Raw genomic sequence first — 57,216 nt, 5'->3', positions numbered from 1 at the left:
GAATTCTCACTATCGTTCTTGCGATGGCTTTATCCGTGACACAGGTGATGTCCGGAGGATTGAGTAAGGCGATAGAAAACGAATACGACAGCCTACAAATTTCCATATTACAAAATTATAATCCAAAATCCATTCAAAAAGATTCCGTGTTCTTTTCTAAAGTAGGAGAAAATACCGAAAAATCCGGCCTGATCGCCGCGGATCTGGGGGTTCGTTCCTATCTACTCGGGTCTTCCGGAAAACCAATCCTCGTATATCAGAACTTTGAAAAAAATACAGAGATGGGATTGGAATACTCCTCTTACCGAGAATTCGTACATAAATATGTGATGGATTGGGCGGTCAGACTTTTTCTCGGACTTTGTGTATTAATTTTCGGATTTTTAGTCTTCATGAAAATCTCCATTCTAAATCCTTTATTCGAACTTTTAAAAGGCCTAGATAGAGTAGAAGGTGGAGAACTTTCAGTAGAAGTAGCAGTTCGGAGTAAAGACGAGATCGGATTACTCACTCAGGCATTTAACGCGATGGTCCGTTCCATAAGGGAAGCAAGGCAGGAACTCCAACAATATACTTCTAATTTGGAAAGAACGATCCTGGAAAGGGATTCTATTTACGATGCAGTTCCTCAAGAAAAAATATTATCTAATAAAACCTTAATATACGCCAGCAGAAGTATGCAGGCGGTGGTGGACAGGGTAGAGAGAATTTCCGGTAGAGAGCAACCTGTTCTGATCACAGGAGAAACCGGGACCGGGAAAGAGATCATCGCAGGATTACTTCATGAATTGGGAAGAGGAAAAGAATCTCCCTTTGTTCCGATCAACTGTGCTGCAGTTCCTGCAAATCTTTGGGAAAGCCAGATCTTCGGACATGTGAAAGGAGCTTTTACCGATGCAAAATCTGATTACGGTGGACTTGTAGCAGAAGCTGCTGGCGGTACATTATTCTTCGACGAAGTGGGAGAAATGCCGTTGGAGATCCAACCCAAGATATTAAGATTATTGCAGGAAAGAAAATACAAACAAGTCGGTGGAAGAACGGAATTGAAGGCGGAGTGTAGGACCATATTTGCCACTCATCGTAATTTAAGGTCCATGGTATCTAAAGGGACCTTTAGAGAAGATCTATATTATAGAATTAACGTATTTGAGATCGGCATCCCTCCTTTGAGAGAGAGAAGATCCGACATTCCTTTTTTAGCAAATCGATTTGTGGAACATTATTCCAAACAAATGGAACTGGACAAACCGAATATAAGCGAAGAAGTGATGGATCTATTCTTGGAATTTCCATGGTCCGGAAATATTAGGGAATTGGAAAATTGTATCATTCGGACTTTAGCGGATCTGAAGGGGGATATGATCAAGATCTCGGATCTTCCTACAGAACTGATGGAAGCTAAAAGCCACACAAGAGAAGAAATGTCGAATATGCCGGTTACAAACGGAACTTATACTGCCGGTTTCGAGTCTTTGGTTTCCATGTATTCTAGACGATTGATCGAAACTGCATTACAAAAATGTAAAGGAAATAAGTCGGAAGCGGCTAGGCTTTTGAAGATCTCTCGCGGGAAATTGCAATATCAAATGAGAATGTTGGATATGGAATAGTGGGGCGTTTCCCGGCAAAAGCCGGGTCGGGCTTTTCGGCGCTCGCGGATTCCCGCTCGTCCGCAAGCGGACCGCTTCGCGGCACCTACAATCCCTAACGCAAAAGTGGACTTTTCAGTTCGTTTTACAAACGAATCTAGGCATTAATCGATCCCAAAGATCCTTTTTCGTTTGATGTAAAACGAACTAGATTTCTAACTAGGATTATGACAGAGAAATTCGACGTTTTATCTATACCTTTTAATGTACATATTCAACTTTCCAGGCCTAAACCAGGAGAAGATGCACTTCTGGTAATGGAAGATAAGCCGATCTACAAAAACCATGTAGGATCGGGACATGCAGCTGCGTTATTCGCATTGGCAGAAGGGAGCGGGGGAGAATATCTGCTTTCCAGGGTTTCTTCTTTGCCTTTCGAGATCATTCCGGTGGTCCGAAAATCGGAAGTAAAATATAAAAAGCCCGCTCAAGGAAGAGTTGTTTCCAGAGGGGTGATCAATGATCAGGAATGGGCGACCTTTATGGCCCAGCTTGAAAAAAAGGGAAGGGCTGGACTTACAGTAGGTGTGGAGCTCTTTGATGAAACGGAAGCGAATGTAGCAAGCTTCAGTTTTGATTGGTTCATCGCTAAAAAATAAAAATACACGAATAAAAAACTTATACAGGAAGAGGTTGAAATAAAAAAAATTTCATCCTCTTCTTCCTATACTAAACGTAACATCTTTTGTTTGAAACAACCTCATAAGTTCTATTTAGTTGGTTCGATATTATTTCCTTTGATAAATCTGCCAATTCCGGTCGCAAACTTATAAACGTGTACAGTTCACTTATATTTTAATTATAAAAATCGATCTTTGCCGATCGACTCGTGTTCGAAATAAATTCAAAACTTATAATGCTTTTTTCGAACAAAAACCCTCACTTATATTCCGGTTAAAAATTGTTTGACCATCCTTAAATTTCGGATAAGCCGTTTGGGTTATAACTGTGGAGGTGAGGGAAATGAAAAAAACAAATTTGAATTTTACCTTAATGTTCGCTCTCATCCTGATTCTTGCGGGATGTACAGAAAAATCTGAAAACGACAATCTACTGGCTTTAGTTTCTTCGGAAGGGACCAAATCCTCGGATACTTCTTCTATCGTAAATAGTTTGGCATTACCAACCTCGACACCGGCCGATATATTTTTGGTCGGGGCCGCAAAGGCAGATATTACCGGACCTTTTGTTCAATCAAGTACTGGATACAATAGCCCTGGGGACGAAATGTCCGGTCTGGCTATGAGATTATATTCGCGAGCATTCGTGATAGAGCGCCCGGGTGGCGCAAGGGTCGCTATCGTGACAAACGATATGATCCATATGTATCAAAGTGTGAAGATCGGGGTCGTTAAAAAACTACAAGCAGACGGTTATGGAGCCGCGTTCAATAACGATAACGTTCTGTTATTTGCCACTCATACCCATTCAGCACCTTCTAATATTTCCTGGTACACTTTATTTAACTTATTCAACGGTGTGATCGGTTTCGATAAGGTTCATTATAATATCGTAGTAAACGGTATAGCCGACGCGATCAAGGCGGCTTATAATAATCGAAAAGAAGCTCGCATCAAATATGCGGCAGGGGCTCTGTCAAATTTCGCAAATAATCGATCTTCTTCTGCTTATGCGTGGAACTTGGATAAGGCAAGTTATCCTACAAATGTGGAAGAAACTATGAGCTTATTCCGTTTCGAAGGAAAGGATGGAACTCCGATCGGGCTTCTCAATTGGTTCGCCGTTCATGGAACTTCCTTAGGAATTACGAATCGTAGAGCACACGGAGATAATAAGGGATATGCCTCTTATTTGGTAGAAACTTCGATCGGTGGGAATTTCGTAGCTGCATTCCCTCAGGGACCAATGGGAGATGTGAGCCCGAATACTCCGGATCCTACGGATATCACAAAATCATTCTTGAGGCCGAACGATTTAGATCCAAGTTTGGATGCTTTGGAAAATCCGATCGTTCACGGAACGAAACAAGGAAGTAAAGCATTAGAATTATATAATTCTGCCACGACCATTTTAACTGGGAATGTCGGGTATAGACATTCTCATGTGGTTTGGAATAATAAGATCGCGATCGATCCTTCTTATATCGGGACATTTACTATGCCTTGGGATACTAGTTCCGGAAATACTACCTGCGTTGCAACGATCGGAGGAGGATTCCTAGCGGGGGACGAAGAGGGAGCTCCGGTTGCATTTGCAAAAGAAGGAGAGATCCGAAACAATTATGTGTTTGAGAATGGAGCTTGGGTTAAAAAGAATTATTCTCTCACAAACTTAAGCGGAGCGGCTCAGATACTCGGCTATCTTTGGCCACTTGCTCAATTAGCCTTAAGTTCTACGAAGTATGAGGCTTGTGATAAGGAAAAATTCACTCTTCTTCCTGTAGGAGAAGTGGATAGTTTCTGGTTCCCGAATCCTCAGGTTCCTTTTGTTCCGGTTGTTCTTCCTTTACAAGTTGTATCGATCGGGAATACGGCAATCTTAGCTTCTCCATTCGAAGTCAGCACTACTGCGGGAAGAAGATTGAAGGCAAAAATTTCTTCTACCTTAGCTTCTGCAGGTATTTCGAATGTGATCGTTTCCGCGATGGCAAACGCTTACGCTCAATATCTTACTACAAGAGAAGAATATTCCGCTCAGAACTTCGAAGGTGGTTTTACTGCGTATGGTCCTTGGGCAAACGCGGCTCTTATCCAAGAGTTTGATCGGATCGCAAAAGATATCGTTGCAAATCGTTCTACAAGCCCTGGCCCGAATCCTCCCGATCTATCCAACCAACAATTCATTCAGACTTGGCTTTCATCTAACGGGATCGTGAATGATGGAGGAGATTTCGGAAAAGTACTGACGGATGCAAATTCTTCCTACAATAAAACGAAAGATTCAGTCGTAGTAAAATTCCAAGGTTCTCATCCTAGAGTCGTTCAGGATAAAAAATTGGATGGAAGTCTTTCTTCTTATTATGATCCGAATGCTTACACGTATTTGGAGATCCAAAAGAAGAATGGAAGTTCTTGGACTACGATCGCAAACGATAATAATCCTTATACGGCGTATGATTGGGCAAGGACCGGAGGAGATCTTTCTGCGACTTCCGAAGTTACAGTCACTTGGTTGATCCGGAATCAACAGCCTGGAACATACCGAGTCGTTTACAACGGTTTGGCGAAACAGTTCTGGGGAATTTTCTGGACATACAAAAAATTCACCGGAACGTCTAAGGAATTCGTTCTGCAATAAAACGATTTTCGTTTAAAAAACGGATCGAAACCTGAAAATAACTCCCGGAAACGGATGGACCTGTTTCCGGGATTCGGATATGATCCCTTTATGGCTTTCAAATCCATTCTGATCTTAATTTCATTCTTAATTCTATCTTCTTCTCTTTTTGGGGCTCCTAAAGCGGTGTATGATTTTACTGTAAAGGATATCAAAGGAAAGGATGTAACCCTTTCTAAATACAAGGGTAAAACTTTACTGATCGTAAACGTGGCTTCTAAATGTGGGTATACCTACCAATACGAGAATCTGGAAAAGGTTTATAAAAAGTATAAGGACAAGGGATTCGAAATTGTAGGATTTCCTGCGAACAATTTCCTTTCCCAAGAGCCCGGATCAAACGAAGAGATCGAACAATTCTGTAGATTAAAGAAAGGCGCTACCTTCGACATGATGTCTAAAATTTCAGTCAAAGGAGATGATCAACATCCTTTATATACTTATCTTACCTCCACTTCTCCTGATCCTGGAGACGTAAAATGGAATTTTGAAAAATTCCTGATCTCTCCGGCCGGTAAGATCGTAGCTCGTTTTCGTTCGGGGACAGAGCCTGATAGCAAGGAAGTTACGGACGAGATCGAGAAGGTCCTAAAATAATATTCCTATTCTATAGTAAGGCGGCTTCCATAGTGGGGTCGCTACCTATCTTAAATATATTCTTTCAAAAAAGCTAATGTAATTGCCCATGCTTGTTTTGCAGAGGTTTCGTGATATGCTCCTCGTCTATCGCAAAAGAACCCGTGCTCCGCTTCCGAAAAAGTTAATTCTACAAAATTTTTATCCGCAGATTTTAAAGAATCCGAGATTGCTGCAATATGAGTAAGTTTGACACTTCTATCCTTCCCCGCCCACACTAAAAGCAAGGGAGCCTTTTGTTTGGGAGAATATTCTTCCGAAGTTTGAACGATCCTACTTCCATAATAAGAAACGGATGCTTTCAGATCTAAAAAAGTATTCGCTAAAAAAGAAACCCATCCTCCTAAACAATAGCCGATGCTTGCGATCCTATCCGGAATTGCTTTTGGATTATTTCGGATCCAATTTATAACTGCATTTAGATCGGATTGCAAATTTTCAGGACTCAATTGACTGAAATGAGGTTTGAGTGCCATGAAGTCTTCGTAACTTCCTGAAAATCCCGGGGGAGCCGTTCTATAATATAACTCGGGAGCGATTGCCAAATATCCTTCTTTCGAAAAACGGATTGCAACATCTTTAATATGATCGTTCACTCCGAAAGCCTCTTGAAGAACAAGAATGCAGGGAGAAGGAGATGTATCCGGATAAGCAACGAACGTCTGCATCTCTCCATGAGAAGTTTTAATGATAACTGTTTCTGTGCTCATTCTGACCTCGGTTCCAAACGGTAGAACTATCAAGATCCTAAGAGCTTTGTCGATCGATTTACATGTGTAAAAGTAAGTTTAAGTTCTTTTCTTTTTTATTCCGGTTTTCAAACTAGCTTCATGTCATTTCGCAAATGTTTTCTAATATTTCTATTTCCTTCGGTAATATTTTCTCAATCGTCCAGTGTAGAAATTTATGATACAAAAACTAGATCCAAATCGGATCTATCCTCTATACTTGAAAAAGCAAAAGACGTAGACGTGATCATCTTCGGAGAAGAGCATAATGATAAGCCAGGTCACGCTTGGAAGTTAGAAACTTTCAAAAGTTTAACATCTGCCTTCTCACCTGTTCTTTCTTTAGAGATGTTGGAGAAGGACCAGCAAAGATCTGTAGATGAATACTGCAAGAATGAGATCACAGAAAAAGGATTTTTAAATTCCGGAAAATTCTGGCCGAACTATGTTGCAGATTATCATCCTATGGTTTCTTTTGCTAAGGAAAAAAACCTTCCGGTACTTGCTGCGAATGCTCCCAGGAAATATGTGAGCCTTGTTTCCAATCAAGGATTGGATTCTCTTTATAAGATCCGATCTCCATTCCTTCCGCCTAGATATACTTATACAATGTTCAGACAAAAGGAGTATGAAGATCTTCTCGCAGCAATGATCGCAGAGCACGGGCCTACTGGCTTTTCTCCAGATAAACAGAAATTTATTGATGCACAGAATGTTTGGGACGCTTCGATGGCTGACTCTATCGCAGAAGCATCTTATCTACTCAAAAGAAAGATCGTGCATGTAAATGGTCGCTTTCATTCGGATCGAAATCTTGGTCTGACATATAGGCTGAAACAAATGGGACTAAGGGTTTTGGTCTTTAGTATTTTCCCATTTGAGGAAGGAAAGAATATCCAAGAAGAAGACTGGGGATTGGCCGATTTCCTAGTAATCAGCGAAAGAAAACCGCTGCCATGATACTTTCTTGCTTGTAGGGTTTGCGGATCTCTCCGACATTAATAAGGATGTTGGAAACCAAGATCCGCACTCTTACAGAAACCAAGTTTGAATGCCTCTCTTGCGGAACTGTTTCCAGGCTACCTGAAGGAGTTCCTACAGGAACTGTATTCAAACTGACCTGCTATCGTTGCGGGCAAAAAGCACTCGTTAAATACGTAAATTCTCCGGAACCGATCGAAACCCCAAAACCGATCCCAAGACAAGAGATCCCAGTTCCAATTCCTCCGGTACAGAACCTAGAGCCGATCTTAAAAAGAGAAGAAAAAGAGGAAGTTTCATCCGTTAAACTTTGGGAGAATCTTCTATCTAAATGGGATACTTGGAAAGAATCTTTATCTTCCGGTTCTTCCGAAGATCGCCCCTGGTTCCAAAGAGTTAGAACGGAGACTGAAGCTCCTACAGAATTCAGACGTCCCATTAAAACTTTATCCGAAAGATTATTGGAAAGAGGAAGAAGGTTCAAACTTCCTAAATTCCGTCCGAATATATGGCTCGTTCTTATTCCTTTACCACTAACATTAATTTTCCTGATCTTTTTCTGGATGGGTGTGATCCAAAGAGAAGCGGAAGTCCCTGGTCTATTAAGTATTTTTTATATTCATCAACCAACAGTTATCTATGATCGGGACGGACGTAAGGTATCTGAGATCTTCGGTAAAAAAACAAGTAATCTAGAATGGGAAGCTTATCCTGAAAACTTAAAGAGGATGGTTCTACTCGTCGAAGATAGAAGTTTCTATTCTCACGGAGGAATTCATTATTCTTCCGTTCTTCGTGCATTTTTCGTAAACGTATTCAGTTTTAGATTTAAACAAGGCGCTTCTACGATTACCCAGCAATTAGCTAGGATCCTTTTGAATGATCGAGAAAAAAGTTTAGGAAGAAAACTGAAAGAGGCCCAACTCGCATACGCATTAGAGTCTTCTTTAGATAAAGAGAAGATCCTATTACATTATATGAATAATGTTTACTTGGGTCATGGAGCTTTCGGTTTCGCAAGCGCTTCCGAGTTCTATTTCGGAAAAAAACCGAAGGATCTGAATGTTGGGGAAATGATCGTGCTTGCTTCTCTTGCTTCTGCTCCGAATCGTTTTTCTCCTCTGAAAAATCCGGACCTTTCTTCCGGAAGGGTAGAGGCGATCTTAAGATCTTTGGAAAAGGACGGAGCTTTAAAGGAAGATCTAAGGCCGAATATCCAGGAAATTTATCAAGCTTTCAATACTCGTTCTCCCGGAGAGACAGTTTATGGAAATCGTAAGGACGATTCTCCTTATGTTACTGAACATGTAAGAAAGTTCCTACAAACCTTATATCCTGACACGAATATTTATGAAAGCGGCGGATTCTCCGTCCATACTACGATCTCTCAGCCGGTCCAAGCAGAACTTCAAAAAGTAGTAAAGGCCCATGTGGAAAACCTACTTAGAAGTGGACAAGTTAGACGAAATCGATTGACTGATCCTGGAAAGGATTCGGATGTAAATCCTTTTAGAAATTTAGTCGCGGAACTTTCTCCTGCTTTAGAATTATTTATAGATACGGATCGTTTTGTAACTGGTGGGGATAGCGGCTTACAGGCTGCAGTCGTAGCAGTGGATCCTCAAACCGGAGATGTTCTTCTTTTGCACGGAGGAACGGAATTCAAATCGGATAATCAATTTCCTCGCGCGACTGGAATGTTCAGGCAAACTGGTTCAACTATCAAACCTATCTTATATTCGGAAGCGATCGATTCAGGGATCGCAAACCCTGCTACACGTATTTTGGATGCACCTTTAATTTATAAAAACTCTGTTTCGAATTGGATGCCTGAGAATATAGGAAATCAATATGACGGAGATATCTCTTTAAGAATAGCTCTTGCTAAATCTAAAAATACCGCTGCTGTCCAGATCGCCGAAAAACTAGGGTTAGGCGAGATCTCCGCAGCCTTCGAAAGATTTTTCTTCCCGGACGAAAAAGTTCTCAAAAACAGATTCAGAAGGGACTTGTCCTTGGCATTAGGTTCCTTGGAACTTTCTCCTTTAGAAATGGCTTCTGCGTATTCCGCTTTTGCAAACGACGGAAATATAGTCCGTCCACATCTGATCGAAAAAGTCACGGACCGAGCAGGCAATGTGGTCTACCAAAGAAAGGATCAGGACGAATTTAATCTGAAATGGCCTCAAACTAGAAAGGCTATCTCTCCTCCTACTGCTGAGATTATGGTGGACCTCCTACATGGAAGTGCGAATCACGCAGGGGTTCGTAATACAGGTTATCGTGGAGAAGTTGCAGGAAAAACAGGGACAACGAACGAGCACAGAGATGCTTGGTTTATAGGAGTACGTCCTGGGATCTCTATGGCAATATGGTTAGGTTACGATTCTCCTAGTTTTGGAATGGGAACTTCCGCGTTAGGCGGAACTATCGCGGCTCCTTTATGGGGGACTATTGCTAAATTGTTCGATTCTGCAGAATCCGATGACAAAGAAGAAAGAAGAAAATACCAATTCTCGCAAAGGGCAGTGACTATGCAGATCTGCCCTGAATCCGGAAAACTTCCAGGACCGGATTGCCCGAAAAAAACGAGTGAATTATTCCATCCTTCTCATATACCTTCTGAAACCTGCCCTCTGACCCATAAGTCGGATGCAAAACAGGAGCTATTGAAGAATGTATTTTAAGAAAAAGGTTAGGATCTTATCCATTCTATACCTTTGTCTTTATCCAGGAATTAGTTTTGCAGTTTCTTATGAAGACGCTTACGAACTGGAAAAACTTTCTCCGATTTTTGCGATCCCATTATATGAAGAAGTTGTAAAGTCTGCAGGAGTAGGTGATTTCAAGAAGACCGCTTCTTCCAGGCTTTATTTTTTATACGAAAAGTTTAATAAATATATTCCGGCAATCCATTACCAAACAAGAACGGGAAGTTTAAAAAATAAAAAAGGAGAATGGTCTTCTCTTGTAAAAGCGCTTTCCGAGGGACTTGGAGTAACACCATTTTCTTTGCTTGCAGTGATAAACTCTTGTTCCAAAGAAACTTCTGCATGGGTAGCTCCCGAGCCGACTGTTCATCCTGAAACTGGAGAGTTGATCCAACCGACTCCTCCGGATCCGTATCGAGTCCTTTCAAAAAAGGAAAATCATTCTTTGATCCGACTATGTTATTCTCTTAAGATGAAACAAAGGGATTTCGAAGGCTGGGACAATATATTCTTCTATTTATTCTCTAAAGATGTTTTGAATAGAGATGAAGCTCTTCCTCTTTGGGTAGGATCTTCTATCCAATCCGGAAAAGGAACTCCATACAGACGTGTATTTTTTTCCGGAAGATTTAAAGACTTAAGCAACGAATCCAAATCGGATCTTCTATTCCTATATGCGAAGTTTCTAAGGCATAATGGAAAATTCGAATCTAGCACAAGATACTTTCTGACGAGCGCAACCTACTCTTCTTCAAAACGAGGAAAATGGGAGACTGCGAAAAATCTTCTGATCATGGATCGTAAAAAAGAAGCCTGTTCTATGATCGGAGATTCTTTTAACGCAGGGGACGAATCAGAAATTTTAATGAAGAAGATCTGTCAGGCAAGTAATTGGGATTGGATCGGTCCTTATATTCCTGCAATCAAGATACTGATGAGAGAAAATCCGGATCCAGTATTTGCTCATGCTTTAGAAGGTGGCGGAAGAGAGGCGATCGATCTATTTCTAAAACAGATCGGAACAAAGATCTCGGATAAGGACGACGATTCTGAAGAAGACTCCGAAACTGTAGATGTATTGAACCAACTCATTCCGCCTGAAAGTAGGAACAAATTTCCGTATTGGGATGCAAGGGATAAGGAAGCTGATCTGATCGTTCCGGATCGTGCAAAATATTTATGTAAAGTGATCCGCAGGCCTTTCTTCGGAACTGCTTCGATCCAACCTCAATTCTGCAAAGAAGTTTCTCCAGGAAGTTTAGAAACTCTTCTTTCTATTGTAGCGGAAGAAGAGGAAGAAGCGAGTTTCGCGTTTGCGGATCCTGCGTATCTTCCCGTTTCAGTAAAATGGATCTGGAAAAATAATAACGATCAAGTATCCACTGCCGATCTAACACAATCCAAAGTTTCCATAAGCCCTTATTCGGAACTTGGCCCTTGGAATTTAGAATTTATAGTATATCGTAAAGTTCTAAATCGAGCTTATGCAGAGATCCGAATGAAGGATAAATATTTCGTCGTCTCTGTGAAACCTTCCTATGTGATTTGGAATAAAAATTAACAACCTTTACTTAATCTATTGCCGAACTCCATTACGCCATACATAACGAATGGATAATGTATCCGAGATATTTTTCAAAGGATCTCCATCTATCAACAAAAGATCTGCACGAGCTCCAGGAAAAATCCTGCCTCGATCCGTTAATCCGAAACGACGAGCGGGAACAGAAGTCGCCGCCCGCAATGCTTCCATCGGAGTAAGTCCAGCCTTCGCTAAAAGTTGTAATTCATGATGCAAACTTGCACCATGAGCAAGTCCTCCTAGATCCGCAATTGGTTCTGATACATCACTACCCGCTAAAATATCCACACCGGCCTTATGCAAAATCATTACACTTTCAAAAGCATCTTCCAGTTTCCCCTGAGGATATACATTCATATTTTTAGAAAGAGCTTCCAACCATTCTTTACTTAACTTAGAACTAACTCTTTTGTCAGAAACTAAACTAGTCGGACTATGGCCGAACGCACTGGAAAGTGTAGTCAATGTAGGAACAATAAAAGCACCTGAAGAAGAAATATCCGATACAAATTTTTTGCTCGGTTTCTGATCGAAAAACAAATGAGCCAGACCATCCACTCCCGCAGAAATAGCTCTTTGTCCTCCTGAAACCGAAGTTACATGAGCAATCGCCATTTTTCCGTGACGATGAGCCGCATTTACGGAAGCAACTAAAGTTTTTTCGTCAATGACCGGAAGTCCTGGAGTTCCTACAGTATCTCCATCTTCTATAATGATCTTGATGAAATCGGAACCTTCTGCAACTTGTTTGTCCACGAAAGCGGCCGCTTCTTCCGGAGTGGAAACGAACGGATATTGAAAGAATAATTTTAATAACCAGTTATTACTTAACTTTATATATTGTGTTGGATGTCCTCCGGGAGGAGTGATCCCCATTCCTGCAGAGCGCATGTCCGCAATATCGTTGCGTCTTTCAATTTGCCAGCGCTCCCAAAACATCCAATTGCCTGTCATCTCAAGTTCAGTAGTCACACCGAATAAAAGTGCATCATGTAAACCTGATATATCCGTATGAACATGAGAGTCGATGAGGCCAGGCATCAATGTTGCCCCTCGTGCATCGATGACTTCTGCGTCTGTAGGAACTTCTCCTCCTACAGACAGAATATTATTCCCTCGGATGATCACTGTATGATCTTTGATCAGTTGTTCTCCGTCGAAAATATTTGCGTTAAGGATCGCGACCGTTTTGTCTTCCGATACCCCTGATTTTTTGCAGGTGCTTAAAAGTAAGATCGATGTTAATATAAGAATTATTTTTAGAAGAAGATGTTTGGGAGTATTGGCTGCTATCTTTAGGTTCATGACTTACGTTTCTTTTGCTTCTCATAAGACCTTGTTTGAGAATATGGTTCCCCAAAATTATCGTTTGGGCGACTCCCTCGCGAACTCCAATTGTGATCTATAGATTTATAAGTTATTCGCGCTCGGGCCGCGCTCTACGCTTCAATCAGCAAAGCACCATAAACGGTGCATTGCCGGATTTCCGCTTCGATCACTGTCGCGATAGTATAAGTAAGATCATAATTTGCAAGATTTGCTATCGATACAAGGGTTCCGATTAAAGAAGTTTCTACAATGTTCATAATTCTTTTCCCATTTCGGGATTGCGTCCGCTAAAGAGAGAGTGCAAAAATTCTTTCTATCCTCAGAAATTTCCGGGTCCGATAGGCAAAAAGTATACATCTCCCTCTCCATTTGCATATAGTCGTATTTTTCTTGGCAATTATGTGCAGGAGAATCCGGGCAATTGTATAAGAAAAATGGAATGATTAGTAGGAAGAGTATAGGAATGGCTCGTTTCATTTGGAGCGGTTAAGTTAACCCGGAAGTATTATTGATGCAAGCGATTTTAAGTGGAGTGCATTTGGGGAGTGAGGTTTGGTTTAAGATTTGCTTTCGCTTTGCGGCACCCTTCGGGTTTTTCGCTCTCTATGGATCGCTCAAAATCTTCCGGATTTTTTAGTATATTAAGATTTTGTTTTGGGAGAAAGGGAAAGAACTTTGGGCAGGTAAGGATTCGCCTCTACACAGTCTCACATCCTGTTCGACTTGGTTCCGAGGCGTCTCGTTCGCGTCTTCGTCCATCCATGGACTCAGATCGCGTTTGCGACGTTCCCTACGGGTCACTGCAAACGCTTTCGCTTACGAGCTTCGAATCCTTCCGGATTTTTTAGTATATTAAGATTTTGTTTTGGGGAAGAGAAAAGAACTTTGGGCAGGGAAGGATTCGTCGTTAGGCAGTTTCGCGTCCTGCTCAACTGGGCTCCACGACGTCTTTCTCGCGCTTTTCGCCATCCATGGCTCAAGTCGCGTTTGCTTACGCTCCCTATGGGTCGCTGCAAACGCTCTCGCTCGAAAGCTTCGAATCCTTCCGGATTTTTTAGTATATTAAGATTTTGTTTTGAGAGAAGAGAAAAGAACTTTGGGCAGGGAAGGATTCGAACCTTCGAAGGCTGGGCCAGCAGATTTACAGTCTGCCCTCGTTGACCGCTTGAGTACCTACCCGTTGTTGAGAGCCATTATTTTTGCTCGGGGTCGTCGGTCAATCTTATTCGAAAAATGAACGAGCTGCCTATAGGAATCGAACCCACAACCGTCTGATTACAAATCAGATGCTCTACCAATTGAGCTAAGGCAGCGTTCAGAGACAGTTTTCGAAATCATTTTGTCGGGTCAATCGATTAAAAAGGATTTTCTCCGTTCTCAGAATATTGTCTGCTGGCCAGATGTCTCTTTTTCTCATCAATACCGGCATGACCCTTTCTATCCTGTTTTTTTACGTAGGATACTGGTTTCGTGTTCGAAATAATCGTTTGCATCGGGCTTTTAATTCGGCAGGCATCTTTTTCAATTTAAGCACCGCCGTTTATTTGCTCGGTTTAAAATATTTGGGAGATGGGATCGAGCAATCCGGCGTGATCGCGACTGTAGATAAAGTTTATATCGATATTCATAGAGCTATTGCAGCAGTAACTTTGATCCTGATGTTACTCATGGGTTGGTCCGGATTTACTCGAAAAAAAGGGTTCCATAGGAAGCTTCACTTTATTTTTCTACCATTATATACACTCGTTTATATCTCGGGACTGTTCCTGTTCCGCTCGAATTGAACTCCGGAGAAGCTACTAATGGCAGATACAAAAGAAATCAAAGTATTCGCGAATAATATCCGTAAGAACGTAATCAAGATGGTCACCGCAGCAAAGTCCGGTCACCCTGGCGGTCCTCTGGGACTCGCAGATATCTATGCGGTCTTATACAAAAAAGTCTTAAATCATAAACCTGCTGATCCGGATTGGGAAGATAGAGACAGATTGATCCTTTCTAATGGTCACGTATGTGCAGTACGTTATGCTGCTATGGCTCAGGCAGGATTTTTTCCGGAGGCGGACCTTCTTACCTTTCGGAACATAAACTCTAAGCTACAGGGACATCCTTCTACTCGTTATCTAAAAGGGATCGAAAGCTCCTCCGGGTCCTTAGGCCAAGGACTTTCTGTTGCGGTTGGGATCGCTTTAGGAGCGAGATTAGCTAAGAAAAATTACAAAGTGTATGCATGTATCTCCGACGGAGAATGTGGAGAAGGTATGACTTGGGAAGCTGCCCAGTCGGCTGCACATTATAAAACGGATAATTTAATCGCGTTTATGGATAAGAACGGGATCCAGATCGACGGATTCACAAAAGATGTGATGAATCTCGAACCTTTAGATAAAAAGTTTGCAGCCTTCGGTTGGAATGTGATCCAAGCCGACGGCCATAATATCGAATCCATCGTTTCGGCATTTGATAAAGCGCAAGCTCATAAAGGTTCTCCTACGATCATTCTTTTTGAAACAGTTTTAGGAAAAGGAGTTTCCTTCATGGAAAATAATCCAGGCTGGCATGGAACTCCTCCGAATGCAGAACAAGAAAAGAAAGCATTAGAAGAATTGGAGCAGTTAACAGTCTAATAATCCTCTCGGGTTAGAGACATACATTTCTCTAACCCGTTCTTCCTCTCTTTCAAATTTTAAGGATCAAAAATTTATTTTCCACTTCACTCGAACAAGTGTGTTCGAAAAAAAAGGAAGACATAGTTAATTTATACTGCTCATCCTTTTTTGTATCTATCTTTCAGATCCGAATTGACTTTCGTTTTCGTAATTACACGTTATAGTTATGCAATTCTCCGATTCTTCCTTCGGCACAGTTCCATTTCCTCCGGATAAGATCGAGGATAAGTTTTATCAACTAGAGTTTGCATCGTTACAAGATAAATCTAGGATCATTAAAGAGATCGCAGGAATGATCCCTTGGCAAGTTCGTGTTCAAGAAGTTGCTGACGAACTAAAAGATCCTACACTTAGAGTATTCGCAAGATCGGTCGGCGCGGATATTCATTCGGAAAGGATCAGTTATCGTTATTCTATATTAGCTGAAAAAGGACATCCGAATCATTATGATGATCTGGAAGAAGGTGTATTTCTACTTTCTACAGTAATCGATCCGGATCTTTCTTACTTGGAGTTCAGAACATATCTAGATCGGATCGCGCTTCGTGTAGAAGAGTTAGTGGATCTGAACGAGGACCTTGCTTCTGATGAAGTAAAAGTGCATTTTTTAACCAGAGTACTTTCTCAAGAGGAAGGTTTTGGTGGAAACCATGATCAGTATGAGGATCCGAACAATTCTTATTTGCATAAGGTATTCTCTTCTAAAAAAGGGATCCCGATTTCTCTATCAGTAATTTATCTTTTGGTCGCTCATAGACTACAGTTGCCTCTATACGGGGTCAACATGCCCTTACATTTCCTTCTACATTTTGAATCTTCCGAATTCCAGACCTATATAGATTCTTATCATGGCGGGGTCATGTTGGACAGATCCACCTGTATTCGTTTTTTAAAGGCAAATGGATTCCAAGCTCACGAAAGATACTTCACTCATGCAAGTAGTCTTACCATTCTCAAAAGAATGTTCCGTAACCTGATCCATATTTATCGCAAAAAAGAGGACAGGGATATGGAAAAGATACTCTCTCGTCATCTTCTCGCCTTAGACAATAAATGGAAACCTTGACCAGAAATTGGTCTGGAATGCCTCGTTCCGAATCCTTTACTGCTTGAGTCGAAAATTCGATTCTAAATACTGTCGAAACAGGAAAACCGCGTGAAAGCCAAAGGATTGAAGGATCTCTTAGTCCGAAAGTTCGATAAAAAACTAAAAGAAATCATAGACGAAGATCTTCGTATTCTGGCCGAAATCAAAGATTATACGATTCGGTCCGGAGGGAAAAGGATCCGTCCTATTCTGCATTATTGTCTTTGTAAAATTTTAGGGTATAAGGGCGAAAAATATACGGATGTAGGAGCAATTGCGGAGTTGATCCATGCCGCAAGCCTTCTGCATGACGATGTTGTGGACGAGGCCCAGACCAGAAGAGGGATGCCAAGCGTTCCATCCAAGTTCGGAAATAAAACTTCTATTTTGGCGGGAGACTATCTTCTCGCATGTGGTATAGATCATTTGAATAGCTTAAGTTCTCCTGATCTTATGGATCTTTTTACAACAGTCATAAAAGATCTTTCAGTTAGCGAACTGATACAAATGGAATGGGAGAAAAATCCTAAAATCACTTTAGATATATATAATAAAGTAGTTTATGGAAAAACAGCATCCTTGTTCGGAGCTGTGTCCGAAGCAGCGGGGATCCTAACTGAAGTTCCTAAGAAGACCAGAAAAAAACTTCATGAATTCGGAATTCGATTAGGATTTCTTTTTCAAAAACAAGATGATGCGATCGATTATTTCCAAGCCGGAGATCAGACAGGAAAAATCCCGCTCAAGGACTTTCGTAACGGTTTATATACCTATCCGATCTTAAAGTTATTGGAAATTGCGGATAAGAATGATAAAAAATTGGCGCATTCCTTATTCGCTAAAGAAGAAAGAAATTCCCAAGACGATCTTGTTATCCTTTCTTTATTGAATAGATATAATATCCGCAAAAGCCTAAACGAAGAATTCGTTTCCGACGTAGAGGAATTACTCGGGTTCTTAAAATCTTATCCCGAATCCAATGAAGGAAACTTGGTCAAAGAACAATTCCGTAAGTTAATGGAAGTATAATAAAAAAGCCGCTAATTATAGCGGCTTTTTTGCAAATCCGATCTTTTAGATCAAATCATTGAGTGGTAGTAGAAGAACCTGCAGGGATTGCATTACTTGTACAGTTAATATCTCCCTTGATTGAAACAGTTGTTCCAGCTATACTATTTACATTGAAACAATTGATCCCGTCTTGGGTAAAACACATACTATTAGAAGTAGAAGAGGTACATTTAACAAAGTCCGTTGTATTACATTGTGTTAAAGCAAGTCCAACCGATCCGGAATCAACCTTCTTCCCGACTAGGTCCAAAGAAACAGTCAGATAAGATAAAGACTGAGCATTTGAAGTTGCGGTATCTACCGGGACTCCGCTTCCTCCCCAGAAAATTTTTCCGAAATTCGCCAATGCAGCAGGAATTCCAAGAGAAGGTAAGCCTGAGTAAGTGAAACCTTGTTGTGCATCCACAGAACCTTGGTTTTGGGTCGCGTCGTATACGAATTTTAAAGTGATATACGCTCCGGTAGTAAAATACATACGAGAGTTGATCGTAAATAAATTGTTAGTAGTTCCGGTGCTTCCTGTAGTAGTTCCGGTCGTGGTTCCAGTTCCGGAGCTAGAATAAGGAGTTGCAGTTCCGCAGTTGGAAGTTTTGTCCTTATCGATCTCTCCTTGGATAGGAAAAGTAGAACCGTCGGTTCCTGTTGCGGTTAGATCAATTTTATTAACATCGTTGTTATTGCAGGACACAAGCAGAATGGCCGAGGCGATCAGGCCGATACATGCTGGGATCAATTTGGAAAAAAACGGTTTTGAGAACGCCATAATTCTAATATCTATCTTCGGAAAATCACGGTCAAGAATGAAATCCTGGGAACGAAAACTCGACCTGTTGGCGCATTAGACCCGGGAAACTCAGGTTCAGGTTCCCCATTCGAGTTGACGAACCTCTAATTTTGGGTTTCGATCTTCCTTCTTATGGATGTTAGGGCCGAATCATATTCCGATTATAAACCGGGTGTTCTAGAAAAATGGGGAATACAAATCCTTCTGGATTATGTCAGAGAGGAAAAAGATAAAAATACGTCGGAAGAACCTAGCGAAGATTTTTTTCCTAAGAGCACGAAAATTATCCGCTGGGCAACTTTCTGGGGATTACAGATCGGATTTTGGACTACTTATTTAATCATACTTGTGGAAAAACTTTTTCCGGAATCTCCGGAAGTTTTCTCTCCTGAGTTCATAGAAAAATGGAGTTATGCCGGAGCCGCACTCGCGATCGGAACTATTTTAGAATTTTACCTTCTATATAAATTGGGATTATGGGCGGCGTATAGGCTCACCAAACTTTCCGGGATCCAGCTGGAAGAGGATCCTGATTTAGTTACCGGGAATGCGAACTTATTATCCAGAATGGCTTTGGAAATCCCGGATCCGGATCTGAAACTATTAGGAATCGATCCTCTCAGGCTTACGGATAAAAGAAGTCTTCTGATCAGAACATTCTTTTATAAAACCAAAGTTTTACTTTCGAATTTATTGGCGAAGATCGTTCTTCGAAAAATTTTAGCGAGGAACTCTCTTCGAGTATATGCAGACTATGTGGCTGCCCCGATCACTGCGATCTGGGACGGAGTAGTCATGTATCTGATCTTAAAAGAACTTAGGATCAGACTTCTATCCAGGATTATCGCAAGAGAGATCACGGACGAAATATTATCTAGATCCAAAACTCTGAGTGAAAACGCAAAGATCGCTTTTCTCGCGGCTATTGGAAACTCAGTCGTATTCACCCAAAGGTTCCATCCGAATTTGGAATACATGCTGATCAAAATGCATAAGGGATTCGGATTGAATTCCCATAGTGGTTCTTTAGATGATCTAGACACCTTTGGAAGTTTGATCTCCAAATTATCAGTTCCGGAAAAACAGGCCTGTTTGAAACTTTTATGCGTAGCTTGTTCTTTCGATGGGAAACTTTCTTCGTTCGAAACGAAACATATCAAACGGATCTTGGGGGAAGAGGCAAAAGAAAATCTAGACTCGATCCGAATTCTTTCCGAGTATATCAGAAAAGGAAATTTAGAAGCTTGCAGAGAAAGGAGTCGCTTGTTTTCCTAGGAGAGGAACTAAGTGGATCGATCTAGTTTCAGGAGAATTCAATTTTGAAAATCCATCACTATGACTCCATACCAGACGTAAAAGAGATTGGGGACGGAATTTTTAAGACTGAGATCCCTCAGCCATTTTACGCGCCTAATAATATATACATTCTTCCTGAAGGCGAACCTACGCTCATCGATTCCGGGTATCTCGCCAACTTGGGAATGCTCCAAAGAGCTCTCCGAAAAATCGGGCTTAGCCTAAATAAGATCAAACATATATTTTATACTCATAATCATTTGGATCATTTGAGTGCGGTCCTTACGATACGATATTATACGGATGCAAAACTGTATGCGATGAAAGGAATGGCTTCCGGTATCGGGAATTATCTGGAACACGTAGAAATGTTCAACCGTGCTTAAAAACGTTTGGTCTATAAGGGACATCGTGTGCCGGGAGATCGTAAACGAGAGTTGGCAAGAATTGAAGAAGGAAATTTAAACTTAAGAAATACATTAAGTAGAGGGACTCGGATCGAGCCAGTCTTAAAATTCGATGTAGAACTTGTGGAAGGGGATGTGATCCAGGCCGGAGGAAGAGAGATCGGATTTTTACATACTCCAGGCCATAATCTCTGGCATTTAACTCCTTATATATTGGAAGAGAATATATTTTTTACAGGAGATTTAGTCCTTCAAAACATATCTTCGATTTACGCCGAGATTGATGGAAATTTGGAGGACTATTACAGATCCTTGGAGCGAATTTCTAAAATGAGTATTCGTAGATTATTACCTGCTCATGGACCGGAACCTGAATCTCCGCAAAAGGCGATTAAACTTCTGCATAAAACATTACAAATATTGGAAAGAGGGATCATTCGCAGATTAAAAGAAAAAGAATACGATCTGTCCACTCTTACATTGGAAGCGATGGGGGAGAAGGTCGCGAATTCAGGATATTATAATACTGCTATGGCAATTCTTCATTCTATGGTGCGTAAGTTTGTGGATAAAGGTTGGGTGGAAGTATTAGAGACTGAACCTCCTTACGAAACCTATCGTTGGATCGCTGAGGCAGAGGCGCAGAGTTAAGAATGGAGAGACGCTAAGATTTCCCACGCAGAGGCGCGGGCCACAGAGAGGTGAAGTCAGGAAATTAATGCGAAGAGTTTACTCTAAGACGCCCCTTCGATACAATTTTGCTAGCGCAAAATCACTCAGGGTCCGCCCTTCCTGCGACTTTTTCAACTTTGTGTCTCAGTTATAACTTCGCCAAAAAATCGAGTGTCTTTTATCTTAAGATTGTAGGCCTTGATAAATAAAAGTTCTAGGTTCACCACATCTTCTTTATTGTATTTTAATAAAAGATCCAATGCATCTTGGTCATCGTATTGAACATACTGCCACCATAGTCGGACCGCATCAGCTCCATTGACTTCGTAAGGAAGATCTCTTTTAATTCCTAATGCCTTTTCGCTTCCTTTTAAACCACCTTTGATCCCAAGGCTACGAAGAATATACATCAGATCTAAATGACGATTTTTGAATTTTCTTCCGAACTCTCTTTCTAAAAAAGGAACATCGAATGCGGCTCCGTTATAAGTAACAAAAACATGTGAATTCGAAAGTTCTTCCGGAAAATCATCCATATTCCTTCCGCGAAGATATGTTTTGAAATTTTTGCCGTCGTATGTTCCTACTACGGTAACAAAATCTGTGGAGCCTAGGCCTGAAGTTTCGATATCAAGATAGAGAAGATTTTCTCGAATGATCGGAAACAATCTCCATTTTTGTTGGTTTGGTAGAGCGAAGAAGAAATAATCCCAGTTCTTTCGATCCATTTCCTTTCTGGAAAAATCGAGAGAATCCAGAAGTAATCTGGAATGCATATCGGAAGGATCTTTTACTTTTTCTTTTAATAACTCTCTATACTCTTCCCAATGCAATATACCTTGGTCCCAGAGTTTTGCCTCTTCCAATATATCGATCCCTGGAAGATGACAGAATGTATGTTCTAACAAAGATCCCCCTAAGAAAATCAGTTCTTAGTTTTGAAAACCCCGGTTTTCTCCGCAAGAAAGAATAACGCGAGAGCTAAAATGGAATAAAAGTAAAAGGGAATATTTCTCCATTTAGAATATAGTGTATTTCCGTTCGGTTCTAATTTTGTAGCAGGAAGTAAAAAAGACCTTGTATCCTTTTCACTATACTTAGTCGGATGATTCAAACTTCTACCGAAAGGATCCACTGCAAAAGAAATCCCATTCACTGCAGGTCTCACCATCGTAAGTCCGAATTCGATCGCTCTAAAACGTACTGCACCACCGTGTTGCCAAGCTTCTACCTCGGAAGAAAACCAGGAATCGTTTGTGGGATTCACAAAAAAAGTATATTTGTCTTTCTCTGCATAAGAGACCGAGTCTGTGACCAAAGCCGGAAACATCGCTTCGTAACAGATCAAGGGAAGAATTTGATAAGAGACTACTTCTTCTTTTCCTGAGCTGGTTAAATAAGGTCGGAAATGATCCGGATTTTGGATCAGCGGAGTCTCTTCTTCTAAAGGGAGAGAAGGGAATTTTTCTCTTCGAAGGGCTCTTGTTCCTATCAGAGGTTTCGGCTCTCCACCTGTGATATAGAAAGAAGTTTCCTTAAATAATTTTCTTAGGAAAGGAAAAACGGATTCGAATGGAAGATATTCTCCGAAAGCCAATAGCCTTCTTTTATCATAGCGGATCACTTCTCCATTGGAAGAAGAAAGAAGTGTGACCTGATTTTTTAAACCTTCCGGAAATTGGTTTAGTTCATTATAAAGTATATCCGCTCCTGTTTTATATGCAAGATACATCAATGCACCGTGATAAGTGGAAGAATATACGCTTTGGTTCGGATTTTCATTGGGAATGGTCCCATGAAATGGAACTGCGGATTCCGGTAAAAATAATAGATCGGGAGGCGGAGAAGTTTCTAAAGAAGAACGTAAACCCAATTCTAAACTTGTGCTGATCGTTTGACCTACAAACTCGGGATTTTCTGCCAATTCCCTTTTGCCTGGAGAAGTATTAGGCTGTATTAGAATTCCTGAAAGTTTTAAGACCCCGTTTTCTATGATAGGAGTGGAGGAGGGAACACTATAATCCGGAGCGGAATATAAGCGAAATCCGCCGAGAGTCCAAAGAAATCCAAAGATTAAAATTCCTACGATCCCGTATTTTCTTTGCGATTGATCTTTTAAGAAGTACAATGAAGAGCTTCCAAGAAGAAGAAAAAATCCCACTCCATAAACTCCGAACCAGGAAGCGATTTGAGAGAAGGAAAGATTTCCTTCTGCCATATTTCCCCAAAACCAAGGGAATAATTGAGGAACTATAATGTCGGATAAAACTCCCCAGATCGGGAAAAGGATCCATCCTAGTAGATCGGATCTTGTAGAAGAGTTTACGTACTTCGTATATAAGGATAAACTAAAATTCCATCCGAAATAGAATAGGACCATTTTAAAATGAGAGAGAACACCATATACTAAAAATAAGGCCCAAGAAACAAGAGTGCCCGCTCCGGAGATCGCAGAGATAGAGGAGGGGATCCAAAAGAAAACTACAAGATTGATTGTTTGAGAAAGACCTAAAAGCCAATAAAAAGCGGATCTAGATCTCCATTCTTTTAATTCTAAAAAAAGAATATAAGCACTGAAAGCGCCAAGCCCTCCGGCCGGAAAAAACTCGAAGGGCTCCATTCCGAACAAAAGTCCGAATGAGATTCCGATTAGGCACAAAAAAGGACGAATCGGATTTCTGGAAAACCGGATCATTGGCCTTGCAGACGTCTTTGGTCTTCTTCTAATGCTTTTCTTCTGCCGTAGGCTTCCGCTTCTTCCTGACCTAGGTTTTTCACTCGGATATCATTGAGTGCCTTATTTCTTTCGTCGGCTTTTGCAGTTGGGTGAGCTTTTATCCAGGCCTGTTCTTCTTGATCCGTTTGGTTTTCTTTTTGTTTAGCTGCTTCGATCTCTTTATATACTTTTTCGATACGATCCGCTCCATCCTTTCCGAAATATTTTTCTCGGATGGCTCTGACCTGAGGATCTTTTTCCGCAGCAGATAGTTTATTCAGATCCGGTTCTTTGAAGAAGAGTTCAGTCTCGTATTTTGTAAACTTAGGTTCTCTTTTATTGATCGTATTATAATAATTTCCGTAAACTCCCTTACGGTATTCCTCATACCTTGCGAGTCTTTTATCTCCGGAAAGATTTTTGGTCTCACTCAAGAATTGATTATAACCGAATTGGAAATCCTTTTCAGCCTCTTCTAATCCGAAGATCAGTTTCGCATCTTGATCTGAGAAAATTTCCCTTCTTTTCTTCTTTACGATTTCGTAAATTTCTTCGGGAGTTTTTCCCTTAGGCTGTTCGAATTCTCTAAGCACCATCTCGTATGAAAGGTACTTTCGAAATAATCCGATGAGACGCTCTCCTGCAGCACCAGGATATTGTTCTAATATGAATGCTTTTACGATCTCATTGCACTGATCAGGAGTATAATCCGCAGGGCATTTTCTTCTTAATTCCCAAAGAGAAGAAACCAGATCCAATTCTCCGTTCGAAGCATATTGTAAAATTTCGTCGTAATTCAACCATTGTCCGTCTCTGTACAATTCTCTAGAAGTTGCGACGATTTCCGGATTAATGATCCATTCTCCATTCTCGTTCTGAGTAATGGTAAAGCCGGGAGAATCATCTCCATCAAAACCGAAGTCTTTTCCGGGGGAGCCTGGCTCCCAAAGTAGGAAAACAACTAGGGCGAGAAAGATCAGGAAACCTAGTGAAAAAAGCCAGATTTTCGGGGGGATTTCTTTTAAACGTTCGAACATTTGAAATATTTACCGGTTGGAAGCATAGACGGTATTGTTTGGCTTCGAGAAGGCAAGACGTTTTTCAGGGAAAATCAATTGGCGATTCGGAAGGTTTTTGAAATCATTCCTTCATGTCTCTTCCCATTTTATTCTATCCGGAAGGAACCGTTGGAGCTTCGGAAATTTTTTCCCATTTCCGGAATTTAGACGTAAGATCCTATCCAGTTAAATTTCCTGAGGAGACTGAAAAATTCCATCCAGAAATTCTAATCGCGAATACTAGACTTAAGATAAACCAAGATACTTGTAGAAAGTTCCCGAGCGTGAAAATTTTCGCTACCGTAAGTTCAGGTACGGACCATGTGAATTTTTCTGACCTAAAAAAAGTATCTAAGATATTTCTGAATTCACCTGGAAGTAATGCAGGGTCTGTTGCAGAATATTGTTGGATCTCTATTCTTCATTTTTTTTCAGAAGAAGAATTAAGGAAGAAGAAGGTAGGGATCATAGGTTTCGGAAATACCGGGAAAAAATTCGCAAAGATCCTAGAAGAAAAAAATATTTCATATATTTATAATGATCCGTTCATCAAAGACCGTTCCGTTCCGATCGAAGAAATATTAAATTGTTCCATAGTAAGTTTACATGTGCCTTTAACTAAGGACGGACCTTATCCTACGCATAATTTGTTGGATCTGGAAAAAGTTTCTAAATTGAAAGAAGGAACTTTAATTCTGAATACAAGTAGAGGAGAAGTTTGGTCCGAAGAAACATTCCAAAAAATTTTGGAAAGAAAAGATCTGTATAAGGTAATCGATGTGTTTGATCCGGAACCTCCTATAGGAAAGATCGCGGAACAAATGGCCGGTCTTGAAAATTCTATCTTTACTCCTCATATCGCAGGTTATAGTCAATTGGGGAGACTTTTGGGAACCTATAGACTTGCAGAAAAACTTTGTATCTTATATAAAGAAAAACCCTTACCGGGCCTATCCGAATTCATAACTTCGAACCAACCAATTTCCACCGAAACTTTTCTCAAAGAAGAGAACGATAAATTGAAAGAGTCTTGGAAGAAGGGAGATTGGGAATATTTCGAAAAAAGAAGGAATTCCTACCCGGCACGAAAAGATTTAGGGCTTTTTGGTCTCGATTAGAACTATTATTTTACTAATGCTTTTTCGCCGGGGAAGAGTAGATACTTAGGCCTCGTCTTTGCGAGAATATCATCTATCACGAAAACTTCTCTCGTTCCTCTTTTTCTTTCGAAGGGAGCTTCGTATAAAAAACCTAAAAATACTAACTCAGAATTTTTATGGGTAACCAGATCGTCCTGTCTTACTTTGCGAGTGATATCTAAGGACAATACCTTCCATCCTGAAAAATTGAAATGGGTCAAAAGGATCTTTTTTTGATCTAGACTGGAATCTCGTAATAGAACGAAAAGAGAACCTCCACCTTCATTCGCATACATATGAAACTTAAATTCTTTTACGAATTCTTTTGAGGACCAAGGATTTTTGAATAAGATCTGGAAGGATTGGTTTTTTTCCGCACTCAATTCCACATACAGTGATTTTTCGGATTCTCTTTCAGGAGTTCTGAAGACGGAAGAAATCCTAACTTCCGGAATAAAATCCGGCCCTAGTTTTGCTTTTACGTTCTCTTCTCCAAAATTTTCCGTTTCAAAATCCTGGACCACGATCTCTTTATAGATCCCGGAAAGATCTTTGGTAGATATTGGATTTGAGAAGAATAGGGATCCGAATAAAGAAAGACCGAAAATCAAAAGTCGATTATTTTCTCCGATCCTTCTTTGCCCCATACATATTGTTTCGGCTAATTCAGAAAAAACTCCAATCCTTCTCTTGTTTTACAATAGGCTTAAGTTTCTAAAAATCTTGATATACGGGAACCTGTTTCGAGAATAAGTCCATGGACTCTTCGGAAGATCCTTCCTATCCTACTCAGCTGGAATTCGGGAGCGCGTTTCGTTCTGCATTTCATGAATTTTTCGGGGACGAAAAAGAGCTACAATACGAATTATACGACATCAAATCCGAAGGTTCGGGCCCTAAAGCAAAATGGGCTACTTTTACGATCCGGAATCCTTTAGGTGGGAGAGCGATCGTATTCAGATTCGATCCTGATTCAGGCTCATTCTACGCAATGTTAAAAGTCCAAGTTATCCCGGGAGAAGAAGATTGGAGTTTGGACTCTTTCTTTCAGAAGAGCGGGTTTGCAGAGATAGATTCCGAAGACGTGCAAAAGGCCGCCGGAGAGTGGGTATTTCATTCCCTAGCGAGACATTATCTTGGGACCATCTTCCGATACTGCCCAAGAATATTAGAACCGGATTATAAATTAGAGCCTTGAATCGTTCTAAACCTAAATCGGGCCTAGAACATTCCCATAAAGAGTGCACCAATACCCCAAAAAAGTAAGGAAAGATTTGTCTATAAATTGTTATTATAGTAAAGAACCTAGCTATGAAAAGACTCGTTTTATTATTCAATATCTTATTTATCTTTTACTGTAACCAAGCTAAGGAAGTGAATATAGATGCTTCCCAGTCTATAGTAGGTCTTTCCTTGGATCTTGTTATATCCAATCAACTCCAACCTACTTCTGATAATGGAGTTGAGTTTGCAGCTGTAGGTCTGGTTTGCTCTTTATGGACTAGTGTTGACGGAGTTGCTTGGACTGTGAATACAGGTTCTTCCGTTTTTCCGGATTGCTCCGGAGGTAATTTATACTCTATCACTTACGGGAACGGTTTATTTGTAGCTGTAGGAACACTCAGCGGTGACTTTACATCTAGATCGAATAACTGTGGGATTTGGACAAGTCCTGATGCAGTAACCTGGAAACGGATCGCGTGTCCGAATTCGGCCGTACATGTAAGCCAGGTAAATCTACCATTACGCACTATCACTTATGGCTCAGTTGGTGGGGTGAATAAATTTATTGCAACGGGTTCCAAGTATGCCTCTTCTTCAGGCGATAACTTATATATGGTCCAAAGTTCGGATGGAGTTACATGGACTGTAATTGAAGATATCGCAGATGTAGATTACGGCTCTGTTGACGCTTCCTGTCTAATTGCAATTTATAATAATACGGTCTATTGCTCGATGGAAGTAGGATCCTATACTGCTATTTTAAGATATAATCCTGCGGCATCCGTTAATGCTCTCGAATCATTTCCCCCGGGAGGAAGTTCTTTGGGTTCGGTGGTATGGAATCCTCCTACAGCTTCTCCTTATGAGATGACTACATTTCAATTTTTCAAATCACGTTCGAATGATTTCTATTTGGTTGGAACTAGGGGAGGCGACTCTGTGTCCGTGAGTTCCAAGATGAACTCGAACGGAACATGGCCAACTTCAGTAGCTACAGGTTTCGGAACCAATAATAGACCGAACGGCTTTGCAAGTGATAAGTCGGGAAATATTTATACTTTCGGATATAATTGCAGATGGGCTTATTCTTCTAACCAAGGAACTTCTTGGACTGCGTTCAGCGCTTTAGATACTTGTGGCGGTTCAAGCGGATACAATGATTGGATGTCCGCTGCGTATAGCTCAAAACTAAATCGGATCGTAGCCGTTGGAGATTCAGGCTCTATTGGCACTACTGGAATTTCACCCACTCTAAGCACTGATTGGACATACTTGCAAGTTTCCGGCATCACTCTCGAGATCACTTCAGTCACTAGCAAGAACAAGTAAGCTCTTGCAAATCAAGGGTCTATTATAAATCTAGAAAGAAGATGGACCCAATTCTAATTATAGTGATCGTATCTGGATTTCTTGTGGGGATCCTGTATGGACTCTGGATCAAAAAAAGACATAAAGACGTAAGATAATTTTACAAAAGTCTTACTTAAGGGACTCTAAAAAAATTTCCAAAATTTGACCATCATCGACTTCTTAGTTGTTATCTAATATGTAACGATGAAGAATAAAGAATTCAAACTTAGGATTTGGAAAGTCTACCGGATCATTCGACCTTTGATGGCGATCTTGATCTCTCTGATCTTTTTATTATTCAGTATTTATCTTCCGATTAAGATCTAAATTTTTGCCGTTCAATTCTAAAGTTCATTCTATCCCTTCGATTAATATTGCGCCTAGAATGATCGTAACGAGCAAAAAAAAATCCAAAAGTAGTACAACTAACGAGCTAACTAGTAAACGAAGCAGGTGATGTGCTAAAGAAATTTCTTTGGTATTCACTAAATATATATTATATAAGATCAAAATAACAAAAGAAGATATACAGATCTGTCCGAAAGGAATCCCTTCCAAAGGCCCATTCATTATAATCTGAATATAGATCCAGGGAAAGATGGACACATTATGCAGGGATAAAAATAATCCGTATGAACACGGATCGAAACGATTTCTATACAAGGAACTCGGTGTAAATTTTTCGGATTGCCAAGCCGCGATAGAAATAATAATCACACCTGCTATATGTGTGAAGATCTGCATTTTTATGGAAGAATCGTTTATTCGGATCTCACCTATAGAAATAAGAGCTAATCCAATAGCGATGATCATCGGAAGAAATACGAGCCAGAAGATCAATCGCATCTGAGAATTTGCGATCTTCACCTTCGAAATAACTAAAAAATGTAAGAGGGAATAGGAAATAAATAAGACTATACTTTCGGTCATCTGACGAACGGATCAGATCTCACAATTATCGTGAGGAAGAAAAAGCATCGATTTAAAAAAACCTTTTAGGACCTGTCTTCCCATTGTTTGTAATGCTCTTTGGTTGGAAATGTCGGATTGGATCTGCAGTCCGTCAAAAAGAGCGATCAATGTCCTTGCAGTCAGTTCAGGAGAGAGATCAGCTTTAATAATTCCTGTTTTTTGAGCCTCTTTGATCGTTTTTGAAAAAAGTTTTTCTAAAGAATCATAAAATTCTAATATTTCTTTCTCCATCGCGCCGCAGGCAGTTGCTTCCGCGAAAAGGCGGGGGCTACAGTTCCCTTCTACCGCTAATCTGTTAGCGAGTCTTTCTAGGTATTCTACGAGTCTAAGGTGAGCAGGTAGTTTAACTACCTCAGGTTCTTCGAAACCGAATCTTTCCCAAGAAAGGAAGTTACGGATTAAAGTATCTCTGATCTCTTCCTTACTTTCAAAATGGAAATAGATCCCACCTTTAGTAAGCCCTGCCGCATCTGCTATGTCTTGGACGGAAGTTCTTTCAAAACCTTTGCTGAAAAAACATAACATTGCCGCCTGTAGGATGGATTCCTTTCGGACTTCCTCAGGCATTTTCTTCCAACCAGGTTTTCCTTTGGCGACCTTCATTCTCGACCTATGTATCCTAAGATTTCATTCCAAGGTCAAACGAATTCCGATAAAAGCTTAAAAATAAATACCAACCGGTAGGAATTTTTATTGACCAGCCCAGTCAAATAAATACCGAATGGTAGGAAATAACTTGAGTGAGAATTTTATGATCCAGGCATTAGAAAAGAAGGGCATCTCTTCCGAATTTAAACTTCCGAACGGCCAGATATTCAAAAATAGGATTGTGAAAGCCTCCATGGAAGAAGGTCTTTCGAATTCCGAATTCTTACCCGGAGAGAAATTATTCAAACTATATACTAGATGGGCAAAGTCCGGAGCAGGGATGTTACTTACGGGAAATGTAATGGTCGATCCGGGGGGATTGACCGGTCCTGGAAACGTAATTCTAAGAAAACAAGCCGATCTTTCTCCTTTGAAAAGATGGGCCGAGATAGGAAAATCAGGTGGTTCTAAAATTTGGATGCAGGTCAACCATCCTGGTAGACAGACTTTCGGTTTTATTACTGAAACACCTGTAGCTCCTTCTGCAGTAAAAGTGAATATACCTGGAAGGATGTTTGCAAAAGTTTTTGGAGAACCAAGAGCTTTAACTTCAGATGAGATCAAGGTGTTGATCCAAAAATTCGTAGATGCTGCAGTTCTTGCAGAAAAAGCAGGATTCGACGGGGTAGAAGTCCATTCCGCTCATGGTTATTTACTGAATCAGTTCCTTTCTCCGATCACAAATATTAGAAAAGATGAATGGGGCGGCTCCTTAGAAAATCGTTCCAGATTTTTGTTGGAGATCTTAAAAGGTATCAGAGGATCTGTTCGTTCCGATTTCGGTTTAGGAGTAAAATTAAACTCCGCGGATTTTCAAGGAGGAGGATTCCAAGAAGAAGATTCCATCCAAGTAATTAAAATGCTCGAACCTTTAGGTCTAGATCTTTTGGAAATTTCCGGAGGAAATTACGAATCACCTGCAATGCAGGGGACAGGCACAGGTAAAAGAGAAGCATACTTTTTAGAATTTGCGAAGAAAGCAAAAGAAATCACTAAGATCCCTTTATTAGTTACGGGCGGATTCAGAACAAGATCCGTTATGGATGAAGCCATTCTTTCCGGGCAAAGTGATTTGGTCGGGATAGCAGCTCCATTTGCATTTCATCCTGAATTTGTGAACGGATTACTTTCCGGTGCAGTCGAAAAAGTTTCCGTCGAGATCCCTAAACTTTCTAATCCTGCTCTTAACTCATTATCTAAGATGTCCGCGATCCGTTTACAATTCAGAAGAATGGGAGAAGGAAAGGAACCTAGACTTCCCGGCTCTTTAATTTGGAATATGATCTCTGATCAGATCCGAGGACGTAAAAACGCTAAAAAGTATAAGAAACTATTGCCTCACCTATTAAAAGCGGAGCAGGTATAAGACAGGCAGACTATAAATTAAAAATTGGGAAATAAAAAATTTTGGGAACGAATTCGATCATTTCCGATCTGATCTTCAAACGACTTTATCCATTGAATAGCAAACCTTAAACCGTCCGTCGGAGGAATTCCGACGGACCTTTTTTTATTTATTTGCGTGATAAGGTATTTTCTGTAACTTTTTGGCTGCCGAGCATTAGAGGAGATTCTTTCAGAAGGAATGAAAGAATTAAATTTACGACTCCGAGTCCCATAAAAATTTTCAGGAAAAGATCGATCCCTAAGAAGTTCAAACCGAGGATAAATAAGATCCCTGAGATCTGGCCGATCCAAAGAAGTAAACCTTGAGAAGAAGATTCAGGAGCCGGGGAAGTAATTTCTGCACAGTATTGGAATCCGATCGGAGCACCGATCCCAAGTAAGAAGAAACCGATTAAAAATGCTCCGGTTAAAACTAGAGTGTAATCGTTTGCTAAAGAGAATAATAACATTCCAGGAAGAAAACCCGCCATTGCGACTACTAAGAAAGGTTGTCTTCTTCCTACTTTATCGGAGATCAGAGGAACAAAAATCCCCGCGATAATTCCTGACATTAACATCATTCCTGCGATCTCTCCGGACTGGGTCATGTTCAGATGTTTTGTTTCACAGATCTGGTCTATACAAGTGCTGACCGCATTAAATACTCCCAATCCGATCAAGAACAGAAGTAGAGATTTTCTCATGTCCTTTTGGCTAAGGATATGTTTTAAACCTTCGAAAACTTTAAATTTGGTATCTTGTTTTCCGGCAAGATCTGGCGCAGTAGGAGGTTTCTCTTTAAAGAAGGCTAAGAATAAAGCAGAACCTACAAGTGCGACGAGTCCATAATTTAATAGTATGCCTGGGATCTCTTGTGGATTCGGATTCACTTCTCCAAGCATCCTTGGAGTGATCGCCATGACTAAAATGATGCCGATGAATTGGGCCAATGTTCCTATTGCAACTGCTGTCGCTCTTTCTGTGATCGGGAACCACTGAACACTAACTTTTGTGACTGCGTTTAATATGAAAGGTTGTGCGATCGCGAGTCCCACTTGGGATGCAATGATGATATTGTAATTATCTCCATATACACCTTTACTTAATGAAAATAAACCGGTAAGTGCAGCTCCAATCCCAACTCCAATCCGGATCCCATAAGTATCGATGATATAGGATGCTGGAATTGCCATTAACACGAAGACTCCCATAAAAATTAGGGAAAGAAGATCGATTTGGAGACTGCTAACATCGTAGAATAGTTTCGCTTCTCTGGCTATCGGCGCAAAAGTAAGCCATTGGATTTGAATAATTGCCGTAATTAATGCGTATAGGCCTAGGATCACCCACCTGTAGCCGTATACTTTTACCTGGTTTTCGCGCATAGAAAGCCCCGTTTTTCTGTAAATAATGGAATGTATATATTTCGCATAACCTGATCCCGAGGGAGTCTGAACTATATGCTCGGAAGTTACTTTGACAGTATAGGAGCAATTGGCTTTGCTTCCAAGCAAATTATAATTTTGGAATGGGAACTCGTATCTATTTTACTCCTAATTATAACGTTCACAATGTTAACCGTATAAGTGATCAAAGGGAATGTAAGACGTATATAAGTACAGGGTAATTCGGGACTATAATCCCGTTCTTTTGAGTGAAGTTCGTGTTTATAGATTGAAACTAGTACTTTATGAAATAAGAAAGTTGTAAGTTTTGTTTTTTAAACAAAGACCGTATTCTTAAATTCGGACGTTCGACTTAGACAATGTGGACGACCATTTTCTTTTTTGCCTTATGATATGGGCAGTGGAGAAAATTTTATGTTAAAAAAATTGACCCTTGCATTGGCTATAGCTTCTGCCATTGTAAAATGCGAAACAGGCAATTTGGAAGATAGGACAACGATCCCTAAATATCCGAATGCTTCTTTGGAAAAAGTAATCCAATTAGATCGACCTCCAGGAAATATCAGCGCTTCCGCAACTGGTCGGATCTTCTTTTCTTTTTTTCCCCAGGGAACTCCTACGATCAAGGTTGCAGAACTTAAAAATGGTCAGGTGATCCCATTTCCTAACCAGAACTTTCAGAAAAATTTCAACACCGTTCTATCCGTTCGAGTAGACGACAAAAATCGTCTTTGGACTTTAGATTATGGAAATTTAGGACTTACGAGACCCAAGGTATATGCATTCGATATAGAAACTGGAGCTACGATCCACGAGTATGAGTTCCCGATCTCTATAGCACCTAAGGATTCCTTATTCAATGATATGCAAATCGATACCGTAACTGAGACGATCTATATTACCGATACTAGCCCGATCATTCCGGATCCGGGTCTCGTGGTTTACGATATCGTTTCTAAAAAAGCCAGACGTCTTTTAAAAGATCATGTTTCCGTTGTTGGTGAAAGGAACGAGATCGTAGTAAACGGGAGCCCATTCCAGGTCGCAGGAGTTTCGATCATATTCAATGCGGACTCTATTGCCTTAGATCAAAATAGAGAATGGTTGTATTTTGCTCCTTTTACCTCCGGAGAATTGTATAGGGCAAAAACGACAGTATTAAGAGATACTACGTTAACCGCTGCACAACTAGCGGCTCAAATAGAACAATATTCCTTAAAAACAATGAGTGACGGGATCAGCATTGATAAAAGCGGTAATATCTACGTTACTGATGCGGAGCATTCTGCTGTGAATCTGATCGATCCAACAAAGAAGATTACTACCTTATTTAAGGATCCGAGCTTTCGTTGGCCGGATGGATTTACATATTCTCCCGATGGATATATGTATCTAACTTGCAGTGCTTTAAACGAAGTTTTCCTGCAAACAGATAGCACAATCCTGAGCAGAGGGCCTTACTATATTTATAGATTCAGACCGGAAGCGGAAGGAATTATAGGAAGATAAAAAATATTCTTCGGCTTCGAATGATTTCGAAGCCGGAATTACAAGATCAACGCCTCTTATCTCTCATACATAAATCATCTTAGATTTGAAATATTTTCTGAGTGACTTTTTGAGAGTACCTCATCAGTGTTCTTGCCTGCCCGAAAAAGATATTGGATAAACCGCCATTTTATTCCGGAAAAGTGATTGCCCTTTTTCATGGTCTTTCCAATCTCCTGATGAGTGAGTGCTCACTCATCAGGCTTTTCAACTAGTCTGGGCAGCGGAGGATCTAATTCATGAAATCTAAAGTCTATGTTTTGGCTTACGATATAGGAACAACTGGGACCAAAACTTGTCTTTTTGAGATCGGAGATAAACTTACGCTCGTACATTCCGCGGCACAAGAATATGGATTAACTCTTTTGGAAGGCGGAGGAGTGGAGCAGGATCCTCAAGACTGGTGGAACTCTATGAAAGATACCACCGCTCAAGTCTTAAAAGAAACGAAATTGGATCCTTCCGAAATTCGTGGGATATCCTTCTGCTCCCAAATGCAAGGACTCGTCCTTATAGATAAAGATCTCAAACCTGTTCGTCCTGCGATGAGCTATATGGACCAAAGAGCTCGAGAAGAAATGAAAAAAGGGATCGAGCATGGGATCAAGATAGAAGGATTGAATGCATATAAACTTCTACGTTCATTACAGATTACCGGAGCAGTTGCTGGAAGTGTAAAGGATCCATTATGGAAATATAAATGGGTAGAAGCCAAAGAAGCGGAGAGATTCGCAAGAGTATACAAGTGGTTGGATGTGAAAGATTATCTGACCACAAGATGTACCGGTCGGCCTACCATGACTTTAGATTCTGCATTCGCTACATTCTTATATGATTCTCGTCCGGGCAAGGGCCGTTGGCATAAGGGTTTGTGTAAAATGTTCGGTGTTCGTTTAGAACATCTTCCCGATCTTGTGGAATCCACGGATCTAATCGGTGGATTAACTGCAGTTTCCGCAAAAGAATTGGGTTTAAAGGAAGGGACTGCAGTATTCGGCGGAGGAGGAGATGCTTCTCTGATTGGGATCGGTGCTGGTGCAGTCGAGGAAGGAGACACTCATATTTATGCAGGAACTTCCGGTTGGGTTTCTACCATCACTAAAAAAAGAACCGTGGATATCAATGCAAGGATTGCGGCTATCGTAGGCGCAAGAGCAGGGCTTTATAATTATTTCGGAGAGCAGGAAACTTCCGGCAAATGCCTACAGTGGGTAAAAGACCATTTGGCTTTGGATGAAATAGATGTTTATTTAGAAAAAAAGAATGTAACTGAAGGGGAAGATGCGGTTCACGCCAGCTTATTTGCATTCTTATTCGAATCGATCAAGGATACACCTGCAGGAAGTGATGGAGTCATCTTTACTCCTTGGCTTCATGGAAATCGTTGTCCATTTGAAGATCCTGCTGCAAGAGGAATGTTCTTTAATATAGGATTAGATACAGGAAAAAGAAAATTGATCCGCGCAGTAATAGAAGGTATTTCCTTTCATAAACGTTGGATATTGGAATTATCAGAAGCTAAAATACCAGCTTCTTCTACGATTCGATTCGTAGGGGGAGTGGCACGTTCTCCGATTATTTGTCAGATATTGGCGGATATTACTGGGAAAACTATAGAAACAATAGAACATCCTCAAAATGCAGGGGCGACGGGTGCCGCGGCAATCGCTGCTTTGGGGTTAGGTAAAATAAACTCTTTCGGGGAGATTAAAAATTTAGTTCCGAGTAAGGAAAGATGGACACCGAATTCTGCGAACAAAGCAGTATATGATAGAAATTTTTCCGTATTCAAAAAACTATATGAAGCGAATAAGACGCATTATGCGATCTTGAATAAACATAGATAAAGTTAACCGAGCCATCCCATAAGGGACTCCTTATGAATATACTGTTTAGGGTATGGATAATTTTGTAATTCGCGTATAGAATTTCAGAAACTCGGTTGAGGCAAGGGTGTCAACTGATGAAGAGAATAGAACAGTCCAATCGAGTTCGGGCAAAAATATTAGAAGTTTCCCGAAAACTTTTTGTAAGCGAAGGTTACGAAAAGGCAACCATCCGTAGGATCATTGAAGAAGCGGAAATTACCACAGGTAGTCTCTATCATTTTTTCAAAAATAAGGAAGAGATACTTCTCGCAATAGCGGGAGAGGTATTTAATGAAGCGGGAGAGATCGCCGAACGCCTAGTAGGCGAGATGGATCCTCCTTTGGTATTTGCGATGGAAATTGGACTCCAATTCTATCTTTGCCAAAAGAAACTAACCATCGCCGAAACGTATTTGGCAGCATACAGGACCCAAGGCGTTACCGAGATGATCGGGAATCGAGGATCCCATAGAAGTAAGATCCTATTCGAAAAATATAATCCGAATTTCGACGAACAAGATTATCTGATCCGCACATTGGCTTTTAGAGGTGTGTTCCAAAGTTTGTTGGAAGAAATGGTCTACTCCGGCCAGGTCGATCGACTCAGAATGATGGCGACAGTGATCCAATTAGGTCTGACCACCTTCGGAGTTCCTAAGGAAGAAACCGAGATCGCGATGCAAAAGACTTTCCGTATCCTGAGAGAAAGATCTAGCGAGATCGAAGCTCTTGCGGAAGGATTATTGGAAATTTTCGTAAACGGTCCTAAATAGCCAGATTTTAGTAGAAATTCGATAAGAAAGATTTGTTGGAAGTATCATGAGATCTTTCTTATTCGTTTTCTTCTTCTGTTTCATTTTTGCCCAAGCGTCATCTGCAGAACCTTGTAAAAAATTCCAAGAGTATACTGTTCTTCCTACCCACGAATCCGGTAAGGACAAAAGTTTTACGGAATTCAAAAAGAAATTGGACCAAGCGATCCAATCCAAGGATATAAAATTTCTGGAGAAGATCGTTGATCCTGATATCAAATTCAGTTTTGGTGCGGACTCCGGTAAAAAAGGTTTTTGGACAGAATGGAAGCTGGATAAAAATCCGGAAAAGTCCGAAATCTGGACAACATTAGCAAATACTTTGCGTCTCGGGATCGTTCGAGATGAAACAAACCAATTCATTTCTCCTACAATATTCTCAAAATTTCCGGACAAACTGGATGCATTCGAATACACATGGGCAAGCGGTAAGAATGTAAATGTTCGGGAGAAGCCGGATGTTCAATCCAAGATCATCGATACGATCAGTTATCAAATCGTTCAATTAGATTCTAAAGAAGCGATCCAATCTGGGACTTGCTCTTGGCAAAAAGTATGTTTAGCTTCCGGAAAGAGCGGATATATCTGTGATACTTATTTAAGAAGCTCCGTTGATTACAGAGCTTTTTTTACTTTGAAGAACAAAGATTGGAAGTTGACGATCTTCGTTGCGGGGGATTAAGGATTTTCTATAATCCTTGCATTCGGCATTCCCTTATTCCAATCTTTAGCTTCTGCTTCAGAGCTGGTCATTTTGGAAACATGCACTTCTATACAATATTTACCCGCTGCAGAGGAGACCAGATGAGCATTCATCTGGCTAAATTCTAAAACTTTAATGCTATAGAATACTGCGAATGTTTTCTTATCCAGGCCTTGGAACACAGCATACTGATCTTGTTTTAATCCGAATCTTTGAACGACTCCACTTATGATGGATTGAGCACAATCCATAGCTGTCATTCCCGGATCCGCAGTCGGAGTTAAAATACTAAGATTATAAAGATCTGCAGAGCCCATATAACGAAGATGAGCTCCTCTTGCAGCCATAGGGTGTGGCCCCATTTTGATCTGAGGAATTTCAGGAATGATCACCTTGACCTTAGGATTATCGAAACTAAAACTAAAGCCTGAACCGATAGAACCGGAGCTAGAACCTCCGGTTTGTGTGGATGCACATCCGAGGCTTAGTAAGATAAAACAGATCAATAATGATTTTTTCATACTCTAGATAGTCTCTCTTCCATTCCTTCCGCGACTTTACGAACGTCTTTTTTATTAATAACTACTTCGTAAGCCGCATACATGATCGGAACTTCGTTTGGATCGATTTTCATTAGGTTAGGCATAACTTTCAATCCGTAGAACCCGTTGGACATTTTTTCGGAAGGATGTCCGTTTGCGATATCGTATCCGGTCTTTCTGTCTTTTGCATCCGTTCCGAAACAAGAAAGCATGAAGTCGGTAAGTCCTGATAGTCCTTGGAATGTTTCCGGTTTTCCGCCCATCTGCACTCCCACATTCACCATTTCGTTAAAGAAACGATTGGAAAGATGGAAGAGAGAGTTGTCTACGTTCCCACCCAGAGTTTGTTGGAAATAACCCTCAACGATCCCCATTACAAGAGCGTAAATCGTTTTGAGAGCTCCTCCCAACTGAACTCCTTTTACATCGGTAGGAATGATCGCCGGTCTTGGGAAAATATAACCTGTAGTTAATAGTTTTTGAATGCGAGGGATTAAGGATTCGTTTACCGCAGCGATCTCGAATCCGGAAATTTTTCTCTCCATTACTTGGTCAGGATAAGAAGCACCGGAAATTACACCGATCCGATCATCTTCTAGCCCTAATCCATGTTGCAGATCATCAAGGATCAAACCCGCGCTTGTAAATCCTTTGATGATATTGAAGAAAGGAGCCTTATTTTTGGAAAGATAAGGTTGTAAGTCCGGATAGATCGTATGCAATTCCCAAGGATTTGTGCCTTGGATAAACAAGGTTGCCGTTTTTAGATCTTCCGGATCTGAAGTGAATATTAAATTTGGAGGAAGTTTGTATAAGGAATAAGTCCTTAGATCTCTTCTCTCTAAATTGGATTGAGAAGTATATTCTTTGTCCGGGTGATAAACGAAAACACTCACATCTTTATTTGCAAGCACGGTCGCGATCGCGATCCCCATACTGCTATTCCCGATCACCACCACTTTTTCTTTAGGCTCTTTAGGGATCTTGATCAGTTTGTTCTGATCTCTTGCATCTGCGCTGTATAAGTTCCTGTAAATCCCGTGTTGGTGTTTGTTCAGGTTTTGACCGACGAGTAGGGCCAAATTATCGATCAGGAATTGTTTCTTATCTCCATGTTCCGGGAAAGGAAGATGTTCTATGTCTTTAGGGAAATGAGCCATTTCCTTCTTACTCAATTCTCCGACTAATACAGGTTTGCCGATAGTAAGTTTTCCTGCGACCTGATTGAACAATAAACTTGTTGTAGGAAGAATTTTGTCGGTCTTCTCCAATGAAATTGGTAGAATGATCTTGTTAGCTACGTAATGGTAAACTGTATCCACGAAAGGCATCAGTCTTCCGTCTCTAGAACGAGTTCCTTCCGGGAAGATCGCAGCAATCTTTCCTTCCTGTTGTAGTTTTTGAGAATGTCGGAAGGCTCTCATATTGATCTTGGTCATTAGATCCGAAAGGCTCGGGTTATCCGCCATATCTCTTTTAGAACAGACAAGTAATGTCCCGAACATATACAATCCGAGCCTTGTGAAATCAGGCTCATACGCCAAACGTCCCGCGATAAATACGAGTTGTTCTGCGACTTCTCTTCCTTCAGGCGAAGCGTGATATAAAAGATGGAAAATTGCAGGAGCGTCCAAATGGCTCAGGTGATTGGAAATCAGAGTGACCGGGAATTTTCCGATCAAAGGTTTTACTGCGGCTAAATTTTCGACCCCTTCTACCGTAAAAAATTTCATGATAGGGGAGAGGAATTCGATCATGAACTCTCTCGCCTTTTTTTCGGGCGGAGTGTATACACCGATCCTTTCTAGAATTGAAGGTTCTTTGAAAACATCCATGACAGGGGGCATCGGGGTCACGGAACAAAGGTAAAGAAATTTCTGAAGTATCTTTTTAGCTTCTTCTTCGCTCATACCTGATCTTTTGAAAAGGTGAATGTTCTCGAAGAATTCCTTCTGCCATCTTCCGACGGATTGTTCTTTTTCTGCCATGGTACGTCTCTGTCTTGGTTCTTGCGGTTAATCTGGTTTCGGTGCTTAGAGCTCGAACTTTAAGGTTCGATACGCGATTTCCGGAGAATACTTTCTATCCTTGGAAGGCTTATTGTCATTCTATTTTTTGGGAAAAACGATTTGAATTCTACCCTAGGCAAAAGGAACTGTTCTTTGGGGCTTTCGTACAGAACAGATGACACATAATCCTCCAGAGTTTAGCGAGAAAAAATGGATCCCGGACGGATTTCATTTTTTCGGACCGAACGAGAGTTCGGAAAGACGGAATCTTCTGGATTCTTTTAGCTCCAGTCTGAAAAGTTTCGGCTACTCAGAGGTATTTTTACCTTCTTTCGATTATTCTTCCTCGTTTTTACTTACAATGTCTGCGGAAGATTCTTCCGCTCTGTATAGATTTAGGGATTCCGACGGAAATGAGATCTCTCCTAGCGCTGATTTGACGGTCCAAGCAGTAAAAGGGATGGCTGGTTTTGCGCACCGCAAAGAAAACCAACGTATCTTTTATCAGGGAAAAATTTTCAGAGACTACGGACGCAAGAGTGGATCTAGAAAAGAGATCCTACAAGTAGGCGCGGAGCATATCGGTGGCTCAGGTTCTTCTGCTATTTTAGGAATTTTGAAAGAGATCTCCGGATTATTCTCTAAAATAAAACTAAAATCCCCTCTAACAATCGTTCTAGGAAACGTAGGTGTATTTTATTCCGTCTTGGAATCTTTGGATCTGTCCAGAGCTGAAAAAAGACAATTGTCCTTTTTATTATATAGAAAGAATCTCCCGGAGATCAGTCGTTTCTTAGAAGAACGTAAGGCGTCTAGGATCTTTCCGATTTTAGAAGCTCTTTGTTTGGGATTTGTGACCCAAACCCAGGATCTCGCGAAAAAGTTTTCTGCCCTTGGTCTTTCCGAAACTTTTCAGAGGATCATTTCCGAAACTACGGAAATTATAGGGTCCTTGGGTAAAATAGAGGGAATCGAATTCTGTGCGGATTATACATTGATCCCGGATTTGGAATATTATACCGGATTTGTTTTTCAAGGTTATGTTTCCGGAAGTTCGGAGCCGGTATTAAACGGAGGATCTTATGATCATCTATACGAGTTATTCTCCGGAACTCAAAAAGACGCCTGCGGTTTCGCGATCCATGTGGATGCGCTCGAAAACGTCTTAAAAGTGGATTTATAAAATAAATTGGTCAGATACAATAGATACAGGAACTAAGGAATAATCCTATGCCCGCAACATTAGTCGTTGGAACCCAATGGGGTGACGAAGGGAAAGCAAAGGTAATCGATTACCTTTCTAAAGATACAGATATTATAGTAAGATACCAAGGTGGGGCAAATGCAGGCCATACCGTTGTGGTCCACGGGAAAAAATACGTTTTTCATTTGGTTCCTTCCGGAGTCATTTACGACCAAACTATCTGTGTAATCGGTAACGGTGTCGTTTTAGATCCTACATTCTTTATAGAAGAATGTGATAAACTCCAAGCGGAAGGTTTTCCTGTTTATGAAAAACTTCTGATCAGCGACGCCTGCCATTTATTATTTCCATTCCACGGATTGATCGATTCAGCAAGAGAAAGTAACTGTGCTCCGGACAGGAAGATTGGGACCACTAAAAAAGGGATCGGGATCTGTTACGCGGATAAGATGATGAGGATCGGTCTTAGAGTCGGAGATCTTAGAGAAAGCGATTTCGAAACCAGACTACAACATTTAGTAGATGAGAAGAACCATGAGCTAGTAAAACTATACGGAGTAGAAGAGGTCTCTACCAAAGAAATTTTAGATAATATCAAAAGATTCTATTCTAAGATCCAAAAGAATATCATCAACACTCCATACTATCTGGAATCTCAATTAAAAGCCGGTAAAAAAGTACTATTGGAAGGTGCGCAAGGAACAGGACTCGATGTAGATTTTGGGACTTATCCTTATGTGACTAGTTCCAATCCGACTACTGGTGGGGCTTTTATTGGATCTGGAATTGCATTCCATCATTTGAAAAATGTGATCGGTATTACTAAAGCTTATACTACTAGAGTGGGAGAAGGTCCTTTCCCTACTGAACTTCATGGAGAAGCGGGAGAACAACTCAGGACTCTAGGAGCAGAATACGGAGCTACCACAGGAAGACCAAGACGTTGTGGATGGTTTGATACGGAAGTTCTGAGACATGCGGTTCGTATTAACGGATTAACATCCATCGCATTGACCAAAATCGACGTTCTTTCCGCATATGATAAGATCCCAGTTGCAGTCGCTTACGAAAGAAACGGAAAAAAATTGGACTGTTTTCCTTCTCAAGGACTAGACCAAGTAAAAGTGATCTACGAAGAATTTCCAGGTTGGAAAACGGATATCACCGGGATCGGGGAATTCGATAAACTTCCATCAGCATGTAAGGATTATATCCGTGCTTTGGAAAAATTGATCGGAGTTCGTATTGATCTTATCTCTACAGGACCGGACAGAAAGGATACGATCGCTTCCGGATTCTAAGATCGGACAAAGTTTCCCTTAGTTTTTTTGCGTTTGGAAACTTCTCTAAACCAGTAAAAAACTATTGGAAATTCGTTTGACCAGAGAAGGCCGAAAAATATCGTGTTCTTACGTTCGAGTCGTTAGCTCAGTCGGTAGAGCATCTCACTTTTAATGAGAGGGTCTTGGGTTCGAATCCCAAACGACTCAAGCTGAGTTAAATAAAACGCCGCCATCGTCTAGTGGTTAGGACACCAGGTTTTCATCCTGGTAACCGGAGTTCAATTCTCCGTGGCGGTACCAACCTTCCTTCTTTTACTTCCATAAATTTTACAAACATCCTTCAGATCGCAGGATTCGCATAATTCTTTCACGTATGCGGATTTACATTTTCTGAGGATTCCTAATCTACAAAGAGCGAAATCCATTCTTAAAGGATCTTCCGGATAAAACTTTTGGAAATAATCCGTAACCTCTCTGGATTTTTTGAAATCGGAAGTCCTTCTTTCTGTAATTCCCAAAATATTCGATAGACGATTGATATGAGTGTCCAAAGGGAAAAGTAATTCTGAAGAATGAATACTCTTATACAAACCTAGATCCGGCCCTTCTTTTCGGACCATCCATCTTAAGAACATACAATAACGTTTATGTGCTGATTTAGGATTTCCTATCCCGATCAAAAATCCTAGTCCGTAGGACTTCCAACTAGGATCCAAAGATCCTAATACTTCTGAGAATCTAGACTGAAAACCTGAGATCCTTTTTTCTAAACCGAATTCGTTCTTATCTAAAGGAGAAAACCAAGATTCTAAAAAACTTTCTCCTGATTTTTCTAATTCCAGATATGAGAGTCGTAGTCCTTGTAAAAAAAGAAGAATATCTTTTTCTTTTTGGAATCGATAAGGTCCTAATTTACTCGTCCAGATCTTTGTTCCATGTTTCAGAAGATATTCTTTCGGACGTTTTCCCATAGGCTCCAAAAGTCTGGAAAGAAACCCTCGAATCGCAGTCACATTCCCGTATGCGAATAATGCGGAAAGTAATCCAACAAATTCTCTGTCTTCTGCAGATTCATATAGATAACATAAAAATAAAGGATCCGAATCTAAAAACTCAGGCTTCGTATATGTTTTGTAGAGAGTATCAAAACTGTTTTTCAGTTTTTTATCTGTAGAGACGGGAGACCTATGAGTAGGAGGCATAGTTTTGCTTCCGAAAACTTCCGGATCAGGAAGCCGCTTTTGCTTTCAGAGCGATATAAGAACGAGAAGCTAATTTTCTTTGCAAGATCCCTTCCATGAAAGCGGATGCCTCCAAAAGTTTGGAAAGATCGATCCCAGTCTGGATCCCTGATTTATGAAAATAATATACTAGATCTTCTGTCGCTAAATTTCCGGAGGCTCCTTTTGCATAAGGACATCCACCTAATCCTCCGGAAGAAGAATCGAAAGATCGGATCCCCATCTCGTAGGACTTTTGGACATTAGAGATCGCCATTCCGTAGGTATCATGGAAATGACCTGCTAATTTATCTGAAGGAATTTCTTTTAGAAGAACGTTTAATAAGTTTTCTACTTCGGAAGGGACTGCGGTTCCGATTGTTTCTCCTAGAGAAATTTCGTAAGCCCCCTGGTCTAAAAGTATTTTAGAAACTTCTAATACTTTTTTTGGATCTATTTTGCCTTCGTAAGGGCAATCGATCACTGTGGATACGTAACCTCTTACGAGTATTCCGTCCTTCTTTGCTTCTGCAAAAATTTCCTTAAACCCGTCTATGGATTCTTGGATCGTACGATTGATATTTTTTTTGGTAAAAGATTCGGATGCCGCTGTAAAAACCGCGACTTCTTTGAATCCTGCCTCGATCGCAGCTTGATAACCTTTTAGGTTTGGGGTCAATGCGCTAAAATGGACCCCGTTCTTAAAATCTAAGGAAGCAGAGAGTTCTTTTGCATCACCTAATTGCGGAATGTTTTCCTTTCTTACGAAAGAAGTGGCTTCTATATGTTTTAGTCCGGCATCGACCAATTTTTGGATATAACGAAGTTTGTCCTCTGTAGGAACTTCCGATTTTTCGTTTTGGAGTCCGTCTCTTGGTCCTACTTCTGTAATTTTCAAAGCCATTGTTTTAAGGGATTGGTTGTCAGAATTCTAAGCAAGCACTAAACAGGTACTCGTGTCTGAGAAAAAAGATCCGATCCTAGTTCTTACGCAAGTATCCCTAATATCTCCGGAAAGAACCTACTTATCCAAATTGGATCTTCAAGTTGAGTCCGGCGAATTTCTCGGAATTTTGGGCCGTTCCGGTTCAGGAAAGTCCACACTCTTACGACTTATATTAGACCTCCCTTTGTCGGGCTCTTGGAAAAAAACCGGATCGATCAAAGTTTTCGGCAAAGATAAAAAAGATATTCCGGCTAGATGGATCCAGCCTGTTTTTCAAGATCCTCTTTTAGGTTTTGATCCGATCTGGACTGTGGAAAAAAGTCTAAGAGAACCTTTACGATTATTTAAAGAAGAAGATCTATACGATTCTTTACTACAGAAATGGATCCCGATCTTGGGATTAGAAGGAAAAGATAGAAATAGACTTCCTTCATTTTTTTCGGGAGGGGAACTACAGAGATTCTCATTACTACGAGCATTACTCTGCCGTCCAAAAATTCTTTGTTTGGATGAGGCTACTTCTGCATTAGATCCGATCTTGAATTTTCAGGTTTTGGAAGCGCTTTCTGATCTGAACAAGAAAGAAGGGACCACAATCCTATGGGTCACTCATAATACAAAATCAGCGAAGAGGTTTTGTTCTAGAATAGTAGAGATGGAAGAATTGAATTCTATTTCTGCACAAGAATGAGATAGGCAGTTTATTCCTGATATTCAGAGATAAGACGTAATTACTTAAATTTTTTATCCTTTTTGCATGTTCACCCGATTTTAAATCCGGCCTTTTGACTTGACCTTCCTTACTTTTTTTAATAACGTAAGGATATGAAACTTAGGTCTAAAATTACCTCAAAATATCAGATTACCATTCCTAAGGAGATCCGAGAGTCTTTGAAACTTTCTATGGAAGACGTAATTGAGTGGTCCGTAGACGAGAAGGGTATCCGAATCGACGCTGCAAATAAACCTTTTTTGAAGTACGAAGGTTTCTTAAATAAAGGTTCGACGGATATTAAATCGGATATTAAGAAAGCATGGACAGAACGTTCTAAAAGATATAAATGAAATTGATCTTAGATACGAACTGTTACATTTCTTTTTTAAACAAAAGAAATCCAGAACAACATGACAAGATGGTTTCCTTATGGGAAAAAGTTTCTCGTTTAGAATACGAAGTCATTTTAACTTCCCATAATATATCCGAAATTGTTTTCGTTTTTAAAAGTATCTACTCTGTCCCGCAAGAGGATATTCATAGGATTATACAGGATCTATTGATCAATCCAGGTGTTAATTTTGAGCCGGCCTATTTCCCGGAGATTGTATTGTCTATTTGGCCAAAAAATATCAAAGATTACGGAGATGCGGTGCTTGCCGGAGCAGCTAAATTTTTTGGAGCAGGAGTTTTAACTTTTGATCGGGAGTTTAGCAAGTCCTTGAAAAAATTAAATATCCCTTCACCCTCCATATAACACCCGCCCAATAAAAAACCCCAAGGTCATTCAACCCCGGGGCTCATTGCAAACTAGATCAAAAGAGTTTTTTAGAACTCTATATGATACAAGTTTTTGCGGTCTTTCTTGTCCTTATACAAAGCTAATAGAATGTCTATTCTATAGATAGAAGAGCGAAGGCTCGCTTCTAACAATCTGAGAGCTTTGATCTGGTTTTCGAGAGACATCTCGTTGAGTCTGGTCACTTCGGTTTTTTCAAAAACCTCGTGGGTAACCTCGCTCGCTTTTAAATCTGCCGGTTTGAAGACAATCTTCTTGTTCTCGAACATCACTTCGTAGTAGATCCTTTTACTTTCGGATGCTAAAGTGATATCGGATACCTTTCCGCTATTGAACTGGAAAGTTATGTACTTAAATAAGTTACTTTCATAACCGTCCTGAACTTGGAAAGGAATGTCTTCCGTGACAATGGTTTGGCGTTTCTCATACTTCGGCATCAGGACCACGAGAATATCGTGTTTGCGTTCCAAGTCTTTTAATCTCTCGCTGATGGTCGCTTCCAGACCTACGATGATTTTTTTAAGGGACTTGGTGTACTCGCTTGTTTCGTCCTGAAATACGTCCGCCTCATTGACCTTCTGTTTTTGTTGGGCCATTAAAGGAACGAAGAAGAAGAGGGTCGCCAAAGCGAAAAGCCTGGTTTGGTTTTTCATTGGATCCTCCATCCTCAAGATTGGACGAATTATTTAGGTTTGCCAAGTCTTTTTCGAGTTTGGAAAAAGGGCTATTGCTGTTCCTTCTCGGCTTCTTCGTCTGCGGCCTTGATCTCCGCAAATCGTTTTGCCAAGTCTCTTCTTCTTTCTATAATTTTGAGGGAGAATTCCGTAAAGAAAGGGTCATTCGGGAACTTTAACAACTCATCATATTCTTTTGCAGCCGTGACATAATCGCCGATCTTACTTGCGGTTTCCGCGAAATAGAAATGGAATTTTTTATTATAAGGCCTCTTCTTCCCCTGATCATCATACAGATCCGTATTTCTGAAGATCTTATAAGCGTAGTAATCCCTTCCTCCCATAATCTCCAATCGAGCAAGCCCAAGTTTTGCGTCCGGGCTATTCTGGTCTATGGATAAGGCTTTTTTAATATAAATTTGGGCCCTATTTTTAAGATCTGTCCTAATATAATGTTCTGCGAGTAATACCAATGCCTCGGTTTGGAACTGGTTCAGCTCCACTGCTTTTTTGTAATATATGACTGCTTGGATCTGCTCATTCAAGAGTTCGCATAAAACTCCTAAATGCATATAAGTTCTATAATATTGGGGAACTTCTGCGATCGCATATTCATATTGTAGGATCGCCTTCTGGTATCTTTTTTCTATATGATAGGCTCTTCCCAAATTATATCTGAATGCGAAGAAGGAAGGATCGAATCTCATACCTGCTTCGAGCATTGAGATCGCTTTTTCTCTTTTTTTAGGGTCTGCGGATTGAAGAAGTGCAACCGCCTCATTATTGAAGATCCCTGAATTAACGATTTGTTTACCTTCGTATTCGAAACTTGCCTTGGATGGAGGAGGGGCTCCTTTCCAATGTCTTCCAGCAGCTACTATAAAGTCTTGTTCGGATCTTGCCAGGCTTCCGTCCTGATAGAATTCAGGATCTAAAAAATCATTCTCTCCCCAAAGGATGCCTGCGTATTCGGAATCTCCTATTTTAAACTGCGCTGATAGAAATGTAGGAAAAATCAAAAGTACAAAAAAGGATAGAAGCTTGGCTAAATTTATGCCTTGTAAATCCTCTTTTAAAAGGGAAATTGTCCTCATTGGTCTCACAGCAAACATCGGTTCCCGTATTGGAATGTTCCGGCCTATCGTACAATATCGGACGAAAATCGGTTTTAAAGAACGTTTCCTTCTCCGTTTTTCCGAACGAAGTTTTATTCCTGAGAGGAATGAACGGTTCCGGAAAGACTACCTTACTGAAATCCATCTTGCAACACGATAAATTTAAGGACCAGATCCGTTTTCCTTCTTCTCCCCAAAAGCCGAAACTTTCCTATCTAGGTCATGATCTAGGCCTCTATACTACTCTGAGTTTGGAAGAAAATCTGGAATATTTCAGAGGGATCGCAGGGGACTGTCGTCCGGAAGAGCAGATCATTACTTGGTTAAAGGACTTTAGGCTTTGGCAAAGAAGAAAGGATCCTGTTTCCTCTTATTCCAGAGGAATGAAACAAAAGGCAGCGCTTGTCCGTGCTCTTTTGCCTAACGTAGATCTTTATTTACTAGATGAACCTTTAACTGCACTGGATAGCGAGGGAGAAGCCACTGCAAAATCAGTTTTGGAAACGGTTCTTTCTTCTTCATCTATGATCCTTGTGACCCATGATCGCAATTTTACACTCAACTCTAAGATCAAAACTTTGGAATTAGGAGATAATTCCAAATGAAGGCGATTCTTTCACTCATCCGAAAAGAGTTCCGGCTTTTAGGAAAAGCAAGCAATGGGATCCTTTCACTTTTAGTTTTGGTTTCCGCGATGGTTTTTCTTTTTCATTATGCTTTGGAAAGGAACGGCAAAATCGATCTGGTCGCTTTGATCGGGTTAAAATGGGCGATTTTATTTGTCGCATCATTCGTATTAGTCGGACAATTCACCTGGGAAGAAAGAGAAGCGGGAGGTGGAACCGCCAGTCGATTATTCATTTCTCCTTGGATTTTATATTTTTCTAAATCAATTTTGGTGTTTATCGCATTGTCCGGAGCAGCGATCTATTTAATGGGACTTTTTGCATTAATGTTCTCTTCATTTCCGGCAGATCTATACGAGTTCGGCAAACAGTTGGTCTTCTTCTTACCTGGATTATTATGTATTTCCTTTTTGGGAGTTTGTCTTTCCCATATCAGTTTGTCTTCTCGTTTGAAGGAGATCCTACTTCCACTCTTACTTGTACCTTTGTCCATTCCGGTATTTTTATATGGAATGGAGGCTGAGAGAAAATTCCTGTCTCAACCTTTTTCTTCTCTGACCGGATCATTTTGTCTACTTCTCGCTTTTTCATTTTTTTACGGTTCGATGGGCGCACTTCTTGTAGAAATGACCTCCGACGAATAGGATTCTTCTTGATCCAATCGGAGGATACCTGCACACTTCCAAGCGTATGAATATTCGCCTACTGCACCCGGTCTGGGACTGGATTCTTGGCCTCTTGTTTTTAGCGATTTTTCCTTTTGCAGTTCTTTTGGGTCTGTATTATCCCAATGTGATTTTAGAACAGGGGATCTCCCACCGGATCTTCTATTTTCATGTTCCAGTGGCATGGGTGGCTTTGTATGGTCCAGGCATTTCTTCCATATGCGCGGTTGCATATCTGATCACTAAAAAAAGAAGTTGGGATACTTTATCTCTTTCTGCGAATAAGATCTCTCTTTTGTTTGCGATCGGTGTTTTATTTTCGGGACCGATCTGGGCTTACCTTGCCTGGGGAACTCCTTGGGACACAACCGATGCCAGATTAAATTCGTTTTTCGTTCTGGTTTTAAGTTTGGTAGCGTATTTTCTACTTCGATTTTTGGTTTTGGACCAAACGAAAAAGTATATCTTCTCCGCTTTTTTAAGTTTATTCTGTAGCGTGAACGCTGTCTTAACCTGGGGAGCGATCCGATGGATGGACAATCCTGGAAATCACCCTTCTTCCGTTTTGGGGAAGAAGGGAATGGATCCTGATATGAGAATTTCCTTCTGGCTCGGGATACTTGCGTATCATCTTCTTTTTTTACTTTTGTATAGATTGGTGTATCGTTTGGATAAGGTGGAAGCTATCCGAGAAGAATTGTTGGATTGAAAAATCTTTTCAATTTTTAAAAATTCAGATTTTGTAATAATGGGAAAGGATTGTGGATAGAGAGAAATCGGAAAGCCAATTGAATTATTCGGACTACTCGATCCTAGCAGTCGACGATTCCGATATCAATCTTAAACTTTTGGTTCATACTTTGAAACCTTTAGGTTTTCAGGTTTTAACAGCAATGAATACGGAAGAAGCACGTACTCTTCTCGCGACCAATCAAGTGGACGTTCTTCTTTTAGATGTGAGTATGCCCGGGCAGGACGGATTTTCTTTTTGTAAGGAACTTCGAGAGATAGATCGTTTTAATCTTCTACCTATTCTTTTTATTACCGCTTATAATCGTGAGCTCGGGTTCGACGAAGCAATCACTCACGGTGGAGACGATTTTCTTCATAAACCTTTTCAACCTAAAGAGCTTGTGGCAAAGATCCGCGCATTCATTCGGATCAAAAACTTGCAGGACGAACTTCTTCAACAAAAGAAGAAGTATGAAAAAGAATTAGTCATGGCGAGAAGAGTTCAACAGGAATTGGTCCCTGAAAAACAATTAGAGTGGAACGGCTTTCAAGTAAATTCAGTCTTTCATCCTTTGATGCAGATCGGAGGAGATTTTATAGACGCTTGGGTCGAAGAAGATAAACTTCATGTGTTTATTGCGGACTGCTCCGGCCACGGTCCTTCTGCTGCTCTTCTTTCCGCGATGGTAAAGATGCAGGTTTCCAATTTAGGAAGAAGTAATACTCTTGTAGAAAAAGTAAAAACTCTTCGGCAACAATTGGAAAAAATACTTCCGGAAGATTTTTCGATCACATTCTTTTACGGAATTTTAGATAAGACCGGAAACTTCGAATATGCGAACGGAGGCCATCCTCCTCCGCTATTATACAAAGACGGAAATGTGGAAGAATTACCCGGCATGGGCCCTCTTATCATTCCGATCGAACTTGGAACGGACGACGAGTTTAGAAGTGTTACTTTAGAGAAGGGCGCTTCTCTATTACTTTACACTGACGGTGCCACTGAAATAACGGACGAGAACTATAATATTTTAGGCGAAGAAAGTCTGAAGAAGATCCTAAAAGAAGCAGTGGAATCCAAGATGGATATCTTAAATTTCTCTTTGGAAAAGATCCTGGCTCACTCAGGAAAAATGACTCACGACGACGATATCGCTCTCATGGTTATCCAAGGATGAATGGGCTTCCAAAACCCTCTTATATAGGCAAAGTCAGAGACGTTTATGATTTAGGAGATTCTTTAATCTTATCCTCCACGGATCGGGTCTCCGCTTTCGATGTAGTATTCAACCAACTCGTTCCTGGAAAAGGAAAAGTTTTAAATCAGATCTCCGCAGAATGGTTCTCCTACTTTAAGGATATTCCGAACCATATTTTAGAAACGGATGTTTCTAAATTTCCTTCTCCATTTCAAAATCATCCAGATCTTCAAGATCGTTCCGTTCTTGTCAAAAAATGTAAACGGATCGATTTCGAATGTGTGGTTCGTGGTTATCTTTCCGGTTCAGGCTGGAAGGAATACAAACAGGACGGGACACTTGCTTTTAAAAAACTTCCTACAGGTTTGAAAGAATCCGAAAAACTACCTGAGCCGAGCTTCACTCCTGCTATTAAAAACGACACGGGCCATGACGAGAACGTATCCGAAGAAAGGATGAAAAACGAGATCGGGTCCGAACTCTTCTCAATCTTGAAGGAAAAATCGATTTCCCTCTATACCAGGGCGGCTGAACTGGTAGCTGGAGCCGGGATTTTACTTTGTGATACCAAATTCGAATTCGGGATTTCAGAAGGGGAAGTGATCCTCATCGATGAAATTTTGACTCCGGATTCTTCCCGGTACTGGGCGCAAGATTCGTATTCTATCGGAACTACGCCGCCCAGCATGGACAAACAAATTCTTCGAAATTATCTGGAGCGTTCCGGTTGGAATAAACTTCCTCCTCCTCCGGATCTTCCGGAAAGTTTGATTGGAGAACTCCAAGCGGCATATAAGGAAATACAGGACCGGCTATTAAAATGTTTATCGCGAGAATCAACGTAACTCTTAAAGAATCAGTACTCGATCCTCAGGGAAATACTGTAAAATCCACTCTCCAAGAATTGGGCGAGAAATCGGTCCAAGACGTAAGAGTCGGAAAATACATCGAAGTCAAATTGGATTCTCCCGATCTTGAAACGGCTAAGAAGACCGTTGCCAATCTTTGTGAAAAACTTTTAGTCAATCATGTGATCGAAACCTATCGTTCGGAGATTATTACGGAATGAAAGCCGCTGTTATTACTTTTCCAGGTTCAAATTGTGATAGCGATATCGCTAGAGTTCTTTCCGATTTCTATTCGGCGAAAGTAGACAAGGTCTGGCATAAGGAACAGTTTTCCGAAAAATACGATTTAGTCATTCTTCCTGGTGGGTTCTCCTACGGAGATTATCTTAGATCCGGGGCAATGGCACCTTTTTCTCCAGTAATGAAATCTGTGAAAGAACATGTGGATAGAGGAGCTAAACTTTTCGGGATCTGCAACGGTTTTCAGATACTTGCAGAGGCAGGGTATCTTCCCGGCGCATTAATACGTAATAGAAATCTAAAATACGTTTGTAGGACTGTAGGCTTAAAAAAGGCCTCAGACTCGAATAAGATCAGCGGAAAACTTTCAAACGATCAAGTCCTTCGTGTTCCGGTTGCTCATGGAGACGGTTGTTATTTTGCTTCCGCAGATGTGCGCAAACAATTGAAGGATGAAGGTAGGATCTTATTCCTATACGCTGGAGATAATCCGAACGGAAGTTTGGACGATATCGCAGGAATTTGTTCTTCCGATTTCAAGGTTGCAGGAATGATGCCTCACCCTGAAAGAGCGATGAATCCGATCACTGGAGAGATGGACGGCAAAACCGTTTTAGATCTTCTTATCGCTTCTTAAGACTTTTTTTCCAAAATAGAAATCCCGTTTGTGATCTTTTCCTTCTTTGTCTTAGTTTTGATCCAACCGGAAACAGTATATAATGTTTTGATAAAATTCTCCGATTTCAGGTTCTTTGGCCTCAGGAAACTTGCTTCTAATTCCGGTTCTAACTCAAATTCGAGTTTGGAATTTTTGTCTTTTAGGATCTTCTTCTTTCCTTGGTTTGTCCAGATCGGTTCTCCTAAGTTCAGAATTTCTCCTTCTGTCCAAACAAGGATTTCCTCTTCAATATAGAGATGGATTTTTTTCTTTGCACCGATTTGCAGATAGATCCGATTTTCCAAAGGAAAACCTTCTGAACTATATCCTTTAGAAACTGTATAAGATAAAATTCCGTTCTCTAAAGGGACCGATAGATCGTTCCAAGAGAGTTGCCCTTCTAAATTTAGATTCGGGGAATGGTGTTGAAATACCCAATCTTTGCCAGAAGGAGAAATTTGAGTAAACCAGTTGGATTTATTTTTATCTCCGGTATAAGCGAGAGCATCCAATTGGAAGTTCAGGTTTTTTTCCCAAATCGCAGAATGGGTATAACCTTGTCGGATCGTATCATCCAAACGGAAATTAAAACGTTTGTCCGATTTGGTAAAACTCCAATATCCATCCTTAAAACTTCCTTGCTTGATGAAGGAGGAGTTTCCGTTTTCTAAAATTTTCAGTTCTTGTAGATTTCCGGTTTGCCTATTCCAAAGAAGTAAGCTTGCTCCGGACTTGAACTTAGTGCCAAAGATCCTGAGTTCTAAAAAGATTTTTTCATTCAATATATCTACTAGAACGGAATCTAATGATTTAAATCCGGAAAGGAAACCGGCGTTGTATTCTTTCGAATTGTCTATTTGGACAGGACCGAAGTATTTTCCAAAAAGAGGTTCTAAGGTGGAAGGATGTAGAATGGATCCTAAATGTTCTTTCATCTGAATTTGATCAGCTAATCTATATTAGTCGGTTTGATTTCCTTCGGAAAATCCGTTTGGAGACGGGGATTTCACACAAAAGAAAACAAATAATTTGCCATAATGTAAGAAAAGAGTAGGAAAAAAAGGGGAATTTTCCTACCTTTCGTCTTCCTTATAGCTGCTGTTTCCGGGAAATATGCTTGTATGCAAACTTCAACCGGATTCTAGTAGTGAAGGAATCTGCATGCTCGCCGAATACGAGTCACAACAAATTCTATCTTTGGGGGAAGGTTACTATATCCCTCATTACCAGCCTATTTTAGACGTAGGCAATCGTAATATAATAGGTTACGAGGTACTAGGTAGGGTTTTTTCTCCCGAATCAAACGAATACCATTCTTTAGGTTATCATTTCCATAATCCTGACACGGATACCGTCCGTTTAGTGCATATAGATCGTATCATTCGTGAGAAAGCGATCAAACATGTGAAGGAAACCGGATTAAAGACCAAAATTTTCCTGAACATGATGCCAAACTTTCTCTCTATGGTTTACACAGGGGAAGTGTTGGATGTCAAACGACTCCATATTCTTCATCTTATAGATAAATACGATATTAATCCGAACGATCTAGTTCTCGAGATCACAGAAGACAAGTTCGAAGGAAATATAGAAAAACTTTTATACATCGTGAGTTTGTTCCGAGAAAGAGGAATTAAAATTGCGGTGGATGATCTGGGTGTAGGCTTTTCCAATTTGGAAAGGATCGGATACATTCATCCGGATATCATGAAGGTGGACATAAAAATTATGAGAGAGAGTCTGAACAGACGATCTTTCAAAAACGTATTGTCCGCAATTTCCGAAATGTCCCAGAGACTCGGTTCTCAACTTCTTTTTGAAGGAGTGGAAAACGAAGAAGAGTTGTATCTTGCTCTTTCAATGGGAGCTAATCTTCTCCAGGGATATTATTTCTCACGTCCTGCCTTGGACTTTCAGGACAAAAAACGTTTTAATAAAACTCTCAAAACTTCTTTGGAAAAATTCTCCGGTCTTAGGTTCTTGGAAATTCTAGAAAATCTAAGAAAGGAACAATCTTTCTTGGATCAGTTTGTGGACTTGTTTAAGGATTTGGAAACTTCTTCGGAAGAAGGAATGACAGACAAATTAAACGATATACTGGATCGTCTTCCTTTGGAGACCACTTCTGTTCTGATCTGTGATATGCACGGATACCAAGTGACTCCTACTTTCAAGAGAGATGCGTATGATCTTCCTTGGACAAGGCTGCTCACAGAAGTCGGAAATAATTATGCCTGGAAACCTTTCTTCATTCGGCATAAGGCAGAAACCTATCATTCTAGTCGAGTTTCAGGGTTTACGGAACCTTTTCACGATATCGAGACCAAACGTCAATATGTCTTATTCACCTTAAATCTGGGCGAGAACCATGTTTTGATCCTTCGCCTGGATTGGGAATCCTACTGAAGTCTCGGCTTTCCGAACATCTTTCCTATTGATCTCCGCCCTAGGAATAAAAACATAGTCCTAGGCAGGAGTCCTATACGTGGCGGAACTACTAAAAATCTCGAATCTTCGCGCGGGAGTGGAAACCGAATCCGGTGAGATCCAGGAAATCCTGAAAGGGGTGGACCTGACGATCGGTGAGGGAGAAGTCCATGCCATTATGGGTCCAAACGGATCCGGAAAAAGTACATTATCAAATGTCATCATGGGTCACCCAAAATATAAGGTGATTTCTGGAGATATATTTTTCAGAGGGGAATCCCTCTTAGAAAAACCCACCGACGAAAGAGCTCGGGCGGGTATCTTTCTCTGCTTTCAATATCCTACCAGTATTCCCGGGGTTACGATCGGAAATTTTTTAAGAACGATCTTAAAATCAGTCCGAGGCAAGGACTTACCGGTAAAAGAATTCCGCAAAGAATTAAAAGAGGCCACAGCTCTATTAGAAGTTCCTGATACTTGGATCGGAAGGTACGTGAACGACGGTTTTTCAGGTGGAGAGAAGAAAAGGAACGAGATCCTACAGATGACACTTCTAAAACCGAAACTTTCCGTTTTGGACGAGACCGATTCCGGTTTGGATATTGACGCTCTTAGGATCATCAGCGAAGGGATCACTAAGAATAAGTCTGCAGAAAGATCTATTCTTCTAATCACACACTATCAAAGAATGCTGAACTATGTGACTCCGGACTTCGTGCATGTATTCGCTCAAGGTAAAATCCTAAAAACCGGCGGCAGAGAACTTGCGCTTGAGTTGGAAGAAAAAGGATACGATTGGATCCTAACCGGAGCGAACTAAAGGAATGCTTTTAGCGGAATCTATCTCCGATTATATTAAGGAGAAGAAGGAACCTTCTCTTCTTACCGAATTTCGCAGTAATGCAGAGAAGTTACTTTCATCCGCTCAATTTCCGGATTCTTCTCTTGAATCTTGGAGAAAGATCAGTCTTTCTAATTTTAAAATTTCCGAATATACAAAGGTATGTCCCGATTCTTCCGTAACTTTTTCCGGAAGCGCAGAAGTTTCTAAACTACAGGATCTTTCTCCGGAAAAACTTTCTCAGGTGCTCAAAAAAGCCGAGCCTGCTCTTTCTTTTTATTCTAAAGAATGGTTTCCACTTTTTGTTTTTTCCAGATTTACTCATGCATTTTATATCAAACTGAAAGAGGGCGAATCTTCTCTTCCTGAGATCAAAATAGAATCCAAGGAAGGAAATATTATTCTTCCATTCTTAATTGTAGAAGCTCCTTCCGAAGCGAAATCCAACTTTTTGGAAAGATGGGAATCACCTTCTCAAAAAGATCTTCTATTGATGAGCGGCGTGACGATCCTTCTCACTCCTGCGAACGGAGATTTTCAATATTCTACGATCGAAAATTTAGGAGATTCTACTTTTCATTTCAGAGCAACTTATGGAGTTCAGGAAAAAGATTCAAAGTTTCATGCGAGCATTGCTTCCTGGGGTGGGTATAAGGGGAAAAACTTCTACGATACCAATGTTGCAGGTAAGGGATGTTGGACACGTTATGTAGGTCTTTCTCCTTTAAAGGCGAGAGAGTT

General features: G+C 40.6%; 53 protein-coding genes, 4 tRNA genes and 2 pseudogenes (2 of these 59 only partly in view). 39 read left to right on the top strand and 20 right to left on the bottom strand.

Annotation, left to right across the window (positions count from 1 at the left end; all coding sequences use genetic code 11):
* The 4 genes from EHQ64_RS12060 to EHQ64_RS12045 form a co-directional block, all read left to right on the top strand.
* A protein-coding gene (locus EHQ64_RS12060) for a sigma 54-interacting transcriptional regulator (protein ID WP_246048739.1) crosses the window boundary here: on the top strand, positions 1-1,613 show its 3' portion. 595 nt of this gene lie to the left of the window's left edge; 1,613 of the gene's 2,208 nt are visible here — the last part of the coding sequence; its start codon lies beyond the left edge, outside the window; its stop codon occupies positions 1,611-1,613.
* A 206-nt stretch (positions 1,614-1,819) separates the two neighbouring features.
* Positions 1,820-2,251, top strand: a complete 432-nt coding sequence (locus EHQ64_RS12055) for a YiiD C-terminal domain-containing protein (RefSeq protein WP_135649730.1) — start codon at positions 1,820-1,822, stop codon at positions 2,249-2,251.
* A gap of 364 nt (positions 2,252-2,615) precedes the next feature.
* Positions 2,616-4,910, top strand: a complete 2,295-nt coding sequence (locus EHQ64_RS12050) for a neutral/alkaline non-lysosomal ceramidase N-terminal domain-containing protein (protein WP_135649729.1) — start codon at positions 2,616-2,618, stop codon at positions 4,908-4,910.
* Positions 4,911-5,000: 90 nt separating this feature from the next.
* Positions 5,001-5,546, top strand: coding sequence for a glutathione peroxidase (locus EHQ64_RS12045; RefSeq protein ID WP_135650552.1), 546 nt, complete (start codon positions 5,001-5,003; stop codon positions 5,544-5,546).
* 50 nt (positions 5,547-5,596) lie between these two features.
* Here the strand turns inward: EHQ64_RS12045 and EHQ64_RS12040 are convergent, their stop codons facing one another.
* Positions 5,597-6,295, bottom strand: coding sequence for a dienelactone hydrolase family protein (locus EHQ64_RS12040; RefSeq protein WP_135649728.1), 699 nt, complete (start codon positions 6,293-6,295; stop codon positions 5,597-5,599).
* 120 nt (positions 6,296-6,415) lie between these two features.
* On the opposite strand from EHQ64_RS12040, the gene EHQ64_RS12035 reads away from it, so the two are divergent.
* From EHQ64_RS12035 to EHQ64_RS12025, 3 genes are read left to right on the top strand one after another with little or no spacing between them, the layout of a single operon-like run.
* Positions 6,416-7,273, top strand: a complete 858-nt coding sequence (locus tag EHQ64_RS12035; RefSeq protein WP_135649727.1) for a ChaN family lipoprotein — start codon at positions 6,416-6,418, stop codon at positions 7,271-7,273.
* Between the two features lie 47 nt (positions 7,274-7,320).
* Entirely contained in the window at positions 7,321-9,981 is a 2,661-nt protein-coding gene (locus EHQ64_RS12030) for a transglycosylase domain-containing protein (protein WP_135649726.1), read from the top strand.
* Positions 9,971-11,566 (top strand): hypothetical protein, encoded by a 1,596-nt coding sequence (locus EHQ64_RS12025; RefSeq protein ID WP_135649725.1) that lies wholly within the window; start codon positions 9,971-9,973, stop codon positions 11,564-11,566. The genes EHQ64_RS12030 and EHQ64_RS12025 overlap by 11 nt, the downstream gene beginning before the upstream one ends.
* Positions 11,567-11,581: 15 nt before the next feature.
* Here the strand turns inward: EHQ64_RS12025 and EHQ64_RS12020 are convergent, their stop codons facing one another.
* From EHQ64_RS12020 to EHQ64_RS12010, 4 genes are all read right to left on the bottom strand, one after another.
* Entirely contained in the window at positions 11,582-12,892 is a 1,311-nt protein-coding gene (locus EHQ64_RS12020) for an amidohydrolase family protein (RefSeq protein WP_135649724.1), read from the bottom strand.
* 134 nt (positions 12,893-13,026) lie between these two features.
* Positions 13,027-13,173 (bottom strand): hypothetical protein, encoded by a 147-nt coding sequence (locus EHQ64_RS20225; protein WP_167882396.1) that lies wholly within the window; start codon positions 13,171-13,173, stop codon positions 13,027-13,029.
* Positions 13,174-14,013: 840 nt separating this feature from the next.
* Positions 14,014-14,095: transfer RNA gene (locus EHQ64_RS12015), tRNA-Tyr, on the bottom strand.
* Between the two features lie 61 nt (positions 14,096-14,156).
* Positions 14,157-14,229, bottom strand: a tRNA-Thr gene (locus tag EHQ64_RS12010).
* 87 nt (positions 14,230-14,316) lie between these two features.
* Here EHQ64_RS12010 and EHQ64_RS12005 point away from each other — a divergent pair.
* The 4 genes and pseudogenes from EHQ64_RS12005 (at position 14,317) to EHQ64_RS11990 (ending at position 17,701) form a co-directional block, all read left to right on the top strand.
* Entirely contained in the window at positions 14,317-14,700 is a 384-nt protein-coding gene (locus EHQ64_RS12005; RefSeq protein ID WP_135649723.1) for a hypothetical protein, read from the top strand.
* A 15-nt stretch (positions 14,701-14,715) separates the two neighbouring features.
* Positions 14,716-15,543 (top strand): annotated as a pseudogene (locus EHQ64_RS12000) (transketolase); the annotation flags it as partial.
* A 208-nt stretch (positions 15,544-15,751) separates the two neighbouring features.
* Entirely contained in the window at positions 15,752-16,651 is a 900-nt protein-coding gene (locus EHQ64_RS11995; protein ID WP_135649721.1) for a transglutaminase-like domain-containing protein, read from the top strand.
* Between the two features lie 90 nt (positions 16,652-16,741).
* Complete coding sequence (locus EHQ64_RS11990) at positions 16,742-17,701, top strand: polyprenyl synthetase family protein (RefSeq protein WP_135649720.1); 960 nt, start codon at positions 16,742-16,744, stop codon at positions 17,699-17,701.
* Positions 17,702-17,756: 55 nt separating this feature from the next.
* On the opposite strand, the gene EHQ64_RS11985 is transcribed toward EHQ64_RS11990, so the two are convergent.
* Positions 17,757-18,506 carry an LIC10920 family plasminogen-binding lipoprotein gene (locus EHQ64_RS11985; RefSeq protein WP_135649719.1) on the bottom strand — a complete coding sequence of 250 codons (750 nt, stop codon included), beginning with the start codon at positions 18,504-18,506 and terminating at the stop codon, positions 17,757-17,759.
* A gap of 153 nt (positions 18,507-18,659) precedes the next feature.
* On the opposite strand from EHQ64_RS11985, the gene EHQ64_RS11980 reads away from it, so the two are divergent.
* Both EHQ64_RS11980 and EHQ64_RS11975 read left to right on the top strand, forming a co-directional pair.
* The gene (locus EHQ64_RS11980) at positions 18,660-19,802 is read left to right on the top strand and encodes an LBF_2804 family protein (RefSeq protein ID WP_135649718.1); all 1,143 of its coding nucleotides are present in this window, start codon (positions 18,660-18,662) and stop codon (positions 19,800-19,802) included.
* Between the two features lie 44 nt (positions 19,803-19,846).
* Positions 19,847-20,881: pseudogene (locus EHQ64_RS11975) on the top strand (MBL fold metallo-hydrolase).
* A gap of 152 nt (positions 20,882-21,033) precedes the next feature.
* Here the strand turns inward: EHQ64_RS11975 and EHQ64_RS11970 are convergent.
* The 3 genes from EHQ64_RS11970 to EHQ64_RS11960 are packed head-to-tail and all read right to left on the bottom strand — an operon-like array spanning position 21,034 to position 24,655.
* Positions 21,034-21,810, bottom strand: coding sequence for a ribonuclease H-like domain-containing protein (locus tag EHQ64_RS11970; RefSeq protein WP_135649717.1), 777 nt, complete (start codon positions 21,808-21,810; stop codon positions 21,034-21,036).
* 17 nt (positions 21,811-21,827) lie between these two features.
* Positions 21,828-23,597, bottom strand: coding sequence for an apolipoprotein N-acyltransferase (locus EHQ64_RS11965; RefSeq protein ID WP_135649716.1), 1,770 nt, complete (start codon positions 23,595-23,597; stop codon positions 21,828-21,830).
* A complete protein-coding gene (locus EHQ64_RS11960; protein ID WP_135649715.1) occupies positions 23,594-24,655 on the bottom strand; it encodes a lipase secretion chaperone in 1,062 nt (353 codons plus the stop codon). The genes EHQ64_RS11965 and EHQ64_RS11960 overlap by 4 nt, the downstream gene beginning before the upstream one ends.
* 113 nt (positions 24,656-24,768) lie before the next feature.
* Between EHQ64_RS11960 and EHQ64_RS11955 the strand changes: the two genes are divergently transcribed.
* Positions 24,769-25,794 (top strand): NAD(P)-dependent oxidoreductase, encoded by a 1,026-nt coding sequence (locus EHQ64_RS11955; RefSeq protein ID WP_135649714.1) that lies wholly within the window; start codon positions 24,769-24,771, stop codon positions 25,792-25,794.
* A gap of 5 nt (positions 25,795-25,799) precedes the next feature.
* On the opposite strand, the gene EHQ64_RS11950 is transcribed toward EHQ64_RS11955, so the two are convergent.
* Positions 25,800-26,462 (bottom strand): flagellar assembly protein FlaA, encoded by a 663-nt coding sequence (locus tag EHQ64_RS11950; protein ID WP_135649713.1) that lies wholly within the window; start codon positions 26,460-26,462, stop codon positions 25,800-25,802.
* Positions 26,463-26,572: 110 nt separating this feature from the next.
* Here EHQ64_RS11950 and EHQ64_RS11945 point away from each other — a divergent pair, with 110 nt between their 5' ends.
* The 3 genes from EHQ64_RS11945 to EHQ64_RS20480 all read left to right on the top strand — a co-directional run bounded on the left by EHQ64_RS11945 (position 26,573) and on the right by EHQ64_RS20480 (position 28,716).
* Positions 26,573-27,013, top strand: coding sequence for a hypothetical protein (locus EHQ64_RS11945; RefSeq protein WP_135649712.1), 441 nt, complete (start codon positions 26,573-26,575; stop codon positions 27,011-27,013).
* Between the two features lie 113 nt (positions 27,014-27,126).
* Positions 27,127-28,368: a hypothetical protein gene (locus EHQ64_RS11940; protein WP_135649711.1), complete on the top strand. Its 1,242-nt coding sequence runs from the start codon at positions 27,127-27,129 to the stop codon at positions 28,366-28,368.
* 225 nt (positions 28,369-28,593) lie between these two features.
* On the top strand, positions 28,594-28,716 hold the full coding sequence (locus EHQ64_RS20480) for a hypothetical protein (RefSeq protein ID WP_281275529.1): 123 nt from the start codon (positions 28,594-28,596) through the stop codon (positions 28,714-28,716).
* 24 nt (positions 28,717-28,740) lie between these two features.
* Here EHQ64_RS20480 and EHQ64_RS11935 read toward each other — a convergent pair whose 3' ends face one another.
* Positions 28,741-29,319 carry a hypothetical protein gene (locus EHQ64_RS11935; RefSeq protein WP_135649710.1) on the bottom strand — a complete coding sequence of 193 codons (579 nt, stop codon included), beginning with the start codon at positions 29,317-29,319 and terminating at the stop codon, positions 28,741-28,743.
* A 12-nt stretch (positions 29,320-29,331) separates the two neighbouring features.
* Positions 29,332-29,964: a TetR/AcrR family transcriptional regulator gene (locus EHQ64_RS11930; protein WP_135649709.1), complete on the bottom strand. Its 633-nt coding sequence runs from the start codon at positions 29,962-29,964 to the stop codon at positions 29,332-29,334.
* 133 nt (positions 29,965-30,097) lie between these two features.
* Here EHQ64_RS11930 and EHQ64_RS11925 point away from each other — a divergent pair, with 133 nt between their 5' ends.
* Positions 30,098-31,375 carry an NADH:flavin oxidoreductase/NADH oxidase family protein gene (locus EHQ64_RS11925; protein WP_135649708.1) on the top strand — a complete coding sequence of 426 codons (1,278 nt, stop codon included), beginning with the start codon at positions 30,098-30,100 and terminating at the stop codon, positions 31,373-31,375.
* A 148-nt stretch (positions 31,376-31,523) separates the two neighbouring features.
* Here EHQ64_RS11925 and EHQ64_RS11920 read toward each other — a convergent pair whose 3' ends face one another.
* On the bottom strand, positions 31,524-32,780 hold the full coding sequence (locus tag EHQ64_RS11920) for an MFS transporter (RefSeq protein WP_135649707.1): 1,257 nt from the start codon (positions 32,778-32,780) through the stop codon (positions 31,524-31,526).
* 435 nt (positions 32,781-33,215) lie between these two features.
* Between EHQ64_RS11920 and EHQ64_RS11915 the strand changes: the two genes are divergently transcribed.
* The 4 genes from EHQ64_RS11915 to EHQ64_RS11900 all read left to right on the top strand — a co-directional run bounded on the left by EHQ64_RS11915 (position 33,216) and on the right by EHQ64_RS11900 (position 37,711).
* Entirely contained in the window at positions 33,216-34,310 is a 1,095-nt protein-coding gene (locus EHQ64_RS11915) for an L-dopachrome tautomerase-related protein (protein ID WP_135649706.1), read from the top strand.
* A 278-nt stretch (positions 34,311-34,588) separates the two neighbouring features.
* The gene (locus tag EHQ64_RS11910) at positions 34,589-36,196 is read left to right on the top strand and encodes a xylulokinase (protein ID WP_135649705.1); all 1,608 of its coding nucleotides are present in this window, start codon (positions 34,589-34,591) and stop codon (positions 36,194-36,196) included.
* Between the two features lie 116 nt (positions 36,197-36,312).
* Entirely contained in the window at positions 36,313-36,990 is a 678-nt protein-coding gene (locus tag EHQ64_RS11905) for a TetR/AcrR family transcriptional regulator (protein ID WP_135649704.1), read from the top strand.
* Between the two features lie 46 nt (positions 36,991-37,036).
* Entirely contained in the window at positions 37,037-37,711 is a 675-nt protein-coding gene (locus tag EHQ64_RS11900; protein WP_246048738.1) for an SH3 domain-containing protein, read from the top strand.
* On the opposite strand, the gene EHQ64_RS11895 is transcribed toward EHQ64_RS11900, so the two are convergent.
* A complete protein-coding gene (locus tag EHQ64_RS11895) occupies positions 37,708-38,253 on the bottom strand; it encodes a hypothetical protein (protein ID WP_135649703.1) in 546 nt (181 codons plus the stop codon). The two genes, EHQ64_RS11900 and EHQ64_RS11895, sit on opposite strands and share 4 nt — an antisense overlap.
* Complete coding sequence (locus EHQ64_RS11890; RefSeq protein WP_135649702.1) at positions 38,250-40,262, bottom strand: 1-acyl-sn-glycerol-3-phosphate acyltransferase; 2,013 nt, start codon at positions 40,260-40,262, stop codon at positions 38,250-38,252. The genes EHQ64_RS11895 and EHQ64_RS11890 overlap by 4 nt, the downstream gene beginning before the upstream one ends.
* 196 nt (positions 40,263-40,458) lie before the next feature.
* Here EHQ64_RS11890 and EHQ64_RS11885 point away from each other — a divergent pair, with 196 nt between their 5' ends.
* The 4 genes from EHQ64_RS11885 (at position 40,459) to EHQ64_RS11870 (ending at position 43,070) form a co-directional block, all read left to right on the top strand.
* The gene (locus EHQ64_RS11885; RefSeq protein WP_135649701.1) at positions 40,459-41,466 is read left to right on the top strand and encodes an ATP phosphoribosyltransferase regulatory subunit; all 1,008 of its coding nucleotides are present in this window, start codon (positions 40,459-40,461) and stop codon (positions 41,464-41,466) included.
* A 47-nt stretch (positions 41,467-41,513) separates the two neighbouring features.
* Entirely contained in the window at positions 41,514-42,788 is a 1,275-nt protein-coding gene (locus EHQ64_RS11880; RefSeq protein ID WP_135649700.1) for an adenylosuccinate synthase, read from the top strand.
* 116 nt (positions 42,789-42,904) lie between these two features.
* Positions 42,905-42,977, top strand: a tRNA-Lys gene (locus EHQ64_RS11875).
* A gap of 18 nt (positions 42,978-42,995) precedes the next feature.
* Positions 42,996-43,070, top strand: a tRNA-Glu gene (locus tag EHQ64_RS11870).
* On the opposite strand, the gene EHQ64_RS11865 is transcribed toward EHQ64_RS11870, so the two are convergent.
* Both EHQ64_RS11865 and EHQ64_RS11860 read right to left on the bottom strand, forming a co-directional pair.
* Entirely contained in the window at positions 43,049-43,972 is a 924-nt protein-coding gene (locus tag EHQ64_RS11865; RefSeq protein ID WP_135649699.1) for a TIGR02757 family protein, read from the bottom strand. The genes EHQ64_RS11870 and EHQ64_RS11865 overlap by 22 nt on opposite strands.
* A gap of 25 nt (positions 43,973-43,997) precedes the next feature.
* Positions 43,998-44,894: a hydroxymethylglutaryl-CoA lyase gene (locus EHQ64_RS11860; RefSeq protein WP_167882395.1), complete on the bottom strand. Its 897-nt coding sequence runs from the start codon at positions 44,892-44,894 to the stop codon at positions 43,998-44,000.
* Positions 44,895-44,946: 52 nt separating this feature from the next.
* Between EHQ64_RS11860 and EHQ64_RS11855 the strand changes: the two genes are divergently transcribed.
* The 3 genes from EHQ64_RS11855 to EHQ64_RS11845 all read left to right on the top strand — a co-directional run bounded on the left by EHQ64_RS11855 (position 44,947) and on the right by EHQ64_RS11845 (position 46,408).
* Complete coding sequence (locus tag EHQ64_RS11855) at positions 44,947-45,627, top strand: ATP-binding cassette domain-containing protein (RefSeq protein WP_135649698.1); 681 nt, start codon at positions 44,947-44,949, stop codon at positions 45,625-45,627.
* 134 nt (positions 45,628-45,761) lie between these two features.
* Complete coding sequence (locus tag EHQ64_RS11850; protein ID WP_135649697.1) at positions 45,762-46,001, top strand: AbrB/MazE/SpoVT family DNA-binding domain-containing protein; 240 nt, start codon at positions 45,762-45,764, stop codon at positions 45,999-46,001.
* Complete coding sequence (locus tag EHQ64_RS11845) at positions 45,998-46,408, top strand: type II toxin-antitoxin system VapC family toxin (protein WP_135649696.1); 411 nt, start codon at positions 45,998-46,000, stop codon at positions 46,406-46,408. The genes EHQ64_RS11850 and EHQ64_RS11845 overlap by 4 nt, the downstream gene beginning before the upstream one ends.
* A 71-nt stretch (positions 46,409-46,479) precedes the next feature.
* On the opposite strand, the gene EHQ64_RS11840 is transcribed toward EHQ64_RS11845, so the two are convergent.
* Entirely contained in the window at positions 46,480-47,103 is a 624-nt protein-coding gene (locus tag EHQ64_RS11840; RefSeq protein ID WP_135649695.1) for a hypothetical protein, read from the bottom strand.
* A 71-nt stretch (positions 47,104-47,174) separates the two neighbouring features.
* On the bottom strand, positions 47,175-48,218 hold the full coding sequence (locus EHQ64_RS11835; RefSeq protein ID WP_135649694.1) for a tetratricopeptide repeat protein: 1,044 nt from the start codon (positions 48,216-48,218) through the stop codon (positions 47,175-47,177).
* Between EHQ64_RS11835 and EHQ64_RS11830 the strand changes: the two genes are divergently transcribed.
* Genes EHQ64_RS11830 through purQ form a run of 7 tightly spaced genes read left to right on the top strand, consistent with a single transcriptional unit; the run spans position 48,218 to position 53,186 of the window.
* Entirely contained in the window at positions 48,218-48,844 is a 627-nt protein-coding gene (locus EHQ64_RS11830) for an ABC transporter ATP-binding protein (protein ID WP_135649693.1), read from the top strand. The two genes, EHQ64_RS11835 and EHQ64_RS11830, sit on opposite strands and share 1 nt — an antisense overlap.
* On the top strand, positions 48,841-49,509 hold the full coding sequence (locus EHQ64_RS11825; RefSeq protein ID WP_135649692.1) for a heme exporter protein CcmB: 669 nt from the start codon (positions 48,841-48,843) through the stop codon (positions 49,507-49,509). The genes EHQ64_RS11830 and EHQ64_RS11825 overlap by 4 nt, the downstream gene beginning before the upstream one ends.
* 46 nt (positions 49,510-49,555) lie before the next feature.
* Entirely contained in the window at positions 49,556-50,239 is a 684-nt protein-coding gene (ccsA, locus tag EHQ64_RS11820; RefSeq protein WP_135649691.1) for a cytochrome c biogenesis protein CcsA, read from the top strand.
* 52 nt (positions 50,240-50,291) lie between these two features.
* A complete protein-coding gene (locus EHQ64_RS11815) occupies positions 50,292-51,440 on the top strand; it encodes a PP2C family protein-serine/threonine phosphatase (protein ID WP_135649690.1) in 1,149 nt (382 codons plus the stop codon).
* Positions 51,437-52,306 carry a phosphoribosylaminoimidazolesuccinocarboxamide synthase gene (locus tag EHQ64_RS11810; RefSeq protein ID WP_135649689.1) on the top strand — a complete coding sequence of 290 codons (870 nt, stop codon included), beginning with the start codon at positions 51,437-51,439 and terminating at the stop codon, positions 52,304-52,306. The genes EHQ64_RS11815 and EHQ64_RS11810 overlap by 4 nt, the downstream gene beginning before the upstream one ends.
* Positions 52,282-52,530: a phosphoribosylformylglycinamidine synthase subunit PurS gene (gene purS, locus EHQ64_RS11805; protein ID WP_100706364.1), complete on the top strand. Its 249-nt coding sequence runs from the start codon at positions 52,282-52,284 to the stop codon at positions 52,528-52,530. Before EHQ64_RS11810 ends, purS begins: the two co-directional genes overlap by 25 nt.
* Positions 52,527-53,186, top strand: a complete 660-nt coding sequence (gene purQ, locus EHQ64_RS11800; RefSeq protein WP_135649688.1) for a phosphoribosylformylglycinamidine synthase subunit PurQ — start codon at positions 52,527-52,529, stop codon at positions 53,184-53,186. Before purS ends, purQ begins: the two co-directional genes overlap by 4 nt.
* On the opposite strand, the gene EHQ64_RS11795 is transcribed toward purQ, so the two are convergent.
* Complete coding sequence (locus tag EHQ64_RS11795; RefSeq protein WP_135649687.1) at positions 53,183-54,142, bottom strand: DUF2804 domain-containing protein; 960 nt, start codon at positions 54,140-54,142, stop codon at positions 53,183-53,185. The two genes, purQ and EHQ64_RS11795, sit on opposite strands and share 4 nt — an antisense overlap.
* Before the next feature lie 226 nt (positions 54,143-54,368).
* On the opposite strand from EHQ64_RS11795, the gene EHQ64_RS11790 reads away from it, so the two are divergent.
* The 3 genes from EHQ64_RS11790 to EHQ64_RS11780 form a co-directional block, all read left to right on the top strand.
* Complete coding sequence (locus EHQ64_RS11790; RefSeq protein ID WP_135649686.1) at positions 54,369-55,613, top strand: EAL domain-containing protein; 1,245 nt, start codon at positions 54,369-54,371, stop codon at positions 55,611-55,613.
* 79 nt (positions 55,614-55,692) lie between these two features.
* Positions 55,693-56,454, top strand: a complete 762-nt coding sequence (sufC, locus tag EHQ64_RS11785) for a Fe-S cluster assembly ATPase SufC (protein ID WP_135649685.1) — start codon at positions 55,693-55,695, stop codon at positions 56,452-56,454.
* A 4-nt stretch (positions 56,455-56,458) separates the two neighbouring features.
* Positions 56,459-57,216: the 5' portion of a SufD family Fe-S cluster assembly protein gene (locus EHQ64_RS11780; protein ID WP_135649684.1), read on the top strand. 424 nt of this gene lie beyond the right edge of the window; the window shows 758 of its 1,182 coding nt (coding positions 1-758); it begins with the start codon at positions 56,459-56,461; its stop codon lies beyond the right edge, outside the window.

The organism is Leptospira sarikeiensis, from assembly GCF_004769615.1.
Lineage (GTDB): Bacteria > Spirochaetota > Leptospiria > Leptospirales > Leptospiraceae > Leptospira_B > Leptospira_B sarikeiensis.
Note: the sequence above shows the minus strand (reverse complement) of the source record. Positions and strands in the feature narration are given on the sequence as shown.

What these genes read in the sequence shown, in the direction of transcription:
- EHQ64_RS12050 (WP_135649729.1), top strand. Translation starts at nt 2,616, where the DNA reads ATGAAAAAAACAAATTTGAATTTTACCTTAATGTTCGCTCTCATCCTG.
- EHQ64_RS11950 (WP_135649713.1), bottom strand. Translation starts at nt 26,462, where the DNA reads ATGGGGCAAAGAAGGATCGGAGAAAATAATCGACTTTTGATTTTCGGT.
- EHQ64_RS11825 (WP_135649692.1), top strand. Translation starts at nt 48,841, where the DNA reads ATGAAGGCGATTCTTTCACTCATCCGAAAAGAGTTCCGGCTTTTAGGA.
- purS (WP_100706364.1), top strand. Translation starts at nt 52,282, where the DNA reads ATGTTTATCGCGAGAATCAACGTAACTCTTAAAGAATCAGTACTCGAT.
- EHQ64_RS11795 (WP_135649687.1), bottom strand. Translation starts at nt 54,142, where the DNA reads ATGAAAGAACATTTAGGATCCATTCTACATCCTTCCACCTTAGAACCT.
- EHQ64_RS12020 (WP_135649724.1), bottom strand. Translation starts at nt 12,892, where the DNA reads ATGAACCTAAAGATAGCAGCCAATACTCCCAAACATCTTCTTCTAAAA.
- EHQ64_RS11865 (WP_135649699.1), bottom strand. Translation starts at nt 43,972, where the DNA reads ATGCCTCCTACTCATAGGTCTCCCGTCTCTACAGATAAAAAACTGAAA.
- purQ (WP_135649688.1), top strand. Translation starts at nt 52,527, where the DNA reads ATGAAAGCCGCTGTTATTACTTTTCCAGGTTCAAATTGTGATAGCGAT.
- EHQ64_RS20480 (WP_281275529.1), top strand. Translation starts at nt 28,594, where the DNA reads ATGAAGAATAAAGAATTCAAACTTAGGATTTGGAAAGTCTACCGGATC.
- EHQ64_RS11995 (WP_135649721.1), top strand. Translation starts at nt 15,752, where the DNA reads ATGCAATTCTCCGATTCTTCCTTCGGCACAGTTCCATTTCCTCCGGAT.
- EHQ64_RS12040 (WP_135649728.1), bottom strand. Translation starts at nt 6,295, where the DNA reads ATGAGCACAGAAACAGTTATCATTAAAACTTCTCATGGAGAGATGCAG.
- EHQ64_RS11985 (WP_135649719.1), bottom strand. Translation starts at nt 18,506, where the DNA reads ATGGCGTTCTCAAAACCGTTTTTTTCCAAATTGATCCCAGCATGTATC.
- EHQ64_RS11920 (WP_135649707.1), bottom strand. Translation starts at nt 32,780, where the DNA reads ATGCGCGAAAACCAGGTAAAAGTATACGGCTACAGGTGGGTGATCCTA.
- EHQ64_RS12045 (WP_135650552.1), top strand. Translation starts at nt 5,001, where the DNA reads ATGGCTTTCAAATCCATTCTGATCTTAATTTCATTCTTAATTCTATCT.
- EHQ64_RS11890 (WP_135649702.1), bottom strand. Translation starts at nt 40,262, where the DNA reads ATGGCAGAAAAAGAACAATCCGTCGGAAGATGGCAGAAGGAATTCTTC.
- EHQ64_RS11910 (WP_135649705.1), top strand. Translation starts at nt 34,589, where the DNA reads ATGAAATCTAAAGTCTATGTTTTGGCTTACGATATAGGAACAACTGGG.
- EHQ64_RS11895 (WP_135649703.1), bottom strand. Translation starts at nt 38,253, where the DNA reads ATGAAAAAATCATTATTGATCTGTTTTATCTTACTAAGCCTCGGATGT.
- EHQ64_RS11930 (WP_135649709.1), bottom strand. Translation starts at nt 29,964, where the DNA reads ATGAAGGTCGCCAAAGGAAAACCTGGTTGGAAGAAAATGCCTGAGGAA.
- EHQ64_RS11965 (WP_135649716.1), bottom strand. Translation starts at nt 23,597, where the DNA reads ATGATCCGGTTTTCCAGAAATCCGATTCGTCCTTTTTTGTGCCTAATC.
- EHQ64_RS11790 (WP_135649686.1), top strand. Translation starts at nt 54,369, where the DNA reads ATGCTCGCCGAATACGAGTCACAACAAATTCTATCTTTGGGGGAAGGT.
- EHQ64_RS11880 (WP_135649700.1), top strand. Translation starts at nt 41,514, where the DNA reads ATGCCCGCAACATTAGTCGTTGGAACCCAATGGGGTGACGAAGGGAAA.
- EHQ64_RS11905 (WP_135649704.1), top strand. Translation starts at nt 36,313, where the DNA reads ATGAAGAGAATAGAACAGTCCAATCGAGTTCGGGCAAAAATATTAGAA.
- EHQ64_RS20225 (WP_167882396.1), bottom strand. Translation starts at nt 13,173, where the DNA reads ATGAACATTGTAGAAACTTCTTTAATCGGAACCCTTGTATCGATAGCA.
- EHQ64_RS11935 (WP_135649710.1), bottom strand. Translation starts at nt 29,319, where the DNA reads ATGACCGAAAGTATAGTCTTATTTATTTCCTATTCCCTCTTACATTTT.
- EHQ64_RS11885 (WP_135649701.1), top strand. Translation starts at nt 40,459, where the DNA reads ATGACACATAATCCTCCAGAGTTTAGCGAGAAAAAATGGATCCCGGAC.
- EHQ64_RS11850 (WP_135649697.1), top strand. Translation starts at nt 45,762, where the DNA reads ATGAAACTTAGGTCTAAAATTACCTCAAAATATCAGATTACCATTCCT.
- EHQ64_RS12055 (WP_135649730.1), top strand. Translation starts at nt 1,820, where the DNA reads ATGACAGAGAAATTCGACGTTTTATCTATACCTTTTAATGTACATATT.
- EHQ64_RS11900 (WP_246048738.1), top strand. Translation starts at nt 37,037, where the DNA reads ATGAGATCTTTCTTATTCGTTTTCTTCTTCTGTTTCATTTTTGCCCAA.
- EHQ64_RS11945 (WP_135649712.1), top strand. Translation starts at nt 26,573, where the DNA reads ATGGACTCTTCGGAAGATCCTTCCTATCCTACTCAGCTGGAATTCGGG.
- EHQ64_RS11860 (WP_167882395.1), bottom strand. Translation starts at nt 44,894, where the DNA reads ATGGCTTTGAAAATTACAGAAGTAGGACCAAGAGACGGACTCCAAAAC.
- EHQ64_RS12035 (WP_135649727.1), top strand. Translation starts at nt 6,416, where the DNA reads ATGTCATTTCGCAAATGTTTTCTAATATTTCTATTTCCTTCGGTAATA.
- EHQ64_RS11915 (WP_135649706.1), top strand. Translation starts at nt 33,216, where the DNA reads ATGTTAAAAAAATTGACCCTTGCATTGGCTATAGCTTCTGCCATTGTA.
- EHQ64_RS11980 (WP_135649718.1), top strand. Translation starts at nt 18,660, where the DNA reads ATGGATGTTAGGGCCGAATCATATTCCGATTATAAACCGGGTGTTCTA.
- EHQ64_RS12005 (WP_135649723.1), top strand. Translation starts at nt 14,317, where the DNA reads ATGTCTCTTTTTCTCATCAATACCGGCATGACCCTTTCTATCCTGTTT.
- EHQ64_RS12030 (WP_135649726.1), top strand. Translation starts at nt 7,321, where the DNA reads ATGTTGGAAACCAAGATCCGCACTCTTACAGAAACCAAGTTTGAATGC.
- ccsA (WP_135649691.1), top strand. Translation starts at nt 49,556, where the DNA reads ATGAATATTCGCCTACTGCACCCGGTCTGGGACTGGATTCTTGGCCTC.
- EHQ64_RS11845 (WP_135649696.1), top strand. Translation starts at nt 45,998, where the DNA reads ATGAAATTGATCTTAGATACGAACTGTTACATTTCTTTTTTAAACAAA.
- EHQ64_RS11955 (WP_135649714.1), top strand. Translation starts at nt 24,769, where the DNA reads ATGTCTCTTCCCATTTTATTCTATCCGGAAGGAACCGTTGGAGCTTCG.
- EHQ64_RS11960 (WP_135649715.1), bottom strand. Translation starts at nt 24,655, where the DNA reads ATGTTCGAACGTTTAAAAGAAATCCCCCCGAAAATCTGGCTTTTTTCA.
- EHQ64_RS11840 (WP_135649695.1), bottom strand. Translation starts at nt 47,103, where the DNA reads ATGAAAAACCAAACCAGGCTTTTCGCTTTGGCGACCCTCTTCTTCTTC.
- EHQ64_RS11940 (WP_135649711.1), top strand. Translation starts at nt 27,127, where the DNA reads ATGAAAAGACTCGTTTTATTATTCAATATCTTATTTATCTTTTACTGT.
- EHQ64_RS11810 (WP_135649689.1), top strand. Translation starts at nt 51,437, where the DNA reads ATGAATGGGCTTCCAAAACCCTCTTATATAGGCAAAGTCAGAGACGTT.
- EHQ64_RS11835 (WP_135649694.1), bottom strand. Translation starts at nt 48,218, where the DNA reads ATGAGGACAATTTCCCTTTTAAAAGAGGATTTACAAGGCATAAATTTA.
- EHQ64_RS12025 (WP_135649725.1), top strand. Translation starts at nt 9,971, where the DNA reads ATGTATTTTAAGAAAAAGGTTAGGATCTTATCCATTCTATACCTTTGT.